Origin of the sequence: Archangium violaceum Cb vi76 (assembly GCF_000733295.1) — a bacterium.
Classification (GTDB): Bacteria; Myxococcota; Myxococcia; order Myxococcales; family Myxococcaceae; genus Archangium; species Archangium violaceum.
The window spans coordinates 1-52,907 of record NZ_JPMI01000038.1; the positions used below are offsets into that span (position 1 = coordinate 1).

Consider the following 52,907-nt stretch of genomic DNA (forward strand, 5'->3'; position numbering starts at 1 on the left):
CGTCACCCGAGTGGAAGACCCTCACCCTGAGCCTCTCCCAGGGGGAGAGGGAATACCTCAGTCACCGATCTGCAGGGTGCCGGGCGGCGGATTGTTTCCACCGTCCGAGAGGCCGAAGAGCTCCTGGACCACGCGGAACTCGTTGTACGCGGGCGAGCTGGCCAGGATGCTCGAGGCCATGGTGGGGTCGAGCGGATTGCCGTCGTAATCGGACAGCAGGCCACCCAGGCCCATGTGGCCCATGGGCTGCTCGCGAGCCCGCTCCTGCAACTGCTGCATCTGCTCGCGGGTGAGCGTCAGGACCAGGGGCTCATCGCTGTCTCGAGCGGCCTTGGCCTGGGCCTCGTCACCGGTGTACGCGTACACCATGATCTCCCGCATGTTCGGATCATCCGTGTCGAACTTGTACGTGTAGCTCTCGCTGCCCGGGATGAGGTTGCCTTCCTGGTCGAAGCGCTGCGAGATGTTGAGGTCCGGGTGATCGCCCCCGTACACCAGGTCCAGCGAGCGCGTCGTCGTCCCGTCCGGGTGGTGGGTGATGAGCATGTCGCCGGTGTTCGCGGCGCCCTCGGCACTCAGCTCGATGGGGCCGATCTCAAGCCCGAACTCGCTCTGCGACTCATACGTCACCCGCTCCAGGTGCAGGGCGTTGCTCACCCCCGACCCATCCCGCTCCGGCATCCGGCCGGTCTCGCGGAAGGCGTCGTAGGCGTCCTGGCCCTGGGGGTTGGACAGGTCGAACGTGGCCGTGCGCAGCTGGTAGTTGGTGAGGGTGTCGGTGCGGCCGGCGGAGACGGAGACGGGGCCCACGCCCACGCTGATCTTCCCCTCGTTCTCGATGAACTGCTTGGGGCCGGCCGTCACCTGCACGCTATCGCCGTCGCGGCGCATCTCGATCATCATGCCCTCGCCCTCGCGGATGTCGCTGGACATGCCCAGCTCGGCCGCGTGGTAGGAGACGCCCGCCTCCATGGAGGTGCCGGTGAACTGCGACTGCTCGAGGCGCACCGAGCCGCCGTCCGGCAGGGTGTTCGGATCGAGCGGATGGGGCGGAGGGATCTCGCCGCGCCGCATGCGCTCGAAGTCCGCCTCCGACATCCGCACCTCGTACGTCATCTGATTGCCGGCGGAGACGCCCCCGCCCACGGACACGGCCTTGAGCTCCAGCTCACCCGTGGCGGACACGGACGTCTCCGCGTTCATGGTGACGGTGACGTAGCCGTCCTCGCGCTCCACCTCGCTCTCGAGCGAGGAGCTGAACTCCACCTGCACGGGCCCGGGCTGATCCGGGTAGTTCACCGTGACGGGGCCCACCTGGGCGCTGCCGGTGGAGACGTTGTAGTCCCCCGGGTTGGCCGGGTTGGGCAGGTTGTCGGGGACGCTGGGCGGCTGGTCGGCCACCATCATGCGTTGCAGCTCGGGGGACACGTTGGCCGAGGCCAGCGCCTTCGCGCGCTCGGGCGAACCGGGCTCGGTGGCGAACACCTTGGCGGCGGTGGTGCCGGGCATCGTGCCCACCTCGCGATACTGGGGCTGATCGCGCAGGTACGCCTGCATGTCGTCGTAGCTCTTGCCGCTGCTGGGATCGAGCACGCGCTCGCCCTGGCGCACCACCACGTGACCGGTCTGCCCCTCCTGGCCGGCGCGCTGATCCTCCAGGAAGACCAGCTCCGAGCGGGCCTGGAGCTGGGGCGTGCTCTTGGAGATGAAGTCCGCGGCGCGGTCCAGGCAGTTGACGCTGCCGTCCTGGGTGTTCTCGGTGAGGAGCGAGGAGGCCGGGGGGGCGGCGTTGCCATCCAGCTTCAGGGTGTTGCGGGCCGCCTGGGGCTGGAAGCTCGACTGCTGCGACGCGGCGCGCGATGCCTGGGCCGCCGCCTGGGCCGCCGCCTCACGTGCCGCCCGAGCAGCGGCCTCGCGCGCGGCCTGAGCCGCCGCCTCACGCGCAGCCTGGGCCGCGGCCTGTGCGGCCGTGGAGGCTCCCCCACCGTCCATGCGCTTGATGCTCATCTCATCTCCTTGGAAATTCGCTTTCCCCCATTGTCGCCCGGGGGCCCTCGGGGTTGCGTCGCGAAATCGGATTTTTTCGCGATATTCGGGAATGACTCCACGCCTTTGTGCGAAAATCCCCCCAGTTAATCAAGTTTTACTCTTGTTCCAAGTCTGGAGGGCTGTATGCAGCAGCGAGTCGCGGCTGGTTCCCTTCGCTGTGCCCTGTTGAGCGGGTTGCTCGCGCTGATGGCCTGTGGCGGTGCCGGGGTGGAAGGGGCCCCGGACGAGGAGCCGCTGGGCACCCGGCGGGCGGCGATGTGCGCCGGCTCGAGCGTCACCAGCCTGTCCATGGTGGGCATCAGCCAGTACTACGGCGAGCTGGCCGGGAGCGGGAACTGGGCGGTGGCCTACCCCGCCAACGCGATCCGGTTGGAGTACTACCTCGATGGCGTCCTGCGCAGCTACGACGAGCGCCCCGGCGCCTCTGGCGGCTGGAACTTCAGCACCGCGGGGTTGACCTGCGGCCTTCGCACCTTCGAGGTCAAGGCCATCCCCATGGTCATCGACAGTGCGGGCAACCGCACCGTCTGTGTCGACAGTCCCAGGCTGTTCTCCCAGCCCGTCCTCGAGTCCTGCCCCACCGTGTCCGCGGGCAACGCGCACACGCTGGCGTTGAATCGGGAAGGGCTCGTCTGGGCCTGGGGACGCAACGACTCCAGCCAGGTCGGCGATGGGACGACCACCTACCGCTCGTCGCCCGTGCAGGTGACGGGCCTCGGGGAGGTCGTCACCGTGGTGGCAGGTTACTTCCACTCGGTGGCGCTGCGGAAGGATGGCACCGTCTGGACGTGGGGCTCCAATGCGTATGGCGAGCTCGGGGATGGGACGACCACCAACCGCTCGAGGCCCGTGAAGGTGGTGGGCCTGAGCAATGTCGCCGCCATCTCCGCGGGTGGCTACCACTCGATGGCGCTGAAGAAGGACGGCACGGTGTGGACCTGGGGCCGCAACCACTACGGTGAGCTCGGGGATGGAACGCTCACCCAGCGCCCGACGCCCGTGCAGGTGGGGCTCAGCGGCATCACGGCCATCACCGCGGGCGACTGGCACATGCTGGCACGCAAGCAGGACGGCACCGTCTGGGCCTGGGGCAACAACGGTTGGGGCCAGCTCGGGGACGGGACCACCACCCACCGCACGACGCCGGTGCGGGTGCTCGGCCTGAGCGGCGTCACGGCCCTCAGCGCGGGCTTCATCCACTCGGTGGTGCAGCGGCAGGACAACACCTTCTGGAGCTGGGGCTACAACTATTACGGCCAGCTCGGGGACGGGACGCGCACCGATCGGAAGACGCCCGTGCAGGTGGCGGGCCTCGGCGGCGGCATCGCCATCGCCACGGGCTCCGACCACACCCTGGCGAGGAAGCAGGACGGCACCGTCTGGGCGTGGGGCACCAATTACAGCGGCCAGCTCGGGGATGGGACGACCACCCAGCGCCTGACGCCCACGCAGGTGGTGGGCCTCGGCGGTGTCGCCACGGTCGACGGTGGAGCCTTCCACACCGTGGCGCGCAAGCAGGACGGCACCGTGTGGACCTGGGGTGACAACAGTTCGGGCCAGCTCGGGGATGGGACGACCACCCAGCGCCTGACGCCCGTGCGGGTGGTGGGCCTCAACCTTCCGTGAAGGGCCCCTTCAGGACGAGAAGTACCTGGCTCCCCTGCTTCTACGCCAGGTCCTCGAGCACCCTGGACCAGTGCTCGCGCATCGCCTCGCGGGCCTTGGCGTCTGGCAGCTTCTCCATATGCACGTGGAAGGAGACGCCTCGCGCCTTCGGTACCAGCGTGAGCTGCAGTGTCGCGGGTCTCTTCCATCCGTCTGGCTGCCAGGTCATGCGGATGCGCTGCCCGGGCTTCACCACCCGGACCTCGCCGCGTACGCCGGGGACTCCACGGCGCTTGGGAACCTCGTAGCCCGCCCCCGGCTCGAGCGTCAGCGTCGCGCCGGTACCGAGCCATCGCTCCGGCTGTGCCGCAACCCGCTTCCACATGTCCTGGGCACTCACCGGCAGCGTGCGGACGACTCCCACCTGGAAGCCCGTCGTCGCCGTCTCGCCCACGATCCGCTTGCCGCGGGACTGCTCGTACGCCACGGCAATGGACTGCTGCCACCACGAGGACTCCACCTCCCGGGCCAGATGCGCGACGAGCTGCTTGTGGTTCAGCTCCCCTGCCCCCGCCGCGTCCAGCGCTCGCATCCACCCCTTCCAGTCCCGCCCGGTCGCATCCTTCACGGCGCTGTCGGTCACGCGTTCGGTGATGAGCGCCTTCTTCTTGGCCGGGGGTTTCTTCCCGCTCGCGGCAATCTCCGCGAGCCGTGCCTGCACCAGCGTCTTCACCAGCTTCGCCGGGAGCGGCTTGTCGGGCGGGAAGGTCACGCCGCTCTTCGACGTGGCATAGCCGTCCAGCTGCTCCTTCAGCGCCGGCACCACGCTGCCGCTGAAGGGGAAGTAGCCGCAGTGGGTCTTGAAGAAGGCGAAGCCGGCCACGGCCTTCCCGTCCACCTTGAAGGTGGGCATCTGGTAGCTGATGGTTTCGACCGCCCCCGGAAGCAGCTTGCGCAGCTGCATGCGCAGCGCCTCCAACGTCTTCCTCGCCGCCGGGTTCTTCAGTTCCTCCAGGTACGCGTCGATGGGCTGCAACTCTCTTGGTTTCTTCGCCATGGTCTTCGCTTCCCTGTCATGTTTCACCAGGGCCTTTCTCCCCTGCTCCGCCCTGGACCACGCGTACAAGAAACGACTACTCCCAGGAGACGTCGTACACGAAACGGGTGGCGCGCGAGCCGACGTGCTGCAACTCCACCCGTCCCTTGCGATCGCAGCGGAGCAGGAACATCTCGAAGGCGCCCGCGAGCGCCTGCGCGAAGGTGCCCTCCACCAGCAGGACGGGCGGAACGTCCTCCAACCGCATCTCCACCCGGCGGCCCTCGTCCGACGCTCCGAGGGGCTGGTACACGAGCCGCCCGCAGTCGCGGAACGCCTGCTCCCACGCATAGGTGGACCACTTGAGCAGAGCCTGGGGTGTCAGGCCCAGCAGCCGCACCGCGCCGTCGAAGAAGGTCTGCAGCAGCGGATAGGCGGCGATGCGGTCCGCCTGCGTGGAGAGGAACTGGCGGAAGCCGGGCGTGCCCAGCACGGCGTGGAGGGGCTCGGTGAGCTTCATGCTCTCCTCGATGGGAATCCACCCCATCCGGGGAGCGGACTCGAAGAGCGCGAGCGTCTGCTCGGGGACTCGCGACAGCACCCGGTGCCGGGGCTCTGCGGGCAGGGCCCGGGCTCCATCGAGGAGCACCCTGCAGACGAAGCCGCGGATGGCGGGCTGGGAGGGCATGGGTCACATTGTGGCACGGCACGGGTGACCCCGCCTCTTCGCGACTCAGGCCTCCACGGGCAGAGCGACGCGGCGCGCCGTGAGCGCGGTCCCGGCGGACGCGGCGCTCACGAAGACCAGCGCGAGCCACTGGGTCGCGGCGAGCCGCTCCCCCAGGAACACCAGGCCCGCGAGGGCGGCGACCGCGGGCTCCAGGCTCATCAGGATGCCGAAGGTGCGGCTCGAGAGCTCCCGCAGCGCCATCATCTCCAGCGTGTACGGAATCGCACTGGAGAGGAGCGCGACGCCCAGGCCGGCCGCGAACAGCGAAGGCGTCAGGCGGGACGCGAGGCCCTCGGCGAACGCGAAGGGCAGTGCCATCAGTGCGGCGAACACCATGCCCGTCGCGACGCTCTTCCCTCCCGGGAACACCCGGGACAGCCGCCCGCCGAGCACGATGTAGACGGCCCAGCAGGCCCCCGCGAAGAGCGCCAGCAGCACGCCCAGCGGATCGAGCGCACTGGCGTCACCCCGCCATGGGGCGATGAGGGCGATGCCGGCCGCGGCGAGCACCGCCCACAGGAAGTCCAGGGCGCGCCGCGATCCGAACACCGCGATTGACAAGGGCCCCACGAACTCCAGCGTGACGGCCAGTCCCAGCGGGATGCGCTCGAGCGCCTTGTAGAAGCTCAGGTTCATCGCACCGAGCACTACGCCATACGGGATGACCGCGGCCCACTGCGCGCGCGTGAGCCGCGTGAACGGCGGACGGAACACCGCACACAACAGGAGCGCGGACAATCCGATGCGCAGGCTCGCGGTGCCCATCGAGCCGAGCGCGGGGAACAGTTCCTTCGCGAAGGCGGCGCCACCCTGCACGCTCAGGACGGCGAGGAGCACGGCGGGAATGGGGGGCAGGGTCCGGGCGGGACGGACCGGGGGTGCTTCACTCATGCGCGGCACCCTACCCGCTCTCCGGCCCCAACGCCCTCCCCATTGTCCAATGAGTGGAACAGTACTTACCGTTTTCGGTGGCTACCTGGCTGACCGCCGCCTCCGCATACTCCTTCCATCACGACGCGCCGCCACGGCGGCGAATCCACAACCCCGGGGAGAGAGAGTCATGAGCAAGCCCTACAGCCGTCTGGACAGGGACAACGCGGTGGTGTTGATGGTGGACCACCAGGCCGGCCTGCTGTCGCTGGTCCGCGATTTCAACCCGGATCAGTTCAAGAACAACGTGCTGGCCCTGGCCGATCTCGCGGCCTACTTCAAGCTCCCGACCATCCTGACGACCAGCTTCGAGCAGGGTCCCAACGGTCCGTTGATTCCGGAGCTGAAGGAGAAGTTCCCCAATGCGCCGTACATCGCTCGCCCCGGACAGATCAACGCCTGGGACAACGAGGACTTCGTCAAGGCGGTGAAGGCCACCGGACGCAAGCAGCTCCTCATCGCGGGCGTGGTGACCGAGGTCTGCGTTGCCTTCCCCGCGCTGTCGGCCCTCGCCGAGGACTTCGAGGTGTTCGTCGTGACGGATGCCTCGGGCACGTTCAACGAGGTCGTGCGCCACGCCGCCTGGGACCGGATGTCCGCGGCGGGCGCGCAGCTCATGACGTGGTTCGGCGTTGCCTGCGAGCTGCACCGCGACTGGCGCCGTGACATCGAGGGTCTGGGAACGCTGTTCTCGAACCACATTCCCGACTACCGCAACCTGATGACCAGCTACAACGTGCTCAAGGCGGCCAATCCCCTGCCCAAGGCCGTGCCCTGAGCAGGAGCCCTGTTCAGGGGCGCGGGGCGCTCAGAGGTCGAACTTGATGCCCTGCGCCAGCGGCAGCGAGTCCGAGTAGTTGATGGTGTTGGTCTGCCGGCGCATATAGGCCTTCCACGAGTCGGAACCGGACTCGCGGCCACCGCCGGTCTCCTTCTCGCCGCCGAAGGCGCCGCCAATCTCCGCACCGGAGGTGCCGATGTTGACATTGGCGATGCCGCAGTCGGAGCCGGCCGGGGACAGGAACTGCTCGGCCACCTTGAGATCCTGCGTGAACACGGCCGAGGAGAGGCCCTGCGGCACGCCGTTCTGGATGGCGATGGCCTCCTCCAGCGTCCGGTAGGGCAGGACATAGAGGATGGGCGCGAAGGTCTCGGTGCGCACCACCTCGTCGGTGGGCCGGACCCCGGTGATGAGGGTGGGCAGCACGAAGTGGCCGGGGCCGCTCAGCGCCCTGCCGCCACTCACCACGGTGCCGCCAGACGCCCGGGCCTTCTCCACGGCGGCCTCGAAGCGCCGCACGGACTCCGCGTCGATGAGCGGCCCCATGAGGGTGCCGGGCTGGAGCGGGTCGCCGATGCGGGTCTCGACCTGCGCGTAGGCGGCTTTGAGCCTGGCCACGACGTCGTCCACGATGGACTCGTGCACGATGAGCCGGCGCGTGGTGGTGCAACGCTGGCCGGCGGTGCCCACCGCTCCGAACACGATGGCCGGAATCGCCAGCTTCAGGTCCGCGGTGCGGTCCACGATGATGGCGTTGTTGCCACCGAGCTCCAGCAGGCTCCTGCCCATCCGCTGGGCCACGCGCACACCGACCTGCCGGCCCACGGCGGTGGAGCCGGTGAAGCTCACCAGCGCGATGCGCGGGTCGTCCACCAACCGCTGAGCCAGCTCGTTGCCACCGTCGTTGAGGAGGAAGAACACCTCCGGGAAGCCGCCCGCCTTCAGCGCCTCGTTACAGATGCGCGTGGCGGCGATGGCCGTCAGGGGCGTCTTGGGCGAGGGCTTCCAGAGGGAGATGTTGCCGCAGACGGCGGCGATGAACGCGTTCCAGGCCCACACCGCGACCGGGAAGTTGAAGGCGCTGATGATGCCCACCAGGCCCAGGGGATGCCACTGCTCGTACATGCGGTGGCCGGGGCGCTCGGAGTGCATGGACAGGCCGTACAGCATGCGCGACTGGCCCACCGCGAAGTCGGCGATGTCGATCATCTCCTGCACTTCGCCGTCACCCTCGGCCTTGATCTTCCCCATCTCCAGCGAGACCAGCGAGCCGAGCGCGTCCTTGTGCCGACGCAGCGCCTCGCCACACAGGCGGATGGCCTCGCCGCGCCGGGGGGCGGGTGTCGCGCGCCACGCGGCGAAGGTCTGCGCCGCCCTGCGCACGAGGGTTTCGTAATCCTCCGCGCTGGCCGAGGACACGCGGGCGAGGTGCTGGCCGTTGCTCGGATTGACGACCTGGATGTCTGCGTCCTGGGAGGCGCCGGACCACTCGCCGTTGCCGAGGTAGGAGCCGGGGTTGCGCTCGGACAGGCCGAGCATGTCGAGGAGGGCGTGGGTCATGGATGTGTAGATATCAGCCGATCACGTTGGATTCGAGCACCCGGCGGCCCTCGGCGAGCCGCCCGACCGAGAGCGGGGACAGGTCGAGCGTGCGGAACCCGCCGTACAGCAGGAGCTCGGCGAGCCCGCGGCCGGCGGCGGGAGCCTGCTGCACGCCGTGCCCGGAGAAGCCGGTGGCGCACCACAGGTTCGCGAAGCCGGGATGGAGGCCCAGCAGCGCGTTGTGGTCGAACAGGTTCATCTCGTAGTAGCCGGCCCAGGCGCGCTCGACACGCACCGACTCGAAGGCCGGGACACGGTGAGCGAGCGCCGCCCACGCGGTCTCGTCGAACTCGGCCAGGTTGGGCTCGAGCGGCAGGTCGTCGGTATCGGGGTTCGGGGTGGTCCCGAAGATGAAGTGCCGGCCCTCGGGCCGGAACCAGAATCCCGCCGGGTCGACGACCAGCGGGCATCCGGGCACGGGGGTCGGGCAGGACAGCACGAAGACCGTCCGCCGCCGGGCATGAACCGGCAGCTCGATGCCAGCCGCTGCCGCCAGGCGCCTCGACCAGGGGCCCGCCGCGTTGACCGCCTGACCGCAGACGACCCTGCGGCCGTCAGCCAGATGCAGCGCGGCGACCCGCCTCGAATCCGGCGAGGCCCCGGGCGCGGTGGGCGCGAATTCGAAGGCGGACACCTCGGCCCGCACCAGCCGGGCGCCCTGGGCGCGCGCCGAACGCAGTATCGCCGAGTGCAGTGCCGGGCCGTCGAACCATCCCTCGACACCAGCACCCAGCGCGCCGAGCGCGAGATCGGCGGTGTTCAGCCAGGCGAAGCGCGCGGCGAGCGCCTCCGGCCCGAGCAGCTCGATGCGGGCGCCATGAGCGTGCTGGATGGCATTCTGGGCGCGCATCGCCTCGGCCTGCGCCGGCAAAGCCAGGAACAGGTAGCCGGGCAGGGTCAGGCCAATCTCCACCTCCTCCCCCTCGACGGCGAGCAGGGAGCGGGCGCCGCTCAGGAACTCCAGACCGAACTGCGACATCTGGATGTTGATCGGAGTGCTGAACTGCTGGCGGATCGAGCTGGCCGAGAGCTGCGAGGAGGAAGACCCGAATCCGGTATCCCGCTCGAGCAGCACGACCGAGAGCGTGGGGTCCAGACGGGTCAGCCACCAGGCGATCGAGGAACCGGCGATGCCGGCCCCGACGATGGCGACATCCGCGCGCAGGTCTTCGGTCCCCACATCAACCCCCGTCCGTGTTCGGAGTGGCGTGCCGTTCGGCCATGGCCGCGCTGTAGACCAGGTGCGCCGCGACCGCGTCCTCGACCGCCTGACCCAGCGCCTTGAAGATCACCGTGCGGCCGGCGTCCGGGGCAGGTGCCCTCCCACCGAGGATCTCACCGATCTCGGCGTGGATGAGAGCGCCGGAGTGGATGACATCGCCGGCCTCGTGCTGGGCGGCGTGGCGGCTGTCCGCGACCACCAGGTTGCGCATGGCCTCGTCGTCGAGCTCCCTCCAGTTGGGGCGAGGCGCGCCGATCGCCGCCACGAAGGCACCCGGTTTGAGCCAGGCGCCGCGCAGCACGGGTTCGGTCGCGTTGGTGACGGTGCAGACGATGTCGGCGCCTCGCACCGCCTCCTCGGCGGTTGCACAGGCACGGCCGTCGACCTCGGCGGCGCAGCGCGCGACGTTGTCCGGATTGCGGCTCCAGATGCGGAGCTCCGAGACCGGCCGCACCGCGCGCAGAGCGAGCGCATGGCTGCGAGCCAGTGCGCCGCTGCCCAGCATCGCCACCACCTTGGGGCCTGGCGAGGTCAGCGCGTCGACAGCCACGGCGGAGACGGCGGCGGTACGCAGCTCGGTGATCCACGTGCCGTCCATGACGGCCAGGGTCCGGCCGGTATGCGGATCCATCAGGACGATGGTGGCGAGCAGGGTCGGAAGTCCCCGCGCCGGGTTGCCCGGATACAGCGTGATCAGCTTGGTGGCGAGCGCCTCGCCCGTCATCGCCGGCTTGAGGAAGAGCATGCCTTCGACCTGAGGCAATTCCATCACGCTGCGAAGCGGCTGCAGGACACGGCCTTCGGACAGATCGATCAGCGCGCGGCGCATCCCCTCGAGCAGCTTGCCCAGGGGCAGCAGCCGACGCACCGAGGCATCGTCCAGGTACAGGGTCGGGAGGTGGGGCGTCATGCCGCGCAGGGTACCGCATCCCGATACGCCGCCACACCTTCTGCTCCCGGCCAGGCCAGCGGGAGTAAATTCTTTCAGGGGTACTCTTGCAGCAATGCACGGGGCGCCTTCCGGTCGCGCGGCGTGCCAACTGGTCCAACAGTCGGACCAGTTGCTCCCCATCGCCGCCGGAGCCTCTCCCCCTGACAGGACTTCCTCCTCTTGGCTGAGCGGACTTCTTTACTCCCGCCATGCCCCAAGCTGCTCTCGCCTAGACTGCCCGGATGAAGCACCGTACCGCCCTCCTCGCCTTGCACCTGGGCGCCCTGCTCTTCGGCCTGTCCGGCATCTTCGGCAAGCTGGCGCTGGCCGCGCCGCTGGTGATCGTGTTCGGCCGCGCCCTGTTCGCCGTCATCGTCCTGGCTCCGCTGACCCGCTTCGGCGAACCGGCGGCGCCGCTGAGCTGGCGGCGTCGTCTGGCCCTGGCCGGAGCCGGCCTGCTGCTGGGCGGCCACTGGTGGGCCTTCTTCATCGCGGTGAAGGTGTCCGGCGTGGCCGTGGCCACCCTGGGCTTCGCCAGCTTCCCGGCCTTCACCGTGCTGCTCGAGGGCCTGCTGTTCCGCGAACGGGTGCGCGCGGCCGAATGGGGCGTGGTGGCCCTGGTCAGCGCTGGACTGATGCTGGTCACCCCGCATTTCGACCTGGGCAGCGACGCCACCTTGGGGCTGGCCTGGGCGGTGTTCTCCGGCCTGCTGTTCGCCATGGTCTCGGTGTCCAACCGGGCCACCACCGCTGGGGTCAAACCGGCCCAGGCGGCGCTCTGGCAGAACCTGGCCATCGCGCTCGCCGGCCTGCCGCTGGCCTGGGTGGCGCTTCCCGAGGTGCGCCCGCTGGACTGGTTGTGGATCGCCCTGCTCGGCCTGCTCTGCACGGCCCTGGCGCACAGCCTGTTCGTCGCCAGCCTGTGCGTGCTCAACGCGCGCAGCGCCTCGGTGGTGTTCGCCCTGGAGCCGGTCTATGGGATCGCCTTCGCCTGGTGGTTGTTCAACGAGCAGCCCAACCCGCGCATGCTCTTCGGCGGCGCGCTGATCCTGTTGGCCACGGTGATCTCGGCGCGCCTGAGCAAGCGCGCCCCCAGCCCCGAGGATCTCGGTTGACCAGCCCGATGGGGGTGCTCGTCTAGCTTGGCGCTTGGCTTTCCCTCGCGCTCCCCCGGGTGCGGCGCAGGTAGTCGACGAGGGCGCGGAGCCCGGCCGAGGCATGCCGTCGCTGTGGGTAGTACAGGTAGTAGCCCGGGAAGGGGCGTGCAGAACGCTTCCAGCACCGGCACGAGCTCCCCACGCGCCACGTCGTCGCGCACGCGGTACTCGGGGGACATGGTCAGCCCCACGCCCGCGCGCACGAGGCGGAGGTTGAACAGCTCGAATGTCGTGAGTTGAGAAGGCATGCCCTCGGAGGCAGATGCCTCCGAGGGCAGCGGTCGCGGCTCACTTTGCTGCGGGCACGCTGTCGTCCTGCACTTCTGGGAGGCCTCCTTCACCGTCCAGGAAGTGGATCAGTGAGTCAGCACGGCTGATTCGTATGGGCCACCCAGCCTGAGCTCTCACAGGTGAACTGGTAGCCTGCGTACGAGCAGACAATCATGCCGCAATAGGTCGACGAGGGCGGAATTGGTTTGTGATCCTGGTCGTAGCCGTAGTAGCAGGTGCACGTTACGGCTTGGTCCATTGAGGCGAGGGAGTCTTGCGAGAAGTCCTCCGCCTCGCTCGTGCCGCCACAACCCGTGGTGAGCAGGGTCAGGGACAATACTCCAGTGACAAGGCGCCGCATCTTCGAGGTAGTGAGGTGCCGCGTCTGTTGAGTCGCTCCGCGCATGTCTGATCTCCGATGGGGATGATGGCAGTGACCCTGAACGGGTCCCCGTGGCGAGCTGATGGGTCACACCCTCAGCCAGCGCTCCGAGTTGGCTGCATACAAGCAGGTTTCCGGAGCGGAGCCAATCGGGTCCATGACGGATGCCGGCTGAAGGCCGGGCCAGCGTAGACCGCGCGGCCATGACCATGACCCAGCATGCAGTGGTGATCGTCGGAGGCGGACCGACGGGGATGATGTTGGCGGCCGAGCTCGCGTTGGCGAAGGTCGACGTCGCGATCGTCGAGCGGCGCGAGACCCAGGACCTCGACGGCGCGCGCTCACGCGGCCTGCACGCACGCACCATCGAGGTGCTCGATCAGCGTGGAGTCGTGGAGCGGTTCCTCTCGCAGGGGCAGGTGGCGCAGGTCGCGGGGTTCGCGTGGATCCCGCTGAGCATCAGCGACTTTCCCAGCCGGCATCCCTACGGGCTCGGCCTCGAGCAGAAGGAGTTCGAGCGCATCCTGGCCGGCTGGGTCAACGAGCTGGGAGTGCGCATCTACCGCGGACGGGAAGTGACCGGGTTCGCACAGGACGACAGCGGCGTCGACATCACGCTCTCCGGCGGTCCGTCGCTCCGGGCCGGATATCTCGTCGGATGCGACGGCGGACGCAGCGTGATCCGGAAGGCAGCCGGCATCGAGTTCACCGGATGGGATCCGACCGTGAGCTGTCTGATCGCCGAAGTCCAGATGACCCAGGAGCCGGCTTGGGGGATGCGCCGCGATGCCATCGGCGTCCATGCCTTCGCCAGGTTGGAGGGCCGGGTGGGGGTGATGGTGACCGAGCGGCAGATCGGCCCCCGCGGCCAACCGGCGCTGCGCGAGCTCAGCGACGCGCTCGTCGCCGTCTACGGGACCGACTACGGGATCCACAGCCCCAACTGGATCTCCCGGTTCACCGACCTGACCCGGCAGGCCGCGGCCTACCGCGACCGGCGCGTTCTGCTGGCCGGCGATTCCGCGCACGTTCACTTCCCCGTGGGCGGGCAGGGCCTCAACCTCGGCGTGCAGGACGCGGTGAACCTGGGGTGGAAGCTGGCCCAGGTGGTCAAGCGAACCTCGCCCGACAGTCTCCTCGATTCGTACCAGCTCGAGCGCCACCCGGTCGCGGCACGCGTGCTGCGCAACACGATGGCGTCCCTCGCGCTTCTTCGCTCGGACGACCGCGTCGAGGCGTTGCGAGAAACCCTCGCCGAGCTGCTCCGGATGGACGAACCCCGCAGGCGAATCGCCGGAATGATGTCGGGTCTGGATATCCGCTACGACCTCGGCGAGGGGCACCCGCTGCTCGGACGCCGCATGCCGGATCTCGACCTCGTCACCGCGAACGGCCCACGGCGCGTCTTCACGCTGCTGCACGAAGCCCGGCCCATTCTGCTCAACCTCGGTGAGCCCGGCGGCTTCGAGATCGCTCCCTGGGCGAATCGGGTGCGCATCGTCGACGCTCGATACAGTGGCCCCTGGGAACTTCCTGTCCTCGGGGCGGTCACCGCGCCCGCCGCCGTGTTGATTCGGCCCGACGGCCATGTGGCCTGGGTGGGAGACCGGACCCAGCTCGGGCTCACGGACGCGCTCACCCGATGGTTCGGGCCGCCTGCCGCGGCGTAGCTCGGAGGACGATTCGCCTGTTCTCAACAACGGGATGTGCGGGAAACCGGTTCTCTCATACCTGTGGGTGATGGTCGCCGCACCGGGTGCTCCACATCCTCCAGGCTCGATATCTCAGCCACCGGAGCTTCGAGCAGCCCGACAAGCACTGAGCGCCAGCGGCCAGCGAGGGTTCCATCCATGAGACGGCGAGAGAAGAATGGAGCGATCTCGGTCCATGCGATCGCGGGCAGCTACGTTGTCCTGCTGGGGTTCGACGCCACGCCCGAAGCCCGCCGGGGGCTGCTGGGCTTCTCGGTGAGACGCACCGATCACACCGAGGGAGAGATGGTGTGGCTCAGGGGCTTCCGGCATTTCGAGCACGAGGCCTCCCGCTTCCATCCGGGGATGAGCCCGAGCACCTGGGAGGCGCCGATCCAGGCGTTCCTCTGGGGTGACTACACGGCCCGGCCGGAGCACGACTACAGCTACGAGGTCTTTCCCGTCTACGGCGGGCCCGGCCAGCTCGAGCATGGCCCCTCGGTGACGGTGAGGCTCTCGACCGAGAGCTGCACCGAGGGCAACCACGCGGTGTTCTTCAATCGTGGAGTGGCGGCCTCGCAGGCCTACGTGCAGAGATTCCACAACCTCCCACCGCAGCAGGTGGGAGAGCCGGCCTACCGCTGGCTGGCGCGCGGGCTGGATCAGGCGATGATCCGCTTCCTGCGCCAGGCGCGGGGAAAGGGCTGGGCCCTCTACGCCTCGGTCTACGAGTTCTCCTACCTGCCCATCCTCCAGGAGTTCCGGGCGGCGCACGAGCGGGGGGTCGAGGTTCGCATCGTCTACGACGCCAAACATCACCGAGGGGGGCATCTTCGGGCACTCCAACGTGGGGCACCAGGTGCGGGACCCCGAGGTCGCCAGGCGCTACCTGGAGTACTGGCAACAGCTCGCGGGAGATCCCCATGCCGAGCAACTCCGGGGCTGGAACGACGCTCATCCTCCGTTGCGGGAGGTGGGGCAGCCTGGGATTTCCACGGTCTTCAGCCCCCGGAGCCCGCTCGAGGCCCTGGAGTGGTACGCCCACGTCCTGGAGAAAGCCCGGACGAGCGTCTTCCTCACCGCGGCCTTCGGCCTCAACCGGCTCTTCCAGGAGGTCTTCTCGCAGCCTCGCCCCTATTTGCGCTACCTGCTCCTGGACACGCCCGGCAAGGGCATCGATCTCATCGTGCGCCACCCGGGGAATCAGGTGTGTGTCGGGGACCTGCTGGATCAGAACGAGATCGACGCGTGGTTCCTCCGCACGTGGCACGCCGAGCAGCTCACGGGGTTGAACAAGCACGTCCAGTACGTCCACACGAAGTACATGCTCGTCGATCCACTGGGGGACTCCCCGCTCCTCATCTCCGGCTCGGCCAACTTCAGCGACAACTCGACGAGGAACAACGACGAGAACATGCTGATCATCCAGGGCGACTCCCGGGTGGTGGACCTCTACCTGACGGAGTTCATGCGCCTCTTCACGCACTTCCGCTTCCGGGGAACCGAGCTCGGCGCCCCGGCCAGCTCGAGGACGGGACGGCTCATCTCCCCCTACCTCGCGCCGGATGACTCCTGGTCGCTCCCCTTCTACGAGCAGGACAGCCCCAAGCAGAAGGAGCGCCTCCTCTTCGCCTGAGCGCCCCCCTGCCCCTACCAGATGCGCACGCGCTGCTCGGGCGTGAGGTAGAGCGTCTGCCCGGGCGTGGCCCCGAAGGACTGGTACCAGGCGTCGATGTTGCGCACCGTCGAGGCGCGGTACTCGCCCGGCGAGTGCCCATCCGTCATCAGGATGCGGCGCAGGTACGGCTCGCGGTACTTGTTGCGCCAGATCTGCCCGAAGCCGAGGAAGAAGCGCTGATCGCCGGAGAAGCCCTCGAGCACCGGCGCCGGCTTGTCACCCAGCGACAGCCGGTAGCCGTCGAGGGCGATCGCCACCCCGGCGATATCGGCGATGTTCTCCCCCAGGGTCAGCTCGCCATTGACCGTGAGGTCCGGCAGCGGGCGGTAGGCGTTGTATTGCGCGACGAGCGCCTGGCTGGCGGCCTTGAACTTCTCCGCGTCCTCCTTCGTCCACCAGTTGGCCAGCTTGCCCCGGGCGTCGAACTGCGCGCCCACGTCGTCGAAGCTGTGCACGATCTCATGCCCGATGACGCTGCCGATGCCACCGTAGTTCACCGCCGGATCGGCGTTCGGGTCGAAGAAGGGCGGCTGCAGGATGGCCGCGGGGAAGATGATGGAGTTCTGCTGCGGCGAGTTCAACGCGTTCACCAGTTGCGGCGGCATGAACCACTCCGACCGGTCCACCGGCTTGCCCAGCTTGGCCAGGTTGCGCCGGTACTCGAAGCGCGAGGCGCGCTCGGCGTTGCCGTAGGCATCTCCCCGTACGATCTCCAGCCCCGAGTAGTCCCGCCACTTCGCCGGGTGGCCGATGCCCACCTGGAGCGTGCCCAGCTTCTCCTTCGCGCGCGCCTTCGTCTCCGGGGACATCCACGCCAGTGAGTCGATGCGCTGGCCGAACGCCTTGACGATGTTGCGCACCATCTTGTCGGCCTCCGCCTTGGCCTCCGGCGGGAAGTACTTCTCCACGTACAGCTTGCCGATCGCCTCCCCCATCGCGAAGCTGGTGACGCCGACCCCGCGCTTCCAGCGCTCGCTCAGCTGCTGCGCTCCGGTGAGCACGCGGCCGGTGAACGCGAAGCTCTCGTCCACGAAGGCCTTGGGCAGGAAGGGCGCGGCGCGCTCGATGGCGTGGAAGGTCAGGTAGTCCTTCCAGGTCTGCACGGGCTCGCTGCCCACGAGCTTCGAGATTCCCGTCAGCGCGCTCGGCTGCCAGATGATGAATTCCTTCTGCTGCGCGAGTCCCGCGGCCTCGAGGTACGCGTCCCAGTCGAGGCCCGGTGCGCGCGTGGCGAGCTCGCTCCGGGGCCAGGGGTTGTTCACCTTGGCCACGTCCTGCGTGTCCACCTGGTTCCAGTGAACCCGGGCGATCTCCCGCTCGAGCTCGACGATGCGCTTCGCCCGGGCCTCCGCATCGGAGATGCCCGCCAGTCCCAGCATGGCGGCGATGTGCTGCTGGTACTTCTGGCGCACCTCCGTGAACCGCGCGTTGTCCACGAGGTAGTAGTCGCGATCCGGCAGACCCAGGCCGCCCTGCAGCAGGTAGGCGGCGTAGCGGGACGGATCGTTCAGGTCCTCTGTCACCCAGAGGCCGAGGAGCCGGTCCGTGGAGACATCCGCCGTGTTGAGCGCGTCGACGTCGGCGCGCAGCGTGTCCCCGAGGGCCGCGGACAGCTCCTTCCGGGTGGTGATGGCGGCGATGCGCTCGAGCTCGGGCTGGAGCGGTGCCAGCCCCTTCGCCTCGATGCCCGCCTCGTCCATGAAGCTGGCGAAGAGATCACCCAGCTTGCGCACCTCGCTGCCCGCGGGGGCGTTGGCGCTCGCGGCCTCCTCGATCAGGCCACGGGTGCGGCGGCTCGCCTCTTCCGCCAACTTCGTGAACATGCCGTAGCTGGAGCGGTCCGCGGGGATCTCCGCCTTCTCGAGCCACGTGCCATTGACGTAGCGGTAGAAGTTGTCGCCAGGCGCCACGGCCGTGTTCATTCCGGCGGTGTCGACACCGAAGCTGCCATGGGTGGGAGGCGCGGCGGCCTTCTTGTCCATGGGTGCGGAGGTGACACACGCGGCGAGCAACGCGGATGCACTGGCCGTGAGCACCACGCGCGCGGCACCCGGGATACGTCGGTTCTGGGAGGTCATAGGGGCCCTTGAAAAAGGTCGGCGCCCCAACAGCGAAGCCCCGCGCTTAATCCCGAACTTCGGCCTCCACGGGCGTCTGGGCCAGCTCCCGGAGGATGCGGAGCAGTTGACCGGGCTGGATGGGCTTCACCAGGTGGAGGTCGAAACCCGCCGCATGCGCGCGGTGGCGGTCCGAGTCCTGTCCGTACCCCGTGATGGCCACCAGCTTGATGCCCTTCAGGGAGGGCTCCTGGCGCAGCCTCGACGCGAGCTCGTAGCCATCCATCACCGGAAGGCCCACATCCAGCAGCGCGATGTGGGGCCGGAACGCGCTGGCCGCCTCGAGCCCACCCGGTCCATCCAGGGCCATCCGCGTGACATACCCCTTCGAGCCCAGGAACTCGGTGAGCAGCTCGACCGAGTCTCGGTTGTCATCCACCAGGAGCAGCCGCAGGGAGCCCGGGTCTTCCTGGACGGAGGGCACCTCGGAGGGAGGGCTCCGGTCCTCGCCCTCGGTGCCGTCATGCCGCGGCGCGGCGAGCGGCAGGCGGACCACGAACTCACTCCCACGGCCCAGGCCCTCGCTGTGGACCGAGACGGTGCCCCCATGCAGCTCGACCAGACTGCGGACGATGGCCAGGCCCAGGCCGAGCCCTCCCTGGGACCGATCGATGGACCGGCCCTCCTGGACGAACATGTCGAAGATCCGCGGGAGGATGTTGGGCGCGATGCCCGCGCCATTGTCCCGGACCCGCACCACGGCCTGCTCCCCCTCCCCCTCCGCGGTGACGGTGATGCGGCCACCGGGATCCGTGTACTTCGCCGCGTTGTTGAGCAGATTCGCCAGCACCTGGGCGAGCCGGGCCGGATCCCCATCCACGACGAGCGGACCGGCCGGCGGGGGCATCTCCAGGAAGTGCGCGCGCTGCTCCAACAAGGGGCCCGCCATCTCGGCGGCCTTGAGCAGCACGGCCGTGAGATCGATGCGCCCCCGCTTGAGCTGCACCTTTCCCCGGGTGATGCGCGAGACGTCGAGCAGATCATCGACGAGCCGGGTGAGGTGCTCGACCTGGCGCTCGATGATGGTCCGCTCCCGCTCGAAGGAAGCGCCGTCCTTCAACCGCATCAACTGGAGGGCCGTGACCATGGGCGAGAGCGGATTGCGCAGCTCATGGCCGAGCATCGCGAGGAATTCGTCCTTGCGGCGGTCCGCCTGGCGCGCCTCCTGGTAGAGGCGGGCATTGTCGAGCGCCACGCCCGCGCGCAGCCCCAGCTCCTCGATGAGCTCCAGGGCCTCGGGGTCGTAGCGGCCCACCTCCTCGGCGCCCAGGACGATGGCACCGAGCACCCGGCCTCGTGCCGCGATCGGCGCCAGGACCGAGTTGTTCGTGATGCAGGAGCGCGGCTCGCTCCACGTCGACAGCAGCGAGAGTCCCAGCTCCCGCGCGAGCCCGGCCTTCACCCGCTCGCGGTGGATGGACAGCGTCTTCGTCTCGTCGGTGCCCGAGACGGTGCGCTCCACCATCTGGATGACGGCCCAGTCGGCGAAACGGGGCACCAGGAGGTTGGCCACCCAGGTGAGGGCCGCCTCCAGATCCAACGACGAGCCGAGCATCGCGCTCGCTTCCGACAGGAGATCCGCCCGCTGCTGCCGTGCCTCCGCCATGAGCCGGGCCCGCCGCTCGGCCTCGAGCAACCGGGCGCGATCACACGCCTGGGCCGCCTGATGGGCCAGGGCCTGGATGAAGGCGCGCTCGTCATTCTCGAAGGGCCGTGGCTCGGGGAAGTTGAAGCCGAGCGCACCCAGGCACCGGCCATCGACCAGCAGGGGCACGGTGGCATAGCAGAGCGGACGGCCCCGATAGTCATTGCCGAAGATGCCCCGCTGCTGACGGAAGGCCTTCGCGAGCGGCAGCTCGGCCTCCACCGGAATGTGCGCGTAGTCGCGCAGCACCGACTCGGGGTAGCCCACGGCGCGGATCAGCCGCAGCCCGCCCCCGGTCCCGTCGGCCAGGTACATGCTCCCCGCGTGGGCGCCCATGGCGTCCAATCCCCAGGAGAGGATGACGTCCGCCACCTGGGTGAAGGTGTGCGCCCGCGAGAGCCCATCCGAGACGGAGTGGAGCATCGACAGCACGGAGTTCACGCGCTGGAGACGGCCCCGCTCCTCGGCGAGCCGCTGCCGCGCCCGTGCCTCCCGGCTCGACTGCAGTGCCAGCGCGGCCTGGTTGGCGATCAACTGCAGCAGGTGCCGCTCGTGCGGCGTGGGGAAGTTCTCCCGCCACGAGCCGACGACGATCCTCCCGGGCTCTCCCAGGGGCGTGGCCGCGGCCAGGCGGACCGTGGTCCGGCCAAGGATGTTCGGCCGTGGCAGCACGAAGGCCGGCGGCGAGCCCGGGCTCATCGCCCCCTCACCCGCGGCCAGGAGCGCCTCGCGGTCCAGATCCGGAGGGAAACAGCAGTCGAGTGGCCCCTCCGTCCCCTGGAGCTTCAGGAGCGCGACGTCCAGACGCAGCCGGGAGACGAGGAGCTCGAGGGTGCTCCGGGCGAACTCCGCTGGCTCCCTGCCCTGCCAGGCGGAGGACAGCTCGAACAGGGCGAACAGGTCATTGACCTGCCGGCGAAGCGCGAGTGCTCCTTTTTCAGCGAGCTCCGACAGGCGGGAGTGGGTGCGCTCCATGACCAAGGGAAGGACTTCCTCGCTCAGGAGCGCGACTGGACGTAGTACGGATTCTCGTGGACCACGCCATCGACGAGGGCGTAGGGATGGGCCCGGAGGACGTCCATGACGGCCGAGCCGCTGAAGCGGTTGAGATCGTAGACGCAGATGGCGGGCTGCCGCAGCTGGTTGAGCAGGTGGTTGACGCGGAATTCGTAATCGATGAAGCGCTCCACCCCGGGCTGCTCCTCGAGGGCCCATTCCATGTGGCCCATCATGCGCACACGGGAGAAGCCCTCGGCCCGGCTCGTCATCACCGCCTCCTCGAGGAGCGCCATCATCGAGTCTCCGTCGAACCGGCCCTCCTTGAGATAGGCATCGTTCCACCCCATCACCTCGAGCTGCCCCGTCCTCATGCAGTCATCGGTGGGGACGCCCATCTGCTCCAGGTGCTGGAGGTGATCATGTTTCAGGTGGGGATCGCAGATGTGGATCGCCTTCTCTCCCGCGTCGATCCCCTCGCGGATATAGGAGCGGAGCACCTCGTATTCTTCCTCGCGCGAGCGGAAGAACGCGGCGATATGGAAATGCTCGAGCTTCCTTCCCGCGATGGTCACATCCCCCATGTGGCCGTCCTCCTGATCAGGATCAACAGACTGCCGCCGGCCGCGAACCCCCAGCCGGCGCCTCGCACCGAGGCGGAGCCGTCACATGAGAAAATACTACCGTCCTGAAGGATTCGTTCCGCGGTGTCTCGCGGGCCGTCTGTTAGCGGACAGGTTTTCGGAGGAGGACGGCGCTAGCTCACACTCTCGGCGCTGTAGCGGGCGATGAGGCCGGTGCGCACGGCGTGGCGGTAGACGCGGGTGAAGAACCAGCCCGCCAGCAGGATGTCGAGCACGGCGAGCCCCACGCCCCAGAGCAGCGAGGTGCCCGAGAAGGCGCCACCCGCGACGATCGTCCGCATGCCCTCGAAGACGTAGGAAGGTGGCAGCAGGTGGGAGATGGCACGCATCCACTCGGGGAGCGTGGAGAGCGGATAGAAGACGCCCGCGAAGGGCGAGACCACGGCGGGAATGGGCCAGACGAACCACTCCGCGGACGGCCCGAGCCGGAGCACCACGGCGGCCCCGAAGATGCCCAGGGCGATGCCAAAGAGGAAGAGCACCAGCAGGAACGGCACGAGCATGAGGCCGTAGGTGAACAGGGACAGGCCGAACGCCGCCCCCGCCACCAGCAGCATCACCAGGAGCCCGATGGAGCTCGTCGCGATGCTCGAGAGCACGAGGCCGCCCACGTACTCGTTGATGGAGAGCGGCGTGGCGAAGACGTTGAGGAAGTTGCGTGACCACACGTCCTCGAAGAACGCCATGGTGACGCCCTGCATGACGCGGGTGAGGAAGTCCCAGAGGAGCACCGCGCCCAGGAGCGCGGGGACGAAGTCGAGCCCGGGCGCGGTGACGCTGTTGAGGTAGCGGGACATGAAGCCCCACAGCACCATGTCGATGGCCACCCACACGAAGAGCGGGAAGATGCGCGAGGGGCTCCCGCGGATGAGGTAGAACTGGCGCAGGACGATGGCGGCGGCGCGGTTGAGGGCCATGGGGTTCAGGCTCGCTCCAGCGCGAGCGGTTCCCGCGCCACGGTGATGAACAGCTCCTCCAGGCTCGCCTTGCCGTGCTCGCGCGGCAGGGCCCGGGGGTCTCCCTCGAGCAGGACCTTCCCACGCGACACGAAGAGGACGCGGTCGCAGACCTCCTCGACCTCGTACATGTTGTGCGAGGTCCAGAGCACGCCTCCCGTTCCCCGGGTGGCGAACTCGCGGATGCGCGCGCGGATGTCCTTCGCCGTGGCGGGATCCAACGAGGCGGTGGGCTCGTCGAGCAGCAGGAGCTGGGGACGGTTGAGCATGGCCTTGGCGAGGGCCACCCGCGTCTGCTCTCCCGAGGAGAGCACGCCGCACTTGGTATCGCGGAACCGGACGAGATCGAACTGGACGAGCAGCTCCTCGATGCGGGCCGAGAGCCCCTTCACGCCGTAGATGAGACCGGAGACGCGCAGGTTCTGCTGCACGGTGAGGTTGCCGGGCAGGGGCGAGTAGACGGCGGCGAAGTTGGTGCGCTCGAGCGCCTGGGAGCGGCGCTTCGCGAGGTCCACGCCCTCGATGAGGATGGACCCGGCGGTGGGCTCGAGGACGCCGAGGATCATGTTGATGGTGGTGGTCTTCCCGGCGCCGTTGGGGCCGAGCAGCCCGACGATCTCATTGCGGCCCACGTCGAACGAGATGCCGTCGACCGCGACGGTGGCGCCGTACTGTTTGCGCAGCGCCTGTACCGAGAGGACCCGTTCATGCGTCGAGGGCATGCGGCCTTCTACGCCACCTCCCGCTCCACGGGTCGGACATTTTCGGGATGGAACGGAGCCTCACTGCTCCGTGGGGCCCGTGCCGACCTTCCGCACGGTGTGCACCGCCGCATCCACCTCGGCGAGGATGCGGCGCGCGTGGAGCAGGAAGGCCTCGCCGGCGGGCAGCAGCCGCATGCCGCGAGAAGTCCGCTCGAAGAGCGGGGTTCCCAGCTCGTCCTCGAGCGCGAGGATGTGCCGGCTGAGCGGAGGCTGGGACAGGTGGAGCCGGCGCGCGGCGCGGCCCACGTGGCCTTCCTCGGCCACCGCGACGAAGGACTGGATGTGTGTGAGGCTCACGGCGAGCGAGGTTACCGCGCCGCCGGGTGCGGGTACACCATCACCCAGACCCAGACCGGCGACCAGGCAGGCATGGAACCAGGCATGCGCGCCATCGCGGGCCGCTGGGCGTCGCGGCGCTTGCGGAACTCGTCGAGATGGATGACTTCGGCAGTCTGGTTCATGGCGGACACCGCTTTCTTGAAGTGGCTCTATGCCTCCGTCCCCCCGTGGGGGAACGCTTGAAATCATTATCGGAAGGAGGCGTCCGCCAGTTGCGCGGATTCTTGTCCGCCCCAGCGGATGGCGGCTCAGGCCGTCCCGGCACGGGTCCTGGCCACCCAGATGTGACCTACCGTCTCTGGGGGGGAAGCTCATTGAGCACGAGCCAGTACATGCCCAGCTGCCGCACGGACTCGAAGAAGTCGGTGACGTCCACCGGCTTGTGGACGAAGCTGTTGACGCCGAGCTGGTAGCCCTCCACCAGATCCCGCTCCTCCTTGGACGAGGTGAGGATGACCACGGGCAGGGTCCGCGTGCGCGAGTCGGAGCGGACGCGCCGCAGCACCTCCAGGCCGTCGATGCGCGGCAGGTGCAGATCCAACAGGACGATCTGGGGCTTGATGGCCGGATCCCGGTCCGCGTGCTTGCCCTGGATGAAGAGGTAGTCGAGCGCCTCCGCACCATCGCGAACGACCACCACGGGGTTGTGGATGTTGCTCTTGCGGAAGGCCCGGAGGGTGATCAGCTCGTCATCCTCATTGTCCTCGACGAGCAGGATGACGCGCTGGTTCGGATCATTCATGAGGTGGTGTCCTCGTGGAGGGTGAAAGAGAAGGTAGCACCCTCCCCGACCCGGCCCTCGCCCCAAATGCGGCCCGCGTGGCGCTGGTACTCCATGTCGAAGCCCGCGCCGTTGTCCCGGACGAAGTAGACGCGCCCGCTCCCCTCCCCCGGGAGGAGCCCGAACTCGATCTCCGCTTCTCCAATACCAGACGCAGCACCTGCGCATCCCCAGGGAGGGAGCGGTCATGATCGGGCGTGGAAAAGCGTACAGACATTCACGATCCCGAATCATCACAGGCGGGATGGAATATTCCAGAATAAGTCGTTAAACTGGATTTACCCACCTTGCTACGAGGAATCCAGGCATGACGTCGCCCCCGACCCGCTACCTCCTGCGTGCCCTGCTGTCCGGCGTACTGCTCACCGGTTGTGGAGGCATCCCCGATGAAGCCGGGCCGACTCCCGCCGGGGAAGAGAGTGTGGGCACCCGGGAGTCCGCCATGTGCTCCACCATGAGCGTCACCCACCTGGCGGTGAGCGGCATGGACTCGTACGAGGGAGTCCTCGCCGGGGCTGGAACCTGGACGGTCTCTCCCAACGCCAACTCGGTGTACCTGGAGTACTACCTCGACAACAATCCCACCCCCACCATGCAGCGGCTTCCCGGCACGTATGATCCCTCCACGGGAACCACCAGCGGAACCTGGTCCTACAGCATCGGGGGCGTGAGTTGCGGCGGGCACACGGTGACGATCAAGGCCTACGCCCGGCACATCAGCAGCAACGGCGCGGAGGAGATCTGCTCGACGCCCATGACCGTCACCCGCACCGTCATCCAGGACGGGGCCTGCAAGCCCACCACGTCCGTGTCCTGCAAGCGCATCTCCAACGCGACCATCCGCTGCACGGGGACGGCCAGCGGCGGTTCCGGCTCCTACACGCCCTACTGGCAGGAGTACTGGGACTCCGAGATCTACCAGGAGCAGTACCTCTACGACTGGTTCCAGCGCCCGTGGACCGCGGACTTCCAATGCGTCAACACCACCTCGACCACGTACTACGATCTGAACCAGTACCACTTCCGGGTGATCGACAGCACGGGGATGCCCTCGACCGTCAGCTCCAGCCCGGTCTTCAAGTGCTGGCCGGTGGCGTGACGTCCCACGCGGACCAGGGCGCCGCCGGTTCCTCCGGGGCGCCCTCCGCGCGGCCTCCTCAGGGCACGCACAGCCGGGTGTACGAGCGAACGGGCGACTCCATGCCGCTCGCATCCTTCACCGCCACCGCTGCCGCTTCCGGAGCAGTTGATGGTCGAGCCGGACTGCGAGCACGTCAGGGTGGCGGTGGGGCATCCCTGGGAGAAGGCGCTGGTCCTCGACAAGGAACCCGTGGTGCACCGGCCGGGCGCGGGCGTGGCGCTGTCGAAGATGGCGGGGTATCCCCTCACCTCGAGGCGGAACCCCCGCTCAGGTGCAGGTGGAGTTCCAGCCGCACCAGCCGGAGAGGCACTCGGTGCCGGTGAAGCACGAGGTGCCGGCCGGCTTCTTCTTCAGGCACTGCATGGTCCAACCCCAGTCGCAGTACTGGTTGGACGCGCAATCCGAGTCCCAGTTGCAGAGGCAGGTGCCGGCGAAGTCGCAGTCATTCTCGGAGCACGTGCCGCTGGCGCACTGCGCGTTGACCTCGCACGCCTGGCCCACCACGCGGGCGTTGGGGGCATAGCGCTCGCCACACACCATGGGGTACTGCGCCTCGCGGGTGGACTTCTCCACGTAGGCCGCCACGCCACTGGTGTCGATGTCCGTGGCCGCGTTGGCCATGCCCGTGCGCGGAGCCAGGCCGCGCTCCCACGTGCGCAGGAAGGACTCCGAGGAGCCCTCGAGGCCCGTGGTGTTGGTGCCCAGGTTCTTGAGATCGCGCAGCAGATCCGGCAGCAGGCCCACGTGCGCCAGGCCGTACTCGTCGAAGTCCGTGCCCAGGCGCGCGGGCCCGGAGGTGCGCTGCTGCCTGGCCTGTGCGTCCGCCTCGGCCTGGAAGCCGGCCGAGCACGCCCCATGGGGACCGAAGCGCGGCCTCGTCTGCTGGATGAAGCCGTTGAAATCCGCGCCGAACGCCATGGGCACCTTCAGCCCCTGGCGGCCGAACTCGTAGGCCTGCGCGAAGGAGCGCGACGAGCCATGGCAGGTGTTGGCGACGCTCGTCCGCGTGTACGTCCGCATCTCGTCGGGCGCCGTGCGCAGGCCGAAGATGCCGCCCGTCTGCCGCAGGTAGCCCACCACCCACGCCGGCGTCGTCTTCTCCTCGGCGGCCACCTTCGGGGCCACCACCTCGCGGAAGTGGCCGTGCGAGATGTAGAGCGGGTAGTAGCTGTTGGTCTTCGCCAGGGCGAAGGCGTCCTGCACCGAGCGCTCGGACATGTGGGCCATGTCGATGAGCATGCCCTTGGCCATCATCTCCTGCACCAGCGCCTTGCCCTCCGCGGTGAGTCCCTTGGTGTTGCGGCAGTTGCCCGCCGCGTCCCGGGCCACGTCGAAGCCCAGCGTGAAGCCGTTGCCCGTGACGCCGCAGTCGTAGTCGATGTGGCAGTTCTCCATGAACTGCGCGACATGGAAGATGGCGTTGTGCATCGCCGCGCCGCCGAAGCGGTTGTCCAGCTGGTGCACCGGCTGCAGCGAGCGCACGCCCAGCGAGTAGAAGCGGTTGAGCTCCGAGCGCCAGTCCTTCGTGCCGAACAGCTTGCTCACCTCGATGGAGAGCACGATGGCCAGCTTGCCGGCCCCGATGATCTGCCGCGCGTGCGCGGGTGACAGGGCGATCTCCGCCCAGTCCGTGCGCGCGTCGAAGTCACGCGCCATCTGCAGCTGCACCTCGACGTCCGCCATCTCGTCGCAGGGACGTTTGAGGTTCTGGTAGGGCAGCGCGTTGCACAGGAAGCCGTTGCTCACCAGCGACACCGTCACCAGGGACATCCCTCCCTGGTGCGCCTGCCGCAGCCACCCCTCCCACGACTGCTGGTGGGCGATGGTGTCCCAGCGCGGCCACTGCGTGTTCACCTGCTTGCGGCCCAGGTGCAGCCCGGTGTCTCCATCCGTCCCCTCCACCATGCCGATGGCCTCCGAGGCCACCGCGCCCCCAATGCTGAACAGCTCCTTCAGCAACGGCACGTTGCTGAGGTCCACGTTCCCATGGTTGGGGCACAGCTTGAGCATGTTGCTCAGGTCCATGCGCACCCGGGCGTGGTCACTCTCGGGCTCGCCTCCGTCACAGTTCACCAGCGTGCCGGTGTGGCCGCCGTGGAACCAGCCGCCACCGAAGGCCTCCTCGGCGAACATGTGGTGGTGCAGCTCGGCGAAGCCCGGCACCGCCGCCTTCTGCTCGATGGCGGCGGCCGGCTCGGGCGCCGGTGACTCCTCCACCGGGGTACAGGCTTGAAGCAATGCGAACGCGGACAACAGGGGCAATGGATGTCGGAACATACGAGACAACTCCTTTCGGGAGGGGGGCGGCGCATCCCACTGCCTGCGCCTGAAAGATTCAAGCGAGAGAACCTTGCATTTATCGGAAACTTGCTTTTTCCCGTTTTAATCTGTATTTCCGCAGTGTCAGTAGAATGCGTCTGGCTTTCACCCAAACGCCGAAAAAGGACGACCTCGAATGAGAAATCTCCGCCTCGCTGCCGCACTCGCAGGGCTCACCGCACTGGCCGCCACGGGATGTAGCGGTCCCGAGGAGCAGCTCGATCCCGGGCCGGTGGGCCAGGGCATCACCTGGGAGGAGTTCCGCGCCCAGGCCCACGTCGATCCCGAGGGAGTCTTCATCGTCGATGGAGACGTCGCCCTTCACGACGAGGCGCGGCTGCGCGAGTACTTCGAGCGGTACGTGAAGAGCGGGCAGCTCATGGTGCACACCTCGGGGGGCGTGGACGTGAAGTGGAACGACACGCAGAAGCGCAACCTCACCTACTGCGTGAGCACCTCCGGCTTCAACAGCATCGAATACGGCCTCGTGGTGCAGGCCCTCTCGGACGCGGCCTCCGCCTGGGAGGCCGTGGCCGACGTCAACTTCGTCCACGAGAGCGGCCAGGACACCTCCTGTACCGCCAGCAACACCAACGTCGTCTTCGACGTGCGGCTGGTGAGCAGCGGTGGCTTGTACTACGTGCGCTCCTTCTTCCCGGACGCACCCCGCGGCGCGCGCAACATCCTCATCGACCCGCTCGCCTTCGGGCCCCTCGCCCCCCCGCTGTCCCTGACGGGCCTGCTGCGCCACGAACTGGGGCACGTGCTCGGCTTCGGCCACGAGCACCTCCGCCCCGAGGCCAACGCGTCCACCCTCCCGGGTTGCGCCGAGGCCGCCCCCTGGCGCGCGCTCACCCAATATGACTCGGGTTCGGTGATGCACTTCCCGAGCTGCAATGGTACCGGGAACTGGTCCTTCACGCTCACCACCCTGGACGCCCAGGGGGCCGCCGCCCTCTATGGTCAGCCCGGCACCCAGGAGCCCCCCGGCCCCGGTCCCGGCACCCCGACGACCGAGACGGTCAGCGGCGCGTTGGATCTGGGGCAGGACGCCCACCACGGTCCCTACGACGTGGTCCCCAACTCCTACTTCAAGGTGGTGATGACGGGCTCGGGCAACCCGGACCTGTACGTGAGCTTCGGCTCGGCGCCCACGGACACCGGTTTCTACTGCCGCCCTGGTACCTCCACCGCCTCCGAGACGTGCAACGTGCTCGTCCCCGCCAACCAGACCAAGGCCCACATCATGGTGAAGGGGCTCACCACCGCCAGCTACGCCCTGGACATCGACTACCTCAAGCCCTCCACCGGTGGCCCGACCCTCGAGACGACCAGTGGCAGCCTGTCCTCGTCGGCTCCGAACGCCTACCACGGGCCCTATGACGTGATCGCCGGCACCTACTTCAAGGTGGTGATGACCGGTACGGGCAACCCGAACCTCTTCGTGAACTTCGGCACCACCCCCACCACCAACAGCTTCTACTGCCGCCCGGCGCTCTCCGGTGCCAACGAGACGTGCGACGTGCTCGTCCCCGAGGGTCAGACCAAGGCGTACATCATGGTGAGGAGCACCAGCACCGCCACCTATTCGCTCAACATCACCTACACCAAACCCAGCGCCACCGGAGGTCCGGCCACGGCGGCGGTCAACGGCTCGCTGTCCTCGGGGCAGAGCGCCAACCACGGCCCCTATGACGTGGTCACCAACTCCTACTTCAAGGTGGTGATGACGGGCTCGGGCAACCCGGACCTGTACGTGGGCTTCGGCACCGCCCCCACCACCAACAGCTTCTACTGCCGCCCCGCCCTCTCTGGCGCCTCGGAGACGTGCAACGTGCTCGTCCCCCCCAACGAGACCAAGGCCTACGTCATGGTGAAGGGCGTCAACAGCTCCACCTACGCCCTGGACATCACCTACACCCGGCCGTGACTCCGGCCCCGGGGGGGACGAGGGGCCTTCAACCCCGCGCCCCCCCGGCTGGCGGCCTTTCGCGCCTCGGCGCCTACCTCGCGCACCCGCCCGTGCAATAGAATCCGCCCCCGTCCGTCTTCCCCACTACCGGTGAAACCGTGGTAAACGGGGAAAATCGTCGTACAGGTGCCACGGAGCTACAGGTGCCGAAGCGCTCAGGAGCGTCCATGTCTGGGAAGCAGTCACGTATCATCCTGCTGTTGATTCCGCTTTTCCTGCTGGGCGGGCTCGGCGCCTGGTGGGCCCTGAGGCCCGCGCAGCCCGTCCAGGCGGAGGAGGCGGCACGTCCCGCCCAGCCCCCGGCCGCGCCCCAGCAGCAGGCCGCCGCTCCCACGCCGAGCCAGCCCGCCCAGAAGACGGCGGACGGCACCCGCGCCTGGGTCCCCGGAACGCTCTACCGCTATACCCTGGGCGCCGATCAGCGGATCTCCTTCCGGAAGAAGCAGGCCAACGCGCAGACGATGCCGGAGATGAAGTTCACCCTCCAGGGGGAGTGGAACGTGGGCGTCGTCTCCGCCACGCCCGAGCGCGTCGACGCCCGGGTGCAGCTCAAGCTCTCCACCCTCTCCGTCCTCGTCGAGGGCAACGCGGTGGCGCCCGAGGCCCGCAACGCGATGCACACGGCCCTCGAGCTCCCCTTCTTCATCTCCATGGACAAGGCGGGCATGGTGGTGCTCACCCACTTCGAGAAGAGCGTGGACTCGCTGGTGCGCGGCATCCACCGCTCCCTCGTGGCGAGCTCCCAGTTCGTGGTGGCCGGCGTCCCCCAGGACACCTGGAAGACCGAGGAGCTCGACACCACCGGCCGCTTCAAGGCCGAGTACACGCGCCTCGACCCCGAGCGCTTCGAGAAGAACAAGAAGGACTATACCCACCTCATCACGCCCCAGGGCCTCGAGCCCCTGGGGACGGAGGTCACCATCAAGCTGCGCTCCGGCACCACCTTCGAGCTGGAGAAGGATCTGTGGGCCCGCTCCGTGGACGCCTCGGAGCTGCTGGACGTGGACTCGGGTGAGCAGGCGATCGCCGCCCTCTACGAGAACTCCATGAGCCTGCGCCTGAAGCAGCGCATGTACGATCCTTCCCTCTTCAACTCCTTCAAATCGCGCCAGGCGGAGCTGAGCTCCGCGCCCATGTCCAGCTTCGCCGGCGTGCAGCAGGATCCGATGGATCAGTACCGGCAGGTGCTGGGTGGCAAGAACTTCGACGCGCTGGTGAAGGATCTGCGCTCGCTCCCGACGGATCCGGAGGAGCGGGACGACGCGAGGACCCGGGCGCTGGAGCAGTTGCGCGCGCTCTTCATGCTCCAGCCCGGCGAGGCCCTGAAGGTCCCGGAGATCATCCGCGGCGGGATGGATCCGCTCGCGGCCAGCCCCATGCTCGGCGCGCTCTCCGCCGCCAGCACCCAGGAGGCCATCCAGTCCCTGGTGTCCGTCAGCGGTGATGGCTCCATCCCCCACGACATCCGCATGGACTCCGTGGCCGCCCTGGGCATGGCTGGCGAGCCCAACCGCCAGGGCGTTGACGCGCTGCGCGACCTCGCCCGGGATCCGGATCCCATGCTGCGCGACACCGCCACCCTGGGACTGGGCAACGCCGCCTTCCAGATGGGGGACAACCAGCAGCAGCAGCGTGACGCGGAGGCGCTCGTCTACGAGCTGAGCAACAGCTACCAGTCCGCCTCCACCCCGGAAGCCCAGGCCCTGGCCCTCCGGGCCCTGGGCAACACCCGCTCCCCCAACATGATGGCCACCCTCCAGCAGGCGCTCGGCTCGCCCAACCCCCAGCTTCGCACGGCCGCCATGGAGGCGCTGCGCAACGTGCTCACCCCCGATGCCGATCAGCTCATCTCCCAGTACCTGATCGCGGATCCCGCCCCCGAGGTCCGCCGCGCCGCCGTCTTCTCGTGTGGCTTCCGTCCCCTCCCGCCCCTGCTCCCCGCGCTGGGGCAGGCCCTGCAAAAGGATGCCGCGGATGGCGTCCGCATCGACATCATCCGCCTCCTGGGTGCGCAGCGCGCCGTGTTCCCCCAGGTCATGACCATGCTCGCCTGGGCCGCCCAGAACGATCCCAACCCGGAGCTCCGCCAGGCGGCGCTCATGTTCGTCAACACGCCCACCACCCCCGTCAACCCGCAGGCCACCCCCGCCACGCCCTAGACGCCCCTCCCCTTCCCCTGCTTCTCCCGAACCGCCGGCCTCGTGCCGGCGGTTTTTTGTTGCCCCGCTGTAATTTTAAAGGGTGAACAAAACATATCGCCTCGAAGGACATATCAAGCCATAGGTGAATCCGCATTCCTCGGAAAAAGTGAATTGGTGGGCTTCTCATCCACCCGCACTCCGGGTAATAGTCTCATTCCCCGCTGACGGGAATTGGAGACCTTCCATGTTCAAGACTGTTTTTCGCGCCGCCGCGCTGATGGCGGTGGTGGTACCGACGCTGGCCGCTGCCCAGGACTATCAGGACCCGACTGGCAGCACCTACGTGATGGAGCAGAAGTATCCGGCCGCCACGTATCCCTCCAGCTACGTGATGAACGACACGGTGTCCTGGGACACCAGCATCGTCCCGTTCAGCGCGGCCCGGTCCTATACGGCGCCCGAGCAGGACACGGTCGTCAATGACGAGTCGCGCATCCTGAACGCGCCCGTCTACTTCGACTTCTCGGACGGCCTGCGCGACGTGGATTACCTGCAGAAGGTCATCCCCGAGGCCAACACGCAGTTCGTGCCGATCCCCACCCAGACCCAGCCGACCACCCAGACGGCGCAGGTCTTCGAGAAGAGCTACAACCGCGACGAGAAGTTCGGTAACAACATCTTCGGCGGCGGCTACTACGTCAACGCCTACGTCAAGGCCACCACGGCCACCTCCAGCGCGCCCAAGAAGGTCGAGGCGCTCGGTGAGGGCTATGTGTATGGCAAGGCCTTCAACCTGGAGAAGGAGATCGTCCGCGGCCGCGCCTACATCAGCGGCCAGCAGGGCGGCAGCAACACCGGCACCGCCGCGCTGTATGCCATGGGCCAGCAGATCTGGTCCGCCAACCTCACCTACACGTTCGCCCCCACGCCCATCAACTGGAGCCGCACCTTCTTCAGCGTCTCCAAGACGTTCATGATCGGCCCCGTGCCGGTGACGGTGAAGGCCTCCCTCTCCGGTGGTGTCCGCCTGTCCGTCACGGGTGAGGTGACCCCGACGGTGGCCCGCCTGACCGTGAACGCGGGTGGCTTCGCCAACGTCAGCGCCTCGGCCGGCATCAACATCGTGATCGCCAGCTTCGGCGTGTCCTGCGACCTGCGCCTGGTCAACGTCAACCTGCCCACCACCGGCGAGCTCTTCTGGCCGCTCTGCACGCTCAACTGGAAGCTCAAGTCCGACCTCCAGCTGAACTACCTGGCCGGTACCCTCCAGGGCTTCGTCAAGGTGAAGATCCTCTTCTTCAAGAAGACCTGGAAGGTCACCATCGCCTCCTGGCCGGGCTTCACGAAGAACTTCAGCCTGCTCAACATCTACGGTTCGCTCAACCTCGGCATCTGCTGATTCCAGTCGCTCCGGGCCACCGTCCGCCGGCTGGCCCGCAACGACAAACGGCTCCGCTCCCGCGGGGCCGTTTTTTTTTACCGGGGACGCAAGACATCATCCGGGAAATCGTGCATAATCCTGCATCAGCGACTACTGGGCAAGGTGTCTGCTCCGCGGGTTCGAGAAGTCGAGTCCACCGGGGAGCGCTCGGGAGAATCGTGTGCCGCGCATGAAGCGGGCATGGCAAGCAGGGGGCTGCCCGGCAAAGGGGCAAGGCCACCGGTGAGGAGTCCGAATGATTCGAAAAATCTTGGGTGGCATGGTCATCTCGGCGGCGGCGGCGGTACTGCTGCCGGCGCAGGCGCAGGCACAGGTCATCATCTCGACCCGCTGCACCACCGACAATCTGGACACGAACGCGAAGGCGGAAGCGCGCGTGGAGTGGGCGCGCAAGTGCGGAACCATCCAGAACGTGGGTGACCCGGCCGCCTGGTACGACACGACCCTGAGCGCCGCGACCGGTGGGACGCTGAAGGACTACCTGGAGTCGGATGTTGTCCGCAATCCGGACGGAGAAGGCGCGTTCACCGGCCCGGGTTATGGCTTCAAGGTGAACTACAGCGCCATGTTCGCCGTGTACCTCTCCGGCCCCACCTATCAGTCGCAGGACGCCCGCGGGTACTACTTCTGGTGGCGCGATTCGTGGCGCAAGAAGGGCCGGGCGCTCTACCCCACCTTCAGCACCTCGACGGATATCGAGGCCACCGACAACATCCAGCTCTTCCCCCACCCCACGCTGGCGGACTGCCGGCTCTACCTCGACAAGAACGGCGCGCAGCCGGCCACCACGCCCTTCCATGTGAACGGCTACTGCGAGTCCGCCTGCTACACCCCGGAGCAGAAGGTCCTCTTCTCCGACGGGTACATGCCCATCGTCGACGCGCTCGAGGGGCTGAAGGAGGATCTGATCACCCTCTCCCCCAACGCCACGCTCGACAACCTCGAGCTGCAGCAGAACCGCACCTACAGCTACACGAAGGAGATCCGCGACGCGGAGCACAACATCTTCGTGATCAGCACGCGGTCCGGTGGCCAGCTGCGCGTCACCCACGAGCACCCCATCATCAACGGCGAGGGCCGGATGGTGCAGGCGCAGACCCTCAAGGTGGGCGATGACCTGGTGAAGGTGGACGGCACGCTGGATCCCATCGTGGACATCCAGAAGACCACCCACTACGGCCGGGTCTACAACATCGCCCCGGTGACGACGGACCTGGTGTCCAACGTGCTGGTGGCGGAGGGCTACCTGGTGGGCTCCGTGCGCTACCAGAACGACGAGGTGGCCTACATCAACCGGATCATCCTCTACCGGGGAGTTCCGGCCGAGGTCATCCCGTAGCCATCCGTCTCGTGGCAACCCGTCCGGTGATGCCGGCCCCGAGCGGGCCGGCGTCCCCCGGGACTCCACTCTGGCATCCGCTCTCGTGAGGTTGGAAGTCCGATGAAGTCATCCAAGAACATGCTCGTGCTCGCGGGCCTCGGGGTGCTCGTGCTGGCCGCGATGCTGCTCGCCCGGGAAGACGCGCCAGAGGCGCCCGTGCGCGAGGCCACCGCCCCGGCACCGGCGGCGCCCTCGCGGCCCATGCCCGCCCCCGCGGAACAGGCGCGGCCCTCCGCTCCCCCGCCGAAACCTCCCGAGCTGCTGGCCGCCCCCGAGGAGCTTCCCGGTGAGGAGGGCGCGCATGGGGAGTTCACCACCACCACCGACGTGGTGAAGCAGAAGATCTTCAAGACGGAGCCCCGGCTCGCGCAGTTCGACTACTTCCGCGAGCACGTCCTGCTCGACTCCAACGGCCGCAAGGACTACCAGGCGCTGCTGGCCGACCGGAGCATGTATGAGCAGACGCGAAGCGCGCTGAGCCACCCGGGGGACGACAAGGACTCGATGGAGTCCAACGTCAAGCGCCTGATGCGGATCGACTACCTGCGCGAGGCGCTCGCGTGGAAGGAGAACCCCGAGCGGCCGCACCTGCTCTCCACGCTGGAGGGCCTCCTCCTCGAGGACTCCTTCGAGTCGGGGATGGCTCCAGAGGTGAAGCGCTCGCTGGCGGCGACGAAGTTCGAGCTGTTCGAGCTCCTCTACAAACAGGAGCCCGAGCGCGCCAGGGCCCTGGTGGGCGCCGCCCGGGGAACGCGGCTCGAGAAGCTCATGGAGTACATCGCCACGCGCACCCAGCGGATCGTGGCGAAGGAGCAGGAATTGAGCCTCCAGGCGCGGCGGACCGGCACGCCTTGAGGAGAGAAGCCCCCACCTTGCAACCCGTTTGAATCCAGAAAGAGGAAAGACGATGCGATACTTGAAGGGACTGTTGGTGACGGCTGGCATGGCCCTGGCGGCGGGCAGCGCGATGGCGGCCCAGCCCCAGGAGGCGCGGCCCCAGGAGTCGGAGGCTCTCGCGCCAGCGATCCAGGGCAAGTTCTTCCGGGCGAAGACGGGCCGGGCCGTGATGGGCGAGTACATCGTCCTCCTGAAGGACAGGCCCGGCCGCGCGCTGCATTCCGTGGACAGGGACGGGACCGAGTTCGCCCGGCTGCATGGGGTGGAGATCGTCCGCACGTACGAGCACGCCTTCCGCGGCTTCCTCATGCGCGCCACCGAGGCCCAGGCGCAGGCGCTGGCCGAGCACCCCCGGGTCGAGTCCGTGGAGGAGAACGCCCTCGCCATGGTCTCCGGCGGCATCCAGTCGAGCCCGCCGTGGAACCTGGATCGCATCGATCAGTCGTCCCGCTCGCTCGACAACGCCTACGCCTACGATGATGCGACCGACGTCCACGTCTATCTCGTGGACACGGGCGTCACGGAGTACCACGGCGAGTTCAGCCCCGATGGCTGGTCCAGCCGCGTGGACACGGTCTTCAGCTACTTCGGTGACGGCAACGCGGACGGTGCGCCTGGCGTGGGCCATGGCACCTTCGTCGCCGGCATCATCGGAGGCGCGACCTACGGCGTAGCCAAGCAGGTCAAGCTGCACTCCGTGAAGGTGATGAACAACTCCGGCGTCATGACGACCGACAGCATCAACGCGGGCCTGAACTGGCTCGTGGCCAATGCCCAGACGCCGGCCGTGGTCAACATGAGCGTCAACGCGAACGTGAGCAACGCGCTCACCACCGCGGCCGCCACCCTGGCGGACAAGCCGGGAATCGTCCTCGTGTCGGCGGCGGGCAACGCGATGGTGACGCAGCCGGGAGGCGGAACCGAGGGGCTCGACGCCTGCGGCGTCTCGCCCAACAACACCCCCGCCAAGAAGATCATCGTGGTGGGCGCGACGGACAGGAACGACGTGCGGATGCACCCCGACAACAGCTACGTGGCCCCCGCGATCTATTCCAACTACGGCGCCTGCGTGGACCTCTTCGCCCCGGGCGTGGACATCCGCTCGGCGACCAAGGATGGGCTCGACGGCTTCGGTAGCGGCACCTCGTTCGCCGCGCCGCACGTGTCCGGCATGGCGGCGATCCTCCTGTCCAAGGGCGTTGCTCCCGCCAACGTCAAGCAGCAGTTGATCACCGACAGCCTCCCCGGCCTCGTCGGCAACCCCGGTCCCAGCTCGCCCAACCGGCTCCTGCACAAGCGGCCCGATGCCACCCGGCTCACCAAGGGTGTCGCGCAGTCCGTCTCCGGCGCCGCGGGAAGCATCAAGAACTTCGTGCTCGCCGTCCCGCCGAGCTCGACCGCGAGGACGCTGACCATCAACATCTCCGGTGGCTCGGGTGACGCGGACCTCTACGTGCGTGCCGGCGCCATTCCGGAGACGCACGTCTACAACTGCCGTCCGCTGCGCGCCGGAAACAACGAGACCTGCACCTTCAGTCTCGGCGCCTCCTCGGTGACGGTCGACTGGTACGTGCAGCTGCGCGGCTACAGCGCCTACAGCACCACGCTGAAGGGCCAGTACTGAACCACCCCGCCCTCTCCGCCCCCTGTCTCCAGGGGGCGGACCCCGGAGGCTCCCGTCCAAGGCGGGAGCCTTTTTCATTCGCGGGCTACGGGCCGAAGCCCACGGTGCGGACCGGCGTCAGCCGCGAGGTGGTGGTCCCGTCGCCCAGGTTGCCCGAGTTGTTGAAGCCCCAGGCCCAGAGGGCTCCATCCTGCTTCACCCCCAGCGTGTGGGTCTGGCCGCTGCCCGGGGAGAGGAAGCCGGAGAGGCCCGTCACCTGGCCCGGGAGCAGCCGCGCGGTGGTCGTCCCGTTGCCGAGCTGGCCATCGTTGTTGCTGCCCCAGGTCCACACGGTGCCGTCCGTCTTCACCGCCACCGTGTGGCCAAAGCCACCGGCCACGGCCCTCACGCCACTGAGCGACGTCACCTGCACCGGCGTGAAGCGGTCCGTGGTCGTTCCATCGCCGATCGCGCCGAGGCGGTTGTCGCCCCACATCCAGAGGGTGCCATCACTCTTGACGGCCATGGACCGCCAGTAGGTCGCGGCGATGGACGAGACACCGCTGAGGCCCTGCGCGCGCACCGGCGTCAATCGGACGCTCGCCGTCCCATCCCCGAGCGAGCCCATGCTGTTGCGGCCCCAGGCCCAGACGGTGCCGTCCGTCTTCAGCGCCAACGAGTGGTTGGTGCCGCCGGCCACGGCCTTCACGCCGCTGAGGCCCACCACCTGCACGGGCGACAAGCGCCGCGTCTCCGTCCCATCCCCGAGCGGACCACACCAGTTGTCACCCCAGGACCAGACGGTGCCGTCGCTCTTCACCGCCAACGAGAAGCTGCCTCCCGCGCCAATGGCGATGACGTTGCTGAGCGCCATCACCCGCGCCGGCGTGTACTGGTTGTTGGTCGTGCCGTTGCCGAGCTGGCCACTGGAGTTGTAGCCCCAGGTCCACACCGTGCCGTCTGTCTTCAGCGCCACCGTGTGGTAGGAGCCCACGGCGATCTGCTTGACGCCGCTGATGCCCGTCACCTGCACCGGCGCGATGCGATCCGTGGTCGTCCCATCCCCGATCGCACCGAAGAGACCGGCCCCCCAGCCCCAGACCTTGCCATCCTGCGCCAGCGCCACCGTGTGGTAGGTGCTCGCCGTGACGGCGGTGGCACCGCAGTTCTCGGTGACGGTCCGGACGACGGCCCGCGGGCTGTCCCAGCAGACGGTCCGGTTGCCCGCGCTGTCGATGACCATGGGCCATGCCTTCACCTCGAAGGTGCGCACGCCGCAGGTGATGCCCGTGGCACTGAAGTACCAGGAGCCATCGTTGGGGTTGGCATCCGGCGGGGGATCCACGTCCGGCCTGCGCTCGTCGGAGCTGCGCAGCGCGCCGTCCACCCGGTACTCCAGCCGGATCGCATTGGCGCCGCCGGCCACCGCCCACCTGCCACCGCCCGCCATCTCTCCCTGCCAGGTGCTGACCCCCGACAGAGACAGCGAGCTGACGCTCAATCCGGAGCAGAGCGCCGCTTCATGAGCCCCCAGGGGCTCCCCGGCCGGGGGCGGCCCGGACTCCTCGAGGCCGCCACCACAGCCCCCCAACATCAACAAACCACCCAACCAAAGACTGGCAACAGAACGGGCCACATCCCATTTCATCTGGAGTTCCTCCGAAAGCGGGTTTCGCTTCGGCTCCAGAATATTCCAATTTAATGAAATTCAACAGGGAGTGAAATTCCGATGATGCCGCGCTCAGAGCAGATCGCTGCAGCGCAGGTAGCAGTCGGTGTTGACCGTGCAGGCCTGACCCGTCTTCGCCGAGCCACCCGCGCAGACGGCCCCGCCATTGACGAGCGGCTTGCAGTACCCGGTCTTGTTGGCATACCCGGCGCCGTAGAACGACCAGGACGTCTGGCTCTGGGTGACATCGCAGATCTGGCACCCGCTCGCGGGGTTGACGTACCCGTTGGAATAGGTCCTGCCGTTGATCTCGCACTTGCCCGGACAGGGCTCGGAGACGCTCCGGGTGATCGTCATGCTGGGATTGGCCGTGCACTTGCTCCAGGAGCCATCACTGGCGACGACCATGGGCCAGGCCGTCACCGTGAAGGTGCGCGTGCCGCAGGCGACAGACGACTTGCTGAAGGACCAGGTTCCGGTGGCGCCACCGCTCGCCCTCCCGCTCGCGGCCTCGACACCGTCGATGTAGAACGCCACGAACGCCGCGTTGGCCGGGTAGGACACCGCGTACGTTCCCGCCCCCGCCATCTCCCCCGCGTAGGTGCTGACGCCCGACAGGGTCAGGCTGGTGACGGCCGCGTTGGAGCACATGGCCGACTCGGCCACGCCGAGCGCCTCCGGCTCCATCGGCTCCGAGGAATCGGGCACGGGCCCGCAGGCCGCCAGCATCAACCCGGGCAGCAGGACATACAGCGAGGAACGGATGGGATCGCGAAGCATGGGAAATGTCCTCGAGGGATGGGGGAGCTCTGGAGCTGGGGCCTACTGGCCGCAGTAGAAGGTGGGGCTGGTCAGGATGGCCGTCTCCCGGCCCGCGCTGTCCACCGCCTTGACCTGATACTGCGTGGCCACGGTGTAGTACCCGCTGGTCGGGCAGTTGAAGAAATTGCTCCCGTGGCTCTGGCCCTGAACCCAGCTGCCGCCGTTCGTCCTCCACCAGTAGGTGTAACCGCCGGCGCCTCCGCTGGCAGACGTGTCACACCGGACGGTGGGGGACGTGGGCGGAGTCGGGTAGCGCGAGCAGTACATCCAGTTGAGCTGGGGCGTGCCACAGTCCTGATAGACGCTGCGGGTGATCGTCCAGGGCGTGGAGCAGATCTCCTCGTTCCCGTTGCTGCTGATGTTCCGCGGGAAGGCCTTGATGACGACCGTGTGCGAGCCGCAGCTGACGTTGCCCCGGCTATAGGACCACCGGCCGTTGGTCTTTCCGGTGGCCGGATCCCAGGTGCCGGTGATCCGCTGCGTGTTGGGAGTGGTCTCGTTGTCGTACCAGAACTCCATGTAGACGGAGTTGGTGTTGGGCGAGACCTGCCAGGCCCCCGCCCCGGCGGCCACATGATCGTAGGAGTCCAGGCCCTCCACGGTCAGGTTGGTCACGCTCATGAGGGAGCACATCGCCGACTCCCGGGTGCCCACCGCCTCCGCGCCGGCCGGAGCCACTCCCTCCTCGGGAACGCCGCCACAGGCGGACAGCATCAGCCCGGACAGCAGGGCGGCAACGGGAACGTGGATTGTCTTTCGCGGCATGGGGAGACCCCTCCTGGGAATACCACCTATACCGGAAAATTCGGAAACAGGCGATAGCGCTCCTGAAGAGGAGGCTCAGGGCGTGGAGGGATCGAAGGTGGAGATGCTCCACCCCATGCGCTCGTGGCCAGACTTGTTCCACACCGGGTTCTGCCCGTTGAGGAACTGGCTGTCGCTGAAGTCCGAAGCGCCCGAGCCCGAGCCATTGCCGGAGGTGTTGATGCCGATGGTGCTGGAGCCGTAGTAGGTCGGGTGGGTGTTGTCCGACTGGATGTAGTCGTAGCTGGTGCTGGAGTTGGCGAGGTGCACGTTGGCGTCGCGGAGGGTGGAGACCAGGGCGGTGAGGCGGTTGACGTAGCCGTCCTCGGACTCGCCCGAGCGGTAGCGGATGGCGTCGCGGTCGATCTGCCCGTCACCGTTGGAGTCGTAGTCGGCCCCCATGTACTCGGCGAAGGAGTCGGCGCACTTGAAGCCGTACTGCTGCGCCAGGTTGCAGGCCCGCCAGTTGCTCCTGAGCAGGTACGGCAGGAAGCGGGCGCGCTTGTTCACCCGGGTGCCCGTGGAGGAATCCGTGCATTGGGTGAGCACGTTGTCCGCGTCGAAGCCCGGGTAGTAGATGTTGGCGATGATCTTCACCTTGGCCGTGGTGGCGTAGGTGTTGATGGCCTTCATGGAGCGCTCCATCTGGAGGGTGCAGTTGAAGAGGGCCGAGTCCAGCTCGAAGTAGTTACACGTGCCCGTCTGCTGCATGAAGGCGGAGCGGGCCTGCAGGTAGTCGTTGCCACACATCTCGAACATCACCACGCGGGTGTTGCTCGCCTGCATGTACGAGCGCTCGGCGACGATCTTGTTGGTGTAGATGTCGTCGGCCCGGGCGCCGGACTTGGTGCGGCGGATGATCTCGATGTTGGCGTTCCACTTCGTGGACAGGTACTCGCCATCCACGTAGGGAGCGGCACGCCTGGCCACGCTGAAGGGGGCGCCGTTGTAGCCCGCGAAGATCGAGTCCCCATAGGCCACGACCCGGTAGGTCGCGGCCGCGTTGGGGCGATGGATGGTCCACGCGGTGTTCTGGTTGACGCTGCTGGCGGCGGCGCTACCGCCCACCAGCGTGACCACGGCGACCACGGCGCTCGACACCTGGGAACGAACGGACATGCCCTTCTCCTTTTCACTCCGCTTCCGCGACGGAAAGCACCCCCCCGTTCTACCCGGAGTGAAAAGGAATTTCGATGAAAAGCAGGATATGGAGCCTTTGCTGCTTCTCGGGGCGGTGCGTCAACGGCCCTTGTAGACGGGCTTGCGCTTCTCGGCGAAGGCCTTGAGCCCCTCGAGCCGGTCCTCGGTGGCGAGCACCTTCTCGTAATGGCGCAGCTCCAGCGCGAGCGCCTCGTCCAGCTCCAGCGACAGGCCCTCGTCGATGGCGTGCTTGGCCGTGGCCACGGCGATGGGCGCGTTCTCCACGATGCTCTCCGCCATGGAGTACGCCGTGTCCAGCAGGTGCCCCTCGGGCGCCAGCCGGTTCACCAGGCCGATGCTGAAGGCCTCGGCCGCGTTGAGCCGCCGGCCGGTGAGGATCAGATCCTTCGCCCGTCCCGGCCCCACCAGCCGCGCCAGCCGCTGCGTCCCGCCACCCCCGGGGATGATGCCCAGCTTCACCTCGGTCAGCCCCAGCTCGGCCGCCGGCGCCGCCACCCGCAGGTCGCACGAGAGCGCCAGCTCGGTGCCTCCGCCGAACGCCGCCCCGTTGATGGCCGCGATGAACACGCAGTCGCTCTTCTCCAGGGAGCGCAAGGTGCGCCGCAGCCCGTCGAGGAAGGCCCGCACCTCGGGCTCGCTCATGGTGCCGCGCTCCTTGAGGTCCGCGCCCGCGCAGAACGCCTTGTCCCCCGCCCCGGTGATGACCACCGCCCGCGTGTCGTGCCCGCGGGACACGCGCGCCACCATCTCCTCGAACTCCTTGAGCATCGCCCGGCTGATGGCGTTGCGCCGCCCCTCGCCGTCGATGGTCCAGATCTCGATGGGTCCTCGTGCGTCGACCTTGAACTCCGCCATGTGCCCTCCCTTGCCGGGCCCTGTCCCGGGCCGCTGAGCCATCTCCCCAGCCTGCGGCGACTCGAGGGGACTGACAAGGCGGAAACGGTGGCCCTGTCGGGGCTCGCACCCCGAGCGCGATTCGAGGCAACATTCCCCCATGCAACTCCAGACCGCGACCCAGTGGCCCCCGCTCCCGACGCTCCCCGAGAACCCCTCGCTGCTCACCCGCCTGCGGATAGGGCTGCGGACCCTGCAGGTGCTGAAGGTGGAGCCCACCAACCCCGCCTGGGGCGCCCTGTTCTACGACAGCGTCGAGCTCGGCCGGTGCGCGGAGCTCGTGCGCCAGTTCTCCCGCCACGCCGAGGGCCGCCGGCTGCTCGCCGACAAGCCCTCGTTGAGTGGCGACGAGCTGGACCTGGCGGCGCTGGAGAAGCTGCCGGAGGGGACGTTCGGGCACACGTTCGCGAGCTACTACCGGGAGAAGGGCCTGCAGCCGATCGTGACGCTCAGCCCGCCGAAGAGCGACGCCGAGTACATCGCGAAGCGCCTGCGCGAGACGCATGACTTCGTCCACCTGGTGACGGGCTACGGCACGGATGTCATGGGCGAGATGGAGGTGCAGGCGTTCGCGCTGGGCAACCTGCACCTGCGCACCTCGCTGGTCATCCTGCTGAACTCGGCGAGCCAGGTGTCCCAACACATCCCCGACTTCGACGCGGGCGTGTACATCCGGCGGCTGTGGGCCGCGTTCCGGCGCGGCGCCGACTCGAGGCAGTTCGCCAGCTTCCGGTGGGAGGACCACTGGGCGACCCCGATGAAGCTGCTGGCCGAGCAGCTCGTCGCCCCGGCGGAGGAGTGGAACTGACACGCCCCGCTGGCGTGGGCCTGGGCAGGGTCCTGGGATGGCGCTGCCTGGCCGTGCTGTGGGTGGCACTGGCGGCGTGCCGGAGTCACCCAGGCCGACAATGGGGCTTCGCCATGGAGTCACCGGGCCTGTTGCCACCCGCGTCCAGACAATCAGGCGCGGGCACGGGGGACTGGGCACGCCCCGGGGCCGAGGTACTGGAGGGAACACGGGAGGTGCGTGTCCAGGCCTGGGCGGCGGCGCGCGGGCTCAAGCGCAAGGGAGCGTGGCTGGCGCTCGGGCTCCACGTGGAAGGCGAGCGGGTCCGGCTGCTCGGCCTGCGTGGGCATGAAGGCAGTGGCGCCGAGGCACGGGACGAGGAGGCCGAGCGCTTCCGCGGCCTGGTGGAGTGGGCGCTGTACCGGTACGTCAGGGGACAGCGGGGCGAGGTGGTGCTGACGCTGAGGCGGGGCGAGGGCATGTGGAAGGAGGAGGCGCAGTCCACCGGCCCGGTGCTCTCGGCCACCCTGCCCCAGGCGCCTTATGAAGCCTTCCTGCGTCAGCAGCGCCAGGCGCCGTGGGACCCGGGCCCGTGGGGAGAGACGCGCGACGAGCGCTTCACGGCGCTCCAGCGGCTGGAACAGTGGCTGCTGCTGCAACCGGACGAGGCGCTGAAGAAAGCCCCCTCTCCTCTGGAGAAGTACGTGACGCTGCTGGAGGAGGAACGGCAGCGCGAGGTGCGCTGGCGGGCCGTGCAGCGCAAGCTGGCCGAGTATGAGGAATGGGGGCGAAAGCTGCTGGCCACCTACGTGCCGCCACCGCGCAGGCTGGCTCCGGGCTACCTGCTGAGCGAGTCACCCCTGCGCGAGCAGTCCCTGCGGGCGCTGGGGCGCGCCACGCTGGCCTGGGCCTACGCGAATACCGAGGACCCGGACTTCCTCGAGCGCACTCCCGACGAGGTGGCCCTCTACCTGTTGGCCCACCGCTCCGCCCTGGCCAGCGCGGTGCAACTGGGCCGCATGGCTCCGGTGCACCTGGACTACAACGCGGCCTTCGACCCGGAGGTGTACAAGCCCGACGAGCTGGTGCTGGAACTGCTGGTGGGCCTGACTCCCGTGGCGGGAGAGGTAGCCGACGCGAAGGCGGCCGTCACGGGCAGGAGCCTCACCGGACACCTGCTTACCCGCCCCGAGCGCCTGGTGTGCGCGCTGGGAGTGCTCGTGCCCTTCGTGGCCGGCACCGTGCTGATGCGAGGAGGCAGCGAAGGCGCCGAGCACCTGGCGCTGCTCACCGGCCGGAGCCTGGACGAGGTGCGGGTGCTCTCGCGCGTGGCCTCTCACCTGTCACCAGCAGACGCCAAGGAGATTGAGCGCCTGATGGCGGCGGCCGGCCGGGGCCACTCCTTCAGCGAGGAGGAGCTGCAATTCCTCCAGCGGGTGGCGCGCGGACTGGAGACGCCACTGCGAGAGGCAGCCAGGGCGCTGAAGGCGGGCCAGAAGGTGCCACTGCTGGGCGTGCGCACGCTCGCGGACGGCAGCCCGCTGCTGCCCGGCACGCCCATGCACAAGGCGCAGCGCTGGGTGGACTACCAGTTCCGCCACCCGGAGAAGTACCACCGCTTCTCCTTCCAGCCGGACGCGGACTGGGGGCGCATGTACGAGTCCATTCTCAAGAACCGGCAGGCGGGCAACACCTTCGAGGACGCCATCCTCCTGGCGGGAAGATACGAGCGCAACGGGGCGATGATGATGCCGCCGCCGGGCAGCCGCGCCCAGGGCTTCATCCCCGACTCCGTGAAGGGCAACCCGGCTGAGCTGGTATGGGGCCAGCCCTACCCCTTCGTCGAGGCCAAGGCTCGCAAGGAGCTGTCCCTCTCCGGCAACCTCGAGGCCATGCTCAACTACGTAGAGAAGTACGGCGGTCACCTCGAGCTATGGGTCCGTTCCGCCAGGCATGCTGATGGACACACACGTCTCTCTGGCCCACTCATCGAACGCCTGAGAGCCTTGGAAGAACTCGGCAAGGCACACGTGAGGTACCATCCGTGAGGCGCCTCCTCCCATGCCCGTCAAATATCTGAAGACCAAGATAAGCCTGCCCCCAACGCTTCCTACAGGCGGAATCGTGAGGGAATGCCTCGACCTCATCCTTCTCAGGCACCGATGGTTCGAGCCCAGGCGCTACGGCTCTGCATCTCTCGACAAACCCATCGACCCGAGTCGCATTGATCTCGCACCACTCGTTGCACACTACGAAGAGCGCAACAGCCTGTGCGTCGCGGCCAGGACAGATCGAGACTTCATCTGGTTCTCTCCCATCCTGCGTGACTCCCCTCCCTATACGGGTTCCATCTCCTGGCTGACGTCCGTCGCATCCGCATCGAAAACCTCCTGGCGAGCAGCACATGCCCAGCAGGTGGCGGAGTTGATGCGTCTCGTCCAATCACCCCTGGCTCTGGCCGGCTTGGATACGGACCTTCACGGCAAGCAACGGCGGCTCGTCCACAAGAGCATTCCCCAGGAAACAGGAAAGGATTTCACCTATTCGGAGGAAGAGTTCACCGTTCGAGACTACAGCGAGGGGCTCCCGGGTCTCTTCTGGCGCAACTTCTACGGCCCGGCTTTCCTCCGCATGTTCGGCGAGCGCCTTGGTGCTCTGCCCGCAGAGAGCCGCCAGAACCTCGGGGAGAACCTTGTCCTCGTCCAGCCCTACGAGTTGCCTACGGCGGCGGGCACTGAATCCGGAATGGCGCGCGAGCGCGAGCTCATCTCCCTGCTCGGCCCCGAGTGCTTCTACGACCACGAGCACCACACCCTCCCCGCCCGCCGCCCCGTCCTCGACGCACTCGGCCAGCCCCTTCACTGAGCCGAGTCCTGTCCGCCCCATGCCGGCTCATGGGGACTTCGTCTCTTCTCGCTTGAAGTATTCTTCAGCGCCGCGCACCCATGTCCGAGCAGCGGTTAGACGGCCCTTGCCCGTGCTGCCCCCATGAAAACGCCCCCGATTCTTCTTTCCGCCGTGCTGCTTCTGGTGGCACTGGCGGCGTGCCGGAGTCACCCGAGCGCCCGCATGGGCTTCGCCCTGGAGTCACCGGGCCCAGTGTCCCCCTTGTCCAGGCAGTCAGGGGCGGGCACGGGGGAGTGGGCACGCCCCGGGGCCGAGGTACTGGAGGGAACACGGGAGGTGCGTGTCCGAGCAGGGGAAGCAGCGCGCGGGCTGGAGCGCAAGGGGGCGTGGCTGGCTGTCGGGCTGCACGTGGAAGGCGAGCGGGTGCGGCTGCTCGGCGTGCACGCGCACGAAGGCAGTGGCGCCGAGGCACGGGAGGAGGATGCCGAGCGCTTCCGCGGCCTGGTGGAGTGGGCGCTGTACCGGTACGTCAGGGGACAACGGGGCGAGGTGGTGCTGACGCTGAGGCGGGGCGAGGGCATGTGGAAGGAGGAGGCGCAGTCCACCGGCCCGGTGCTCTCGGCCACCCTGCCCCAGGCACCCTATGAGGCCTTCCTGCGTCAGCAGCGCCAGGCGCCGTGGGACCCGGGCCCATGGGGAGAGACGCGCGACGAGCGCCGCACAGCGCTCCAGAGGCTGGAGCAGTGGCTGCTGCTGCAACCGGACGAGGCGCTGAAGAAGGCACCCTCTCCTCTGGAGAAGTACGTGACGCTGCTGGAGGAGGAGCGTCAGCGGGAGGTGCGCTGGCAGGCGGTACAGCGCAAGCTGGCCGAGTACGAGGAATGGGGGCGCAAGCTGCTGGCCACCTACGTGCCGCCACCGCGCAGGCTGGCTCCGGGCTACCTGCTGAGCGAGTCCCCCCTGCGCGAGCAGTCCCTGCGGGCGCTGGGGCGCGCCACGCTGGCCTGGGCCTACGCGAATACCGAGGACCCGGACTTCCTCGAGCGCACTCCCGACGAGGTGGCCCTCTACCTGTTGGCCCACCGCTCCGCCCTGGCCAGCGCGGTGCAACTGGGCCGCATGGCTCCGGTGCACCTGGACTACAACGCGGCCTTCGACCCGGAGGTGTACAAGCCCGACGAGCTGGTGCTGGAACTGCTGGTGGGCCTGACTCCCGTGGCGGGCGAGGTGGCCGACGCGAAGGCGGCCGTCACGGGCAGGAGCCTCACCGGACACCTGCTTACCCGCCCCGAGCGCCTGGTGTGTGCGCTGGGAGTGCTGGTGCCCTTCGTGGCCGCCACCGTGCTGATGCGAGGCGGAAGCGAAGGCGCCGAGCACCTGGCGCTGCTCACCGGCCGGAGCCTGGACGAGGTGCGGGTGCTCTCGCGCGTGGCCTCTCACCTGTCACCTGGAGACGCCAAGGAGATTGAGCGCCTGATGGCGGCGGCCGGCCGGGGCCACTCCTTCAGCGAGGAGGAGCTGCAATTCCTCCAGCAGGTGGCGCGAGGATGGAGACGCCACTGCGCGAGGCGGCCGGGGCGCTGAGGGCAGGCCAGAGGGTACCGCTGTTGGGCGTGCGCACACTCGCGGATGGCAGCCGGCTGCTGCCCGGCACGCCAATGCACAAGGCGCAGCGCTGGGTGGACTACCAGTTCCGCCACCCGGAGAAGTACCCCCGCTTCTCCTTCCAGCCGGACGCGGACTGGGGGCGCCTGTACGAGTCCATCCTCAAGAACCTGCAGGCGGGCAACACCTTCGAGGACGCCATGCTCCAGACGGGAAGATACGAGCGCAACGGGGCGATGATGATGCCGCCGCCGGGCAGCCGCGCCCAGGGCTTCATCCCCGACTCCGTGAAGGGCAACCCGGCGGAACTGGTATGGGGCCAGCCCTACCCCTTCGTCGAGGCCAAGGCTCGCAAGGAGCTGTCCCTCTCCGGCAACCTCGAGGCCATGCTCAACTACGTAGAGAAGTACGGCGGTCACCTCGAGCTATGGGTCCGCTCCGCCAAACATCCCGACGGAGCAACACACATGACCAAGCCTCTGCTGAACGCATTGAGCAACCTGAAAGAACAAGGCAAGGCACTCATCCATCACTACCCATGATGCACAAACGATATGCCCATCAGATACCTTGAAACTCGCATCAGACTCCCTCCCGGACGGCCACCTTGCCCAGTGGTAGGCGAATTTCTCGATCTGATTCTTCGGCGGTTCCGTTGGTTCGAACCCAGGCGTTATGGCTCCGCGGCCTTGCGCGAATCCATCGACCCAGACCGCATCGATCTGAAGGCACTGGTCGCCCATTATGAAGAGCATGGAACCTTGTACGTAGCGGCTCGCACAGATCGAGACTTTGTCTCGATCTACCCCACCACGACCGGTGCTCCGCCCTACTCTGGCTCCATCACTTGGATGACCAGTGCGAAGCCGGCATTGAAAGCCTCATGGCGCGTAGCCCATGCAAGGCAGATTTCCGAAATGATGCGCCTGTTCCAATCCCCTCTTGCCCTGGCGGGACTGGAAACAGATATCCATGGCAAGCGGTGGCGGCTCGTGCACAAGAGCATTCCCACGGAAGAAGGAAAGGAGTTCACCTACTCGGAAGAGGAGCACACCGTGCGCGACTACAGTGAGGGACTTCCTGGCCTCGTCTGGCGCAATTTCTACGGCCCGCCCTTCGTGCGCATGTTCGGCGAGCGTCTCGGCGCTCTGCCCGCCGAATGCCGCCAGACGCTGGGAGATGACATCGTCCTCGTCCAGCCCTACGAACTGCCCACCGAGGCGGGCACCGAGTCGGGCATGGCGCGTGAGCGCGAGTTCATCTCCCTGCTCGGCCCCGAGTGCTTCTACGACCACGAGCACCACACCCTTCCCACCCGCCGCCCCGTCCTCGACGCCCTCGGCCAGCCTCTTCACTGAGCGGCTTCGCGCACGTTGCGCCTGAGGGCAAACGCCTCTGGCGCCCACCCTGAGCTCCGAGATACTCCACGCCATCGCGTCCGAGTGGCGCATGGAGAGACGCATTTGGACTACTCCGCCCTGCTGGCTGAACTCGCGGCTGAAGTCCGGCCGCTGCTGGGCCGGGGCCGCGTGGCGGACTACATCCCGCTGCTGGCCCGGGCAGACCCCTCGCGCTTCGGACTGGCCATGGCCGACCTGGAAGGCGGGCTGTGCGGCACCGGGGATGATCAGGAGAGCTTCTCCATCCAGAGCATCTCCAAGGTCTTCGCCCTGGCCCTCACCCTGCCACGTCTGGGCGAGCCCCTCTGGCGGCGCGTGGGCAAGGAGCCCTCGGGAAACCCCTTCAACTCGCTGGTCCAGCTCGAGTACGAACGTGGCCTGCCGCGCAACCCCTTCATCAACGCCGGGGCCCTGGTCGTCACCGACGCCCTGCTGTCGCTCACCGGCGACGCCTGCGGCACGGTGCTCGCCTTCCTCCAGGCCCAGGCCGGCCCCGGGCAGGTGGCCGTCGACGAGGACATCGCCGAATCGGAGTGGCAGCACCGGGACCGCAACGCCGCCCTGGCCCACTTCATGAAGTCGTTCGGCAACCTCCACAACCCCGTCGACGAGGTGCTGCGGCATTACTTCCGGCAGTGCGCCATCCGCATGAACTGCCGTCAACTGGCTCGCGCCGGGCTGTTCCTGGCCAATCAGGGTCTCTGTCCGGATGGCCAGCGCCTTCTCACCCGCAGTCAGGCCAAGCAGATCAACGCCATCATGCTCACCTGTGGCACCTACGACGCCGCTGGCGAGTTCGCCTACCGCGTGGGCCTCCCCTGCAAGAGCGGCGTGGGCGGCGGCATCCTCGCCATCATCCCCAACCGCATGGCGCTCGCCACCTGGAGCCCCGGCCTGGACGCCCAGGGAAACTCCCTGGCCGGGCTCGCCGTGCTGGATCACTTCACCACCCGCACGGGGCTCTCCATCTTCTAACTCCTGGCGGGACCCCCGGAAGTGGGTTCCCCATTCTTTCCAGGAAAGCTAGAGTTGATCCATGCCCCATCCGCTCGCGGTGACCGGAGACCCGATGCACTTGCGAGTTTCCGAGGAGATGGCACAGCGCTACCCCGATTTGCGGATCAGCTTCGTGACGCTCCAGGGGATGGACAACGTCGGTGAGAGCGAGGGGCTCGTCGCGGAGCTGCGCCAGGCCGAGGCGGACTTCCGCGCCCGGGTGCCGGATGAGGAGAAGCTGGGCGAGGATCCGCGCATCCGCGCCTGGCGCGAGGCGTACCAGAGCTTCAAGGTCAACCCGAAGAAGTTCAAGCCGAGCGCCGAGGCCCTGCTGCGCCGCGTGGTGAAGGGCTCCCCGATCCCGTGGATCAGCAAGGCCGTCAACGCCTACCTTTTGGCGGAGCTCTTCTACCTGCTGCCGGTCGGCGGTTACGACATGCGCGGCGTGCAGGGAGACATCGTCCTGCGGCTGTCCCCGGGCAACGAGCCGTTCAGGGCCATCGGCGCGACCGAGGAGGAGAAGACCGACGCGGGCGAGGTCGTCTACGCGGATGACGCCAAGGTGCTCACCCGCCGGTGGAACTTCCGCGACTGCGACCAGGCCAAGGTCGAGCCGTCCTCCCGTGACATCGCCCTCTTCGTGGAGGCGCCCTCGGCCCTGGTGCGGACCGAGGACCTGGTGGGACTCACCGGCCTCATCGGCAAGAAGCTCCAGCAGTACTGCGGGGGAACCCTCCGCACCGGGCTGCTCGAGCCCGAGAAGGACCTCCGCGTCGCCCTCCCCTTCCAGGCGTGACTGATGGGAGGGGCACGCCATGACGCGGAAGGAACCACCGAGCATCCCGAGCGGGTTGAACCTGCTTCTCGCCAGGGCGGATGACCGGCAACCCGTGCTGCCCGCGGGCCTGCCCGAGGAAATCGCCCAGGGGGCACCCCGGCCCGAAAAGATCCCAGGCCGGGCCGAGGTGCCCACGCTCGAGAAGCCGGATGCGAACCCGAACGACCTGCCCGCCCAGCGCTGGGGCGTGGTGGCACCGGAGGGCGAGGAGGGAGACGCCCTGCTGCGAGCCCTCGCGCCGCTGGTGGAGCAGCGGGAACGGCAACAGGGCGCACCCGTGCGGGTATACCGCGTGCCCGCGAACATGGACGCGAAGCAGGCGGTGGCCTGGCGCCGGGACGTGCACCAGGACGAGGCCGTGCCCCAGGAGGAGCGGCCCAGGTACCTGCTGCTGCTCGGGGACCTGCACCAGGTGTCCATGGAGTTTCAACAGGTACTGGCCCACGGAGCCTTCGCGGGGCGGCTGCACGTGGCCACACCCTCGGGGGAGCCGGACCTGGCGGGCTACCGGGCCTACGCGGAGAAGGTGCTGGCCAGCGAGGGACGGGCCGCTCCGGACGAGGCCGCCGAGGTGCTGCTGTACTGCGCGGATGATGGCACTCCCGCCACGGCCCAGGGCCGGTGGCTGCTGGTGGAACCCTGCGCGCGGCAGGTGGAGACGCGGTGGAAGAAGCGGCTCCCGGCGCTGCGCCTGCGGGAATGGAGCGAGGAGCGCGTGGCCCTCGATGAGCTGCTCCAGGTGGGCGGCGCGGTGCGCTCGGGAGTGATGCTCTCGGTGAGCCATGGGATTGGGAAGCCGCGCCGGGGGTGGAACTCGCTGGAGCAGCAGCGCGCCCGGCAGGGAGCCCTGCGCCTGGCGAGCGGAGAGCTGCTCACCGCGGAGGAACTGCGGGACACGCCCTTCCTCCCCGAGGGCATGTGGTTCTGCCTGGCCTGCTTCGGAGCGGCCACGCCCCCGCGCAGCGCCTTCCAGGCGTGGCTGACGCTCCTGGCCCGGGAGGGTGGCCAGAAGGACCTCTCCCGCGAAGTTCTGGAGAGCCTGCCGAAGGAGGGCGAGCGTCCCTTCCTCGCCGCCCTCCCGCAGGCGGCCCTGGCCAACCCACGAGGCCCGCTGGCCATCATCGGCCACAGCGATCTGGCCTGGACGTATGGCTTCACCACCGTGGGAGCGGCCTCTCGCGGCCGGGCCTCGCGGATCGCCGGAGCGCTGGAGGTGCTGGCGAATGGCAGCCGGGCGGGTGTGGCGATGGACGCGCTGATGCGCGCGTACCGCGAGGTGAACGACGGCCTGATGACGGAGTACCAGGAGCGGCAGGATGCCCTGCTCGAGGTCAGGCCGGATCCCGTCGATCCGGTCGAACACGCGGCGCGCTGGATGGAGCGCAATGACTTGCGCGGCTACGTACTGCTGGGAGATCCAGCGGCACGGCTGTGTCTACGGGTCGGTGGCGGCTGACAGGGGAACGCGGCCGTAGGAGCGCTCGCAGGCTTCGTAGTGCTCGCGGGCCTCGCTTTCTGTCTCACCGATGTAGGTCATCCGGTCGTCCACGGAGAGGCAGTCCTTATTCGCCTTGCGCAGTAGTTGGCGAACTTTGTCAATGGACAGAGTCCAGAGTCTGGCGGTTCCGTCAACGGAGGCCGTCACCACTCGCCGCCCGTCGGGGTTAAAGACGGCGGATAATACCTCTTCCGCATGGCCGCGAAGCACCACCGGCTCGCCCTGTCCGTCCGCTCGCCACACCCGCACCGTCTTGTCCTCGGAGGTCGTCACTACCCGCTGCCCGTCGGGGCTGAAGGCGGCGGACGACATCTGTCCCGCATGGCCGCGAAGCACCACCGGCTCGCCCTGTCCGTCCGCTCGCCACACCCGCGCCGTCTTGTCC

At 68.2% G+C, this 52,907-nt stretch carries 43 protein-coding genes; 21 read left to right on the plus strand and 22 right to left on the minus strand.

The window, feature by feature from the left end; all coding sequences use genetic code 11:
- Positions 1-57 precede the first annotated feature (57 nt).
- Entirely contained in the window at positions 58-2,007 is a 1,950-nt protein-coding gene (locus Q664_RS06680) for a hypothetical protein (RefSeq protein WP_043391094.1), read from the minus strand.
- Positions 2,008-2,172: 165 nt separating this feature from the next.
- Between Q664_RS06680 and Q664_RS06685 the strand changes: the two genes are divergently transcribed.
- Complete coding sequence (locus Q664_RS06685) at positions 2,173-3,675, plus strand: RCC1 domain-containing protein (protein ID WP_235216585.1); 1,503 nt, start codon at positions 2,173-2,175, stop codon at positions 3,673-3,675.
- A 40-nt stretch (positions 3,676-3,715) separates the two neighbouring features.
- Here the strand turns inward: Q664_RS06685 and Q664_RS06690 are convergent, their stop codons facing one another.
- The 3 genes from Q664_RS06690 to Q664_RS06700 all read right to left on the minus strand — a co-directional run bounded on the left by Q664_RS06690 (position 3,716) and on the right by Q664_RS06700 (position 6,311).
- Entirely contained in the window at positions 3,716-4,711 is a 996-nt protein-coding gene (locus Q664_RS06690; RefSeq protein WP_043391096.1) for a DUF1801 domain-containing protein, read from the minus strand.
- 76 nt (positions 4,712-4,787) lie between these two features.
- Positions 4,788-5,378, minus strand: a complete 591-nt coding sequence (locus Q664_RS06695; RefSeq protein ID WP_043391099.1) for a hypothetical protein — start codon at positions 5,376-5,378, stop codon at positions 4,788-4,790.
- 45 nt (positions 5,379-5,423) lie between these two features.
- A complete protein-coding gene (locus tag Q664_RS06700) occupies positions 5,424-6,311 on the minus strand; it encodes an EamA family transporter (RefSeq protein ID WP_052517757.1) in 888 nt (295 codons plus the stop codon).
- 169 nt (positions 6,312-6,480) lie between these two features.
- Here Q664_RS06700 and ycaC point away from each other — a divergent pair, with 169 nt between their 5' ends.
- Positions 6,481-7,128: an isochorismate family cysteine hydrolase YcaC gene (ycaC, locus tag Q664_RS06705; RefSeq protein WP_043391102.1), complete on the plus strand. Its 648-nt coding sequence runs from the start codon at positions 6,481-6,483 to the stop codon at positions 7,126-7,128.
- A 30-nt stretch (positions 7,129-7,158) separates the two neighbouring features.
- On the opposite strand, the gene amaB is transcribed toward ycaC, so the two are convergent.
- From amaB to Q664_RS06720, 3 genes are read right to left on the minus strand one after another with little or no spacing between them, the layout of a single operon-like run.
- The gene (gene amaB / locus Q664_RS06710) at positions 7,159-8,691 is read right to left on the minus strand and encodes an L-piperidine-6-carboxylate dehydrogenase (RefSeq protein WP_043391104.1); all 1,533 of its coding nucleotides are present in this window, start codon (positions 8,689-8,691) and stop codon (positions 7,159-7,161) included.
- 13 nt (positions 8,692-8,704) lie between these two features.
- Positions 8,705-9,913: an NAD(P)/FAD-dependent oxidoreductase gene (locus Q664_RS06715; RefSeq protein WP_200883672.1), complete on the minus strand. Its 1,209-nt coding sequence runs from the start codon at positions 9,911-9,913 to the stop codon at positions 8,705-8,707.
- Between the two features lies 1 nt (position 9,914).
- Entirely contained in the window at positions 9,915-10,865 is a 951-nt protein-coding gene (locus Q664_RS06720) for an ornithine cyclodeaminase family protein (RefSeq protein WP_043391107.1), read from the minus strand.
- A 263-nt stretch (positions 10,866-11,128) separates the two neighbouring features.
- Between Q664_RS06720 and Q664_RS06725 the strand changes: the two genes are divergently transcribed.
- The 3 genes from Q664_RS06725 to Q664_RS06740 all read left to right on the plus strand — a co-directional run bounded on the left by Q664_RS06725 (position 11,129) and on the right by Q664_RS06740 (position 16,022).
- Positions 11,129-12,001: a DMT family transporter gene (locus Q664_RS06725; protein WP_043391111.1), complete on the plus strand. Its 873-nt coding sequence runs from the start codon at positions 11,129-11,131 to the stop codon at positions 11,999-12,001.
- An 897-nt stretch (positions 12,002-12,898) separates the two neighbouring features.
- Complete coding sequence (locus Q664_RS06735) at positions 12,899-14,365, plus strand: FAD-dependent monooxygenase (RefSeq protein ID WP_326938674.1); 1,467 nt, start codon at positions 12,899-12,901, stop codon at positions 14,363-14,365.
- Between the two features lie 880 nt (positions 14,366-15,245).
- On the plus strand, positions 15,246-16,022 hold the full coding sequence (locus Q664_RS06740) for a phospholipase D-like domain-containing protein (protein ID WP_160174353.1): 777 nt from the start codon (positions 15,246-15,248) through the stop codon (positions 16,020-16,022).
- A 14-nt stretch (positions 16,023-16,036) separates the two neighbouring features.
- Here the strand turns inward: Q664_RS06740 and Q664_RS06745 are convergent, their stop codons facing one another.
- From Q664_RS06745 to Q664_RS06775, 8 genes are all read right to left on the minus strand, one after another.
- Positions 16,037-18,142: a M13 family metallopeptidase gene (locus Q664_RS06745; protein WP_043391116.1), complete on the minus strand. Its 2,106-nt coding sequence runs from the start codon at positions 18,140-18,142 to the stop codon at positions 16,037-16,039.
- A gap of 46 nt (positions 18,143-18,188) precedes the next feature.
- Positions 18,189-20,801: a hybrid sensor histidine kinase/response regulator gene (locus Q664_RS51675; protein WP_052517759.1), complete on the minus strand. Its 2,613-nt coding sequence runs from the start codon at positions 20,799-20,801 to the stop codon at positions 18,189-18,191.
- A gap of 23 nt (positions 20,802-20,824) precedes the next feature.
- Positions 20,825-21,406, minus strand: coding sequence for an MEDS domain-containing protein (locus Q664_RS06755; RefSeq protein WP_043391117.1), 582 nt, complete (start codon positions 21,404-21,406; stop codon positions 20,825-20,827).
- A 173-nt stretch (positions 21,407-21,579) separates the two neighbouring features.
- The gene (locus Q664_RS06760; RefSeq protein WP_043391120.1) at positions 21,580-22,383 is read right to left on the minus strand and encodes an ABC transporter permease; all 804 of its coding nucleotides are present in this window, start codon (positions 22,381-22,383) and stop codon (positions 21,580-21,582) included.
- Between the two features lie 5 nt (positions 22,384-22,388).
- Positions 22,389-23,144 (minus strand): ABC transporter ATP-binding protein, encoded by a 756-nt coding sequence (locus Q664_RS06765; protein ID WP_043391122.1) that lies wholly within the window; start codon positions 23,142-23,144, stop codon positions 22,389-22,391.
- A gap of 60 nt (positions 23,145-23,204) precedes the next feature.
- Positions 23,205-23,483, minus strand: a complete 279-nt coding sequence (locus Q664_RS06770) for a LysR family transcriptional regulator (RefSeq protein WP_043391125.1) — start codon at positions 23,481-23,483, stop codon at positions 23,205-23,207.
- Positions 23,484-23,494: 11 nt separating this feature from the next.
- Positions 23,495-23,647 (minus strand): hypothetical protein, encoded by a 153-nt coding sequence (locus Q664_RS59940; protein WP_198956119.1) that lies wholly within the window; start codon positions 23,645-23,647, stop codon positions 23,495-23,497.
- Between the two features lie 167 nt (positions 23,648-23,814).
- Positions 23,815-24,267 (minus strand): response regulator, encoded by a 453-nt coding sequence (locus Q664_RS06775; RefSeq protein ID WP_043391129.1) that lies wholly within the window; start codon positions 24,265-24,267, stop codon positions 23,815-23,817.
- A gap of 346 nt (positions 24,268-24,613) precedes the next feature.
- Between Q664_RS06775 and Q664_RS06780 the strand changes: the two genes are divergently transcribed.
- Positions 24,614-25,405: a hypothetical protein gene (locus Q664_RS06780; RefSeq protein ID WP_052517760.1), complete on the plus strand. Its 792-nt coding sequence runs from the start codon at positions 24,614-24,616 to the stop codon at positions 25,403-25,405.
- 309 nt (positions 25,406-25,714) lie between these two features.
- On the opposite strand, the gene Q664_RS06785 is transcribed toward Q664_RS06780, so the two are convergent.
- Positions 25,715-27,724, minus strand: a complete 2,010-nt coding sequence (locus tag Q664_RS06785; RefSeq protein WP_043391132.1) for a membrane dipeptidase — start codon at positions 27,722-27,724, stop codon at positions 25,715-25,717.
- A gap of 178 nt (positions 27,725-27,902) precedes the next feature.
- Here Q664_RS06785 and Q664_RS06790 point away from each other — a divergent pair, with 178 nt between their 5' ends.
- From Q664_RS06790 to Q664_RS06815, 6 genes are all read left to right on the plus strand, one after another.
- Entirely contained in the window at positions 27,903-29,696 is a 1,794-nt protein-coding gene (locus Q664_RS06790) for a zinc metalloprotease (RefSeq protein WP_200883673.1), read from the plus strand.
- A gap of 209 nt (positions 29,697-29,905) precedes the next feature.
- A complete protein-coding gene (locus tag Q664_RS06795; protein WP_043391133.1) occupies positions 29,906-31,897 on the plus strand; it encodes a HEAT repeat domain-containing protein in 1,992 nt (663 codons plus the stop codon).
- A gap of 226 nt (positions 31,898-32,123) precedes the next feature.
- The gene (locus Q664_RS06800) at positions 32,124-33,278 is read left to right on the plus strand and encodes a hypothetical protein (RefSeq protein ID WP_043391136.1); all 1,155 of its coding nucleotides are present in this window, start codon (positions 32,124-32,126) and stop codon (positions 33,276-33,278) included.
- Positions 33,279-33,555: 277 nt separating this feature from the next.
- Positions 33,556-34,659 carry a Hint domain-containing protein gene (locus tag Q664_RS06805; protein ID WP_052517761.1) on the plus strand — a complete coding sequence of 368 codons (1,104 nt, stop codon included), beginning with the start codon at positions 33,556-33,558 and terminating at the stop codon, positions 34,657-34,659.
- 102 nt (positions 34,660-34,761) lie between these two features.
- Entirely contained in the window at positions 34,762-35,556 is a 795-nt protein-coding gene (locus Q664_RS06810; RefSeq protein ID WP_043391141.1) for a hypothetical protein, read from the plus strand.
- A gap of 52 nt (positions 35,557-35,608) precedes the next feature.
- The gene (locus Q664_RS06815; protein ID WP_043391145.1) at positions 35,609-37,222 is read left to right on the plus strand and encodes a S8 family peptidase; all 1,614 of its coding nucleotides are present in this window, start codon (positions 35,609-35,611) and stop codon (positions 37,220-37,222) included.
- An 85-nt stretch (positions 37,223-37,307) separates the two neighbouring features.
- Here Q664_RS06815 and Q664_RS06820 read toward each other — a convergent pair whose 3' ends face one another.
- From Q664_RS06820 to Q664_RS06840, 5 genes are all read right to left on the minus strand, one after another.
- Positions 37,308-38,795, minus strand: coding sequence for an RCC1 domain-containing protein (locus tag Q664_RS06820; RefSeq protein WP_160174354.1), 1,488 nt, complete (start codon positions 38,793-38,795; stop codon positions 37,308-37,310).
- Between the two features lie 147 nt (positions 38,796-38,942).
- Positions 38,943-39,650 (minus strand): hypothetical protein, encoded by a 708-nt coding sequence (locus tag Q664_RS51680; RefSeq protein WP_052517763.1) that lies wholly within the window; start codon positions 39,648-39,650, stop codon positions 38,943-38,945.
- Between the two features lie 42 nt (positions 39,651-39,692).
- Entirely contained in the window at positions 39,693-40,457 is a 765-nt protein-coding gene (locus tag Q664_RS06830) for a hypothetical protein (RefSeq protein ID WP_052517764.1), read from the minus strand.
- A gap of 75 nt (positions 40,458-40,532) precedes the next feature.
- A complete protein-coding gene (locus Q664_RS06835) occupies positions 40,533-41,615 on the minus strand; it encodes a hypothetical protein (protein WP_043391147.1) in 1,083 nt (360 codons plus the stop codon).
- Between the two features lie 120 nt (positions 41,616-41,735).
- On the minus strand, positions 41,736-42,512 hold the full coding sequence (locus Q664_RS06840; RefSeq protein ID WP_043391150.1) for an enoyl-CoA hydratase-related protein: 777 nt from the start codon (positions 42,510-42,512) through the stop codon (positions 41,736-41,738).
- Positions 42,513-42,651: 139 nt separating this feature from the next.
- Here Q664_RS06840 and Q664_RS51685 point away from each other — a divergent pair, with 139 nt between their 5' ends.
- From Q664_RS51685 to Q664_RS06885, 9 genes are all read left to right on the plus strand, one after another.
- Positions 42,652-43,359: a Coq4 family protein gene (locus Q664_RS51685; RefSeq protein ID WP_052517765.1), complete on the plus strand. Its 708-nt coding sequence runs from the start codon at positions 42,652-42,654 to the stop codon at positions 43,357-43,359.
- Positions 43,350-45,386 (plus strand): hypothetical protein, encoded by a 2,037-nt coding sequence (locus Q664_RS06850; protein ID WP_152621949.1) that lies wholly within the window; start codon positions 43,350-43,352, stop codon positions 45,384-45,386. The genes Q664_RS51685 and Q664_RS06850 overlap by 10 nt, the downstream gene beginning before the upstream one ends.
- A 13-nt stretch (positions 45,387-45,399) precedes the next feature.
- Complete coding sequence (locus Q664_RS57420) at positions 45,400-46,203, plus strand: hypothetical protein (protein ID WP_152621950.1); 804 nt, start codon at positions 45,400-45,402, stop codon at positions 46,201-46,203.
- A 318-nt stretch (positions 46,204-46,521) separates the two neighbouring features.
- Positions 46,522-47,769 (plus strand): hypothetical protein, encoded by a 1,248-nt coding sequence (locus tag Q664_RS06860; protein WP_160174355.1) that lies wholly within the window; start codon positions 46,522-46,524, stop codon positions 47,767-47,769.
- The gene (locus tag Q664_RS06865) at positions 47,733-48,332 is read left to right on the plus strand and encodes a hypothetical protein (RefSeq protein WP_043391159.1); all 600 of its coding nucleotides are present in this window, start codon (positions 47,733-47,735) and stop codon (positions 48,330-48,332) included. Before Q664_RS06860 ends, Q664_RS06865 begins: the two co-directional genes overlap by 37 nt.
- A gap of 375 nt (positions 48,333-48,707) precedes the next feature.
- On the plus strand, positions 48,708-49,148 hold the full coding sequence (locus tag Q664_RS06870; RefSeq protein WP_152621952.1) for a hypothetical protein: 441 nt from the start codon (positions 48,708-48,710) through the stop codon (positions 49,146-49,148).
- Positions 49,149-49,253: 105 nt separating this feature from the next.
- Positions 49,254-50,165 (plus strand): glutaminase, encoded by a 912-nt coding sequence (locus tag Q664_RS06875; protein WP_043391163.1) that lies wholly within the window; start codon positions 49,254-49,256, stop codon positions 50,163-50,165.
- 61 nt (positions 50,166-50,226) lie between these two features.
- Entirely contained in the window at positions 50,227-50,982 is a 756-nt protein-coding gene (locus Q664_RS06880) for a B3/B4 domain-containing protein (protein WP_043391166.1), read from the plus strand.
- A 19-nt stretch (positions 50,983-51,001) separates the two neighbouring features.
- Complete coding sequence (locus Q664_RS06885; RefSeq protein ID WP_052517766.1) at positions 51,002-52,480, plus strand: hypothetical protein; 1,479 nt, start codon at positions 51,002-51,004, stop codon at positions 52,478-52,480.
- Here the strand turns inward: Q664_RS06885 and Q664_RS06890 are convergent.
- On the minus strand, positions 52,460-52,907 hold a 448-nt coding region (locus tag Q664_RS06890), incomplete at its 5' end, for a WD40 repeat domain-containing protein (RefSeq protein WP_369406327.1). The genes Q664_RS06885 and Q664_RS06890 overlap by 21 nt on opposite strands.

Bases quoted from the DNA above. Each gene is read 5' to 3' on its own strand.
- Q664_RS06680 (WP_043391094.1), bottom strand. From the start codon at position 2,007: ATGAGCATCAAGCGCATGGACGGTGGGGGAGCCTCCACGGCCGCACAG.
- Q664_RS06685 (WP_235216585.1), top strand. From the start codon at position 2,173: ATGCAGCAGCGAGTCGCGGCTGGTTCCCTTCGCTGTGCCCTGTTGAGC.
- Q664_RS06690 (WP_043391096.1), bottom strand. From the start codon at position 4,711: ATGGCGAAGAAACCAAGAGAGTTGCAGCCCATCGACGCGTACCTGGAG.
- Q664_RS06695 (WP_043391099.1), bottom strand. From the start codon at position 5,378: ATGCCCTCCCAGCCCGCCATCCGCGGCTTCGTCTGCAGGGTGCTCCTC.
- Q664_RS06700 (WP_052517757.1), bottom strand. From the start codon at position 6,311: ATGAGTGAAGCACCCCCGGTCCGTCCCGCCCGGACCCTGCCCCCCATT.
- ycaC (WP_043391102.1), top strand. From the start codon at position 6,481: ATGAGCAAGCCCTACAGCCGTCTGGACAGGGACAACGCGGTGGTGTTG.
- amaB (WP_043391104.1), bottom strand. From the start codon at position 8,691: ATGACCCACGCCCTCCTCGACATGCTCGGCCTGTCCGAGCGCAACCCC.
- Q664_RS06720 (WP_043391107.1), bottom strand. From the start codon at position 10,865: ATGACGCCCCACCTCCCGACCCTGTACCTGGACGATGCCTCGGTGCGT.
- Q664_RS06725 (WP_043391111.1), top strand. From the start codon at position 11,129: ATGAAGCACCGTACCGCCCTCCTCGCCTTGCACCTGGGCGCCCTGCTC.
- Q664_RS06735 (WP_326938674.1), top strand. From the start codon at position 12,899: ATGACCATGACCCAGCATGCAGTGGTGATCGTCGGAGGCGGACCGACG.
- Q664_RS06745 (WP_043391116.1), bottom strand. From the start codon at position 18,142: ATGACCTCCCAGAACCGACGTATCCCGGGTGCCGCGCGCGTGGTGCTC.
- Q664_RS51675 (WP_052517759.1), bottom strand. From the start codon at position 20,801: ATGGAGCGCACCCACTCCCGCCTGTCGGAGCTCGCTGAAAAAGGAGCA.
- Q664_RS06755 (WP_043391117.1), bottom strand. From the start codon at position 21,406: ATGGGGGATGTGACCATCGCGGGAAGGAAGCTCGAGCATTTCCATATC.
- Q664_RS06760 (WP_043391120.1), bottom strand. From the start codon at position 22,383: ATGGCCCTCAACCGCGCCGCCGCCATCGTCCTGCGCCAGTTCTACCTC.
- Q664_RS06765 (WP_043391122.1), bottom strand. From the start codon at position 23,144: ATGCCCTCGACGCATGAACGGGTCCTCTCGGTACAGGCGCTGCGCAAA.
- Q664_RS59940 (WP_198956119.1), bottom strand. From the start codon at position 23,647: ATGAACCAGACTGCCGAAGTCATCCATCTCGACGAGTTCCGCAAGCGC.
- Q664_RS06775 (WP_043391129.1), bottom strand. From the start codon at position 24,267: ATGAATGATCCGAACCAGCGCGTCATCCTGCTCGTCGAGGACAATGAG.
- Q664_RS06780 (WP_052517760.1), top strand. From the start codon at position 24,614: ATGACGTCGCCCCCGACCCGCTACCTCCTGCGTGCCCTGCTGTCCGGC.
- Q664_RS06785 (WP_043391132.1), bottom strand. From the start codon at position 27,724: ATGTTCCGACATCCATTGCCCCTGTTGTCCGCGTTCGCATTGCTTCAA.
- Q664_RS06790 (WP_200883673.1), top strand. From the start codon at position 27,903: ATGAGAAATCTCCGCCTCGCTGCCGCACTCGCAGGGCTCACCGCACTG.
- Q664_RS06795 (WP_043391133.1), top strand. From the start codon at position 29,906: ATGTCTGGGAAGCAGTCACGTATCATCCTGCTGTTGATTCCGCTTTTC.
- Q664_RS06800 (WP_043391136.1), top strand. From the start codon at position 32,124: ATGTTCAAGACTGTTTTTCGCGCCGCCGCGCTGATGGCGGTGGTGGTA.
- Q664_RS06805 (WP_052517761.1), top strand. From the start codon at position 33,556: ATGATTCGAAAAATCTTGGGTGGCATGGTCATCTCGGCGGCGGCGGCG.
- Q664_RS06810 (WP_043391141.1), top strand. From the start codon at position 34,762: ATGAAGTCATCCAAGAACATGCTCGTGCTCGCGGGCCTCGGGGTGCTC.
- Q664_RS06815 (WP_043391145.1), top strand. From the start codon at position 35,609: ATGCGATACTTGAAGGGACTGTTGGTGACGGCTGGCATGGCCCTGGCG.
- Q664_RS06820 (WP_160174354.1), bottom strand. From the start codon at position 38,795: ATGTTGGGGGGCTGTGGTGGCGGCCTCGAGGAGTCCGGGCCGCCCCCG.
- Q664_RS51680 (WP_052517763.1), bottom strand. From the start codon at position 39,650: ATGCTTCGCGATCCCATCCGTTCCTCGCTGTATGTCCTGCTGCCCGGG.
- Q664_RS06830 (WP_052517764.1), bottom strand. From the start codon at position 40,457: ATGCCGCGAAAGACAATCCACGTTCCCGTTGCCGCCCTGCTGTCCGGG.
- Q664_RS06835 (WP_043391147.1), bottom strand. From the start codon at position 41,615: ATGTCCGTTCGTTCCCAGGTGTCGAGCGCCGTGGTCGCCGTGGTCACG.
- Q664_RS06840 (WP_043391150.1), bottom strand. From the start codon at position 42,512: ATGGCGGAGTTCAAGGTCGACGCACGAGGACCCATCGAGATCTGGACC.
- Q664_RS51685 (WP_052517765.1), top strand. From the start codon at position 42,652: ATGCAACTCCAGACCGCGACCCAGTGGCCCCCGCTCCCGACGCTCCCC.
- Q664_RS57420 (WP_152621950.1), top strand. From the start codon at position 45,400: ATGCCCGTCAAATATCTGAAGACCAAGATAAGCCTGCCCCCAACGCTT.
- Q664_RS06865 (WP_043391159.1), top strand. From the start codon at position 47,733: ATGGAGACGCCACTGCGCGAGGCGGCCGGGGCGCTGAGGGCAGGCCAG.
- Q664_RS06870 (WP_152621952.1), top strand. From the start codon at position 48,708: ATGATGCGCCTGTTCCAATCCCCTCTTGCCCTGGCGGGACTGGAAACA.
- Q664_RS06880 (WP_043391166.1), top strand. From the start codon at position 50,227: ATGCCCCATCCGCTCGCGGTGACCGGAGACCCGATGCACTTGCGAGTT.
- Q664_RS06885 (WP_052517766.1), top strand. From the start codon at position 51,002: ATGACGCGGAAGGAACCACCGAGCATCCCGAGCGGGTTGAACCTGCTT.